The sequence below is a fragment of the Microcoleus sp. F4-D5 genome, from assembly GCF_036704885.1.
In the GTDB taxonomy this organism is placed as follows: domain Bacteria; phylum Cyanobacteriota; class Cyanobacteriia; order Cyanobacteriales; family Microcoleaceae; genus Microcoleus.
Map to the genome: position 1 here is coordinate 1 of NZ_JAUBSX010000049.1, position 54,231 is coordinate 54,231.

The 54,231-nt window shown below is 46.1% G+C and carries 39 protein-coding genes and 1 pseudogene; 28 read left to right on the forward strand and 12 right to left on the reverse strand.

The annotated features are described in order from the left end of the window. The 3 genes and pseudogenes from QUA80_RS21125 to QUA80_RS21135 all read left to right on the forward strand — a co-directional run. Positions 1–590, forward strand: a pseudogene (locus QUA80_RS21125) (photosystem II D2 protein (photosystem q(a) protein)); the annotation flags it as partial. Positions 591–747: 157 nt separating this feature from the next. Next, a complete protein-coding gene (gene psbC, locus QUA80_RS21130; RefSeq protein WP_333427050.1) occupies positions 748–2,127 on the forward strand; it encodes a photosystem II reaction center protein CP43 in 1,380 nt (459 codons plus the stop codon). 1,102 nt (positions 2,128–3,229) lie between these two features. Further along, positions 3,230–7,087: a GAF domain-containing protein gene (locus QUA80_RS21135; protein ID WP_333427051.1), complete on the forward strand. Its 3,858-nt coding sequence runs from the start codon at positions 3,230–3,232 to the stop codon at positions 7,085–7,087. 192 nt (positions 7,088–7,279) lie between these two features. Here QUA80_RS21135 and QUA80_RS21140 read toward each other — a convergent pair whose 3' ends face one another. Next, complete coding sequence (locus tag QUA80_RS21140; protein ID WP_333427052.1) at positions 7,280–13,285, reverse strand: response regulator; 6,006 nt, start codon at positions 13,283–13,285, stop codon at positions 7,280–7,282. Between the two features lie 244 nt (positions 13,286–13,529). Beyond that, positions 13,530–14,543 carry a PleD family two-component system response regulator gene (locus QUA80_RS21145; RefSeq protein WP_333427053.1) on the reverse strand — a complete coding sequence of 338 codons (1,014 nt, stop codon included), beginning with the start codon at positions 14,541–14,543 and terminating at the stop codon, positions 13,530–13,532. A 1,343-nt stretch (positions 14,544–15,886) separates the two neighbouring features. Between QUA80_RS21145 and QUA80_RS21150 the strand changes: the two genes are divergently transcribed. The 5 genes from QUA80_RS21150 to folP all read left to right on the forward strand — a co-directional run bounded on the left by QUA80_RS21150 (position 15,887) and on the right by folP (position 18,339). Continuing rightward, a complete protein-coding gene (locus tag QUA80_RS21150; RefSeq protein ID WP_333240751.1) occupies positions 15,887–16,072 on the forward strand; it encodes a PCP reductase family protein in 186 nt (61 codons plus the stop codon). 68 nt (positions 16,073–16,140) lie between these two features. Further along, positions 16,141–16,866, forward strand: a complete 726-nt coding sequence (gene tpiA, locus QUA80_RS21155) for a triose-phosphate isomerase (RefSeq protein ID WP_445302275.1) — start codon at positions 16,141–16,143, stop codon at positions 16,864–16,866. 31 nt (positions 16,867–16,897) lie between these two features. Beyond that, a complete protein-coding gene (locus QUA80_RS21160) occupies positions 16,898–17,152 on the forward strand; it encodes a hypothetical protein (protein ID WP_333427055.1) in 255 nt (84 codons plus the stop codon). Continuing rightward, entirely contained in the window at positions 17,115–17,480 is a 366-nt protein-coding gene (locus QUA80_RS21165) for a peroxiredoxin (RefSeq protein WP_333427056.1), read from the forward strand. The genes QUA80_RS21160 and QUA80_RS21165 overlap by 38 nt, the downstream gene beginning before the upstream one ends. After that, positions 17,470–18,339, forward strand: a complete 870-nt coding sequence (folP, locus tag QUA80_RS21170) for a dihydropteroate synthase (RefSeq protein WP_333427057.1) — start codon at positions 17,470–17,472, stop codon at positions 18,337–18,339. Before QUA80_RS21165 ends, folP begins: the two co-directional genes overlap by 11 nt. On the opposite strand, the gene QUA80_RS21175 is transcribed toward folP, so the two are convergent. Continuing rightward, the gene (locus tag QUA80_RS21175; protein ID WP_333427058.1) at positions 18,330–19,169 is read right to left on the reverse strand and encodes a stomatin-like protein; all 840 of its coding nucleotides are present in this window, start codon (positions 19,167–19,169) and stop codon (positions 18,330–18,332) included. The two genes, folP and QUA80_RS21175, sit on opposite strands and share 10 nt — an antisense overlap. 192 nt (positions 19,170–19,361) lie before the next feature. Between QUA80_RS21175 and QUA80_RS21180 the strand changes: the two genes are divergently transcribed. Beyond that, positions 19,362–20,132, forward strand: a complete 771-nt coding sequence (locus QUA80_RS21180) for a tetratricopeptide repeat protein (protein ID WP_333427059.1) — start codon at positions 19,362–19,364, stop codon at positions 20,130–20,132. Between the two features lie 96 nt (positions 20,133–20,228). On the opposite strand, the gene aroB is transcribed toward QUA80_RS21180, so the two are convergent. Continuing rightward, entirely contained in the window at positions 20,229–21,323 is a 1,095-nt protein-coding gene (gene aroB, locus QUA80_RS21185) for a 3-dehydroquinate synthase (RefSeq protein WP_333427060.1), read from the reverse strand. A gap of 77 nt (positions 21,324–21,400) precedes the next feature. Here aroB and petL point away from each other — a divergent pair, with 77 nt between their 5' ends. Together petL and QUA80_RS21195 are read left to right on the forward strand one after the other, a co-directional pair. Then, on the forward strand, positions 21,401–21,502 hold the full coding sequence (gene petL / locus QUA80_RS21190; RefSeq protein ID WP_006633742.1) for a cytochrome b6-f complex subunit PetL: 102 nt from the start codon (positions 21,401–21,403) through the stop codon (positions 21,500–21,502). 720 nt (positions 21,503–22,222) lie between these two features. Next, positions 22,223–27,676: an AAA family ATPase gene (locus tag QUA80_RS21195; protein WP_333427061.1), complete on the forward strand. Its 5,454-nt coding sequence runs from the start codon at positions 22,223–22,225 to the stop codon at positions 27,674–27,676. 255 nt (positions 27,677–27,931) lie between these two features. Here the strand turns inward: QUA80_RS21195 and QUA80_RS21200 are convergent, their stop codons facing one another. Beyond that, a complete protein-coding gene (locus QUA80_RS21200) occupies positions 27,932–28,156 on the reverse strand; it encodes a KTSC domain-containing protein (RefSeq protein ID WP_041622401.1) in 225 nt (74 codons plus the stop codon). A 152-nt stretch (positions 28,157–28,308) separates the two neighbouring features. Between QUA80_RS21200 and QUA80_RS21205 the strand changes: the two genes are divergently transcribed. The 10 genes from QUA80_RS21205 to QUA80_RS21250 all read left to right on the forward strand — a co-directional run bounded on the left by QUA80_RS21205 (position 28,309) and on the right by QUA80_RS21250 (position 40,201). Next, positions 28,309–28,899, forward strand: coding sequence for a chromophore lyase CpcT/CpeT (locus tag QUA80_RS21205; RefSeq protein ID WP_333427062.1), 591 nt, complete (start codon positions 28,309–28,311; stop codon positions 28,897–28,899). A gap of 110 nt (positions 28,900–29,009) precedes the next feature. After that, positions 29,010–30,158, forward strand: coding sequence for an NAD-dependent epimerase/dehydratase family protein (locus tag QUA80_RS21210; protein ID WP_015175194.1), 1,149 nt, complete (start codon positions 29,010–29,012; stop codon positions 30,156–30,158). Positions 30,159–30,425: 267 nt separating this feature from the next. Beyond that, the gene (locus tag QUA80_RS21215; protein ID WP_333427063.1) at positions 30,426–30,560 is read left to right on the forward strand and encodes a hypothetical protein; all 135 of its coding nucleotides are present in this window, start codon (positions 30,426–30,428) and stop codon (positions 30,558–30,560) included. 176 nt (positions 30,561–30,736) lie between these two features. Next, the gene (locus QUA80_RS21220) at positions 30,737–31,378 is read left to right on the forward strand and encodes a DUF4291 domain-containing protein (RefSeq protein WP_333427064.1); all 642 of its coding nucleotides are present in this window, start codon (positions 30,737–30,739) and stop codon (positions 31,376–31,378) included. A 13-nt stretch (positions 31,379–31,391) separates the two neighbouring features. Next, on the forward strand, positions 31,392–32,525 hold the full coding sequence (locus QUA80_RS21225) for a glycosyltransferase family 1 protein (protein WP_333427065.1): 1,134 nt from the start codon (positions 31,392–31,394) through the stop codon (positions 32,523–32,525). Between the two features lie 699 nt (positions 32,526–33,224). Next, entirely contained in the window at positions 33,225–35,894 is a 2,670-nt protein-coding gene (locus tag QUA80_RS21230; RefSeq protein ID WP_333427082.1) for a GAF domain-containing protein, read from the forward strand. Between the two features lie 145 nt (positions 35,895–36,039). After that, positions 36,040–37,182, forward strand: a complete 1,143-nt coding sequence (locus tag QUA80_RS21235) for a hybrid sensor histidine kinase/response regulator (protein ID WP_333427066.1) — start codon at positions 36,040–36,042, stop codon at positions 37,180–37,182. 150 nt (positions 37,183–37,332) lie between these two features. Beyond that, positions 37,333–38,163, forward strand: a complete 831-nt coding sequence (locus tag QUA80_RS21240) for a GUN4 domain-containing protein (RefSeq protein ID WP_333427067.1) — start codon at positions 37,333–37,335, stop codon at positions 38,161–38,163. A 731-nt stretch (positions 38,164–38,894) separates the two neighbouring features. After that, positions 38,895–39,485 carry a YdcF family protein gene (locus QUA80_RS21245; protein ID WP_333427068.1) on the forward strand — a complete coding sequence of 197 codons (591 nt, stop codon included), beginning with the start codon at positions 38,895–38,897 and terminating at the stop codon, positions 39,483–39,485. Between the two features lie 170 nt (positions 39,486–39,655). After that, positions 39,656–40,201, forward strand: coding sequence for a GAF domain-containing protein (locus QUA80_RS21250; RefSeq protein WP_333427069.1), 546 nt, complete (start codon positions 39,656–39,658; stop codon positions 40,199–40,201). A gap of 266 nt (positions 40,202–40,467) precedes the next feature. Here the strand turns inward: QUA80_RS21250 and QUA80_RS21255 are convergent, their stop codons facing one another. The 4 genes from QUA80_RS21255 to QUA80_RS21270 form a co-directional block, all read right to left on the reverse strand. Next, positions 40,468–41,001 (reverse strand): hypothetical protein, encoded by a 534-nt coding sequence (locus tag QUA80_RS21255; protein ID WP_333427070.1) that lies wholly within the window; start codon positions 40,999–41,001, stop codon positions 40,468–40,470. A gap of 154 nt (positions 41,002–41,155) precedes the next feature. Further along, on the reverse strand, positions 41,156–41,794 hold the full coding sequence (locus QUA80_RS21260) for a lysophospholipid acyltransferase family protein (RefSeq protein ID WP_333427071.1): 639 nt from the start codon (positions 41,792–41,794) through the stop codon (positions 41,156–41,158). A 204-nt stretch (positions 41,795–41,998) separates the two neighbouring features. Further along, positions 41,999–42,937 (reverse strand): phosphate ABC transporter substrate-binding protein, encoded by a 939-nt coding sequence (locus QUA80_RS21265; protein WP_333427072.1) that lies wholly within the window; start codon positions 42,935–42,937, stop codon positions 41,999–42,001. 10 nt (positions 42,938–42,947) lie between these two features. After that, positions 42,948–43,661 (reverse strand): PspA/IM30 family protein, encoded by a 714-nt coding sequence (locus QUA80_RS21270; protein ID WP_333427073.1) that lies wholly within the window; start codon positions 43,659–43,661, stop codon positions 42,948–42,950. Positions 43,662–43,816: 155 nt separating this feature from the next. On the opposite strand from QUA80_RS21270, the gene QUA80_RS21275 reads away from it, so the two are divergent. Beyond that, complete coding sequence (locus tag QUA80_RS21275; protein ID WP_333427074.1) at positions 43,817–45,016, forward strand: transposase; 1,200 nt, start codon at positions 43,817–43,819, stop codon at positions 45,014–45,016. A gap of 411 nt (positions 45,017–45,427) precedes the next feature. Here QUA80_RS21275 and fabD read toward each other — a convergent pair whose 3' ends face one another. From fabD to plsX, 3 genes are all read right to left on the reverse strand, one after another. Then, positions 45,428–46,309 carry an ACP S-malonyltransferase gene (gene fabD / locus QUA80_RS21280; RefSeq protein WP_333427075.1) on the reverse strand — a complete coding sequence of 294 codons (882 nt, stop codon included), beginning with the start codon at positions 46,307–46,309 and terminating at the stop codon, positions 45,428–45,430. Between the two features lie 406 nt (positions 46,310–46,715). Continuing rightward, positions 46,716–47,717 carry a beta-ketoacyl-ACP synthase III gene (locus QUA80_RS21285; RefSeq protein WP_333427076.1) on the reverse strand — a complete coding sequence of 334 codons (1,002 nt, stop codon included), beginning with the start codon at positions 47,715–47,717 and terminating at the stop codon, positions 46,716–46,718. Between the two features lie 164 nt (positions 47,718–47,881). Then, entirely contained in the window at positions 47,882–48,931 is a 1,050-nt protein-coding gene (gene plsX / locus QUA80_RS21290; RefSeq protein ID WP_333427077.1) for a phosphate acyltransferase PlsX, read from the reverse strand. A 212-nt stretch (positions 48,932–49,143) separates the two neighbouring features. Between plsX and QUA80_RS21295 the strand changes: the two genes are divergently transcribed. From QUA80_RS21295 to QUA80_RS21320, 6 genes are all read left to right on the forward strand, one after another. Further along, the gene (locus tag QUA80_RS21295) at positions 49,144–50,478 is read left to right on the forward strand and encodes a D-alanyl-D-alanine carboxypeptidase (RefSeq protein WP_333427078.1); all 1,335 of its coding nucleotides are present in this window, start codon (positions 49,144–49,146) and stop codon (positions 50,476–50,478) included. Positions 50,479–50,559: 81 nt separating this feature from the next. Beyond that, the gene (gene rpsP / locus QUA80_RS21300; RefSeq protein WP_006633724.1) at positions 50,560–50,844 is read left to right on the forward strand and encodes a 30S ribosomal protein S16; all 285 of its coding nucleotides are present in this window, start codon (positions 50,560–50,562) and stop codon (positions 50,842–50,844) included. Further along, positions 50,816–51,304, forward strand: coding sequence for a KH domain-containing protein (locus QUA80_RS21305; RefSeq protein ID WP_333085049.1), 489 nt, complete (start codon positions 50,816–50,818; stop codon positions 51,302–51,304). The genes rpsP and QUA80_RS21305 overlap by 29 nt, the downstream gene beginning before the upstream one ends. A 374-nt stretch (positions 51,305–51,678) precedes the next feature. Then, entirely contained in the window at positions 51,679–52,653 is a 975-nt protein-coding gene (locus tag QUA80_RS21310; RefSeq protein WP_333427079.1) for a PhoH family protein, read from the forward strand. A gap of 84 nt (positions 52,654–52,737) precedes the next feature. After that, a complete protein-coding gene (locus QUA80_RS21315; protein ID WP_333427080.1) occupies positions 52,738–53,142 on the forward strand; it encodes a ChuX/HutX family heme-like substrate-binding protein in 405 nt (134 codons plus the stop codon). 164 nt (positions 53,143–53,306) lie between these two features. Then, positions 53,307–54,029, forward strand: coding sequence for a hypothetical protein (locus QUA80_RS21320; protein ID WP_333427081.1), 723 nt, complete (start codon positions 53,307–53,309; stop codon positions 54,027–54,029). Positions 54,030–54,231: the final 202 nt, after the last annotated feature.

Here is a 54,231-nt window from a genome sequence, read left to right on the forward strand (position 1 = left end):
TCCTGCTTTACCCCTTGGGTCAATCAGGCTGGTTCTTCGCCCCCAGCTTCGGGGTCGCAGCAATTTTCCGCTTTTTGCTATTCCTGCAAGGCTTCCACAACTGGACCCTCAACCCGTTCCACATGATGGGCGTTGCAGGCATCTTGGGCGGCGCGCTGCTGTGCGCCATCCACGGTGCCACCGTAGAAAACACCTTGTTTGAAGACGGCGACGGTGCTAACACCTTCCGCGCCTTCAACCCAACTCAGTCAGAAGAAACCTACAGTATGGTCACAGCCAACCGCTTCTGGTCGCAAATCTTCGGAATTGCCTTCTCCAACAAGCGCTGGTTGCACTTCTTCATGCTGTTCGTACCCGTCACAGGCTTGTGGATGAGCTCCATTGGCATCGTCGGTTTAGCATTAAACCTGCGCGCCTACGACTTCGTATCGCAAGAATTGCGCGCTGCTGAAGATCCTGAGTTTGAAACGTTCTACACTAAGAACATTCTGCTTAACGAAGGCATTCGTGCTTGGATGGCTCCTACTGACCAACCCCACGAAAACTTCATCTTCCCTGAAGAAGTTCTGCCTCGCGGTAACGCACTTTAAAAAAATCAGGATTTGGATTTCAGATTAATTTAATATTTTTAAATTGAAATTGAAATCCAAATCCCTATTCCCCGGCGCAGGCGCGGTACTCCCGTGCCCTACTGGGGAACAAAAAAACCCAAAATCCAAAATCTAAAATCGTTGGAGGTTCTACCGCGTGGTAACGCTCTCTAATTCTTACGTAAGCGGTCGCGACCAAGAATCCTCTGGGTTCGCTTGGTGGTCTGGCAACGCTCGTTTGATCAATCTCTCCGGCAAACTGCTGGGCGCTCACGTCGCTCACGCTGGCTTGATCGTTTTCTGGGCAGGGGCAATGACTTTGTTTGAAGTCGCTCACTTTATCCCAGAAAAGCCCATGTACGAACAGGGCTTAATCTTGATGCCCCACATCGCTACTTTGGGTTGGGGCGTCGGCCCCGGCGGTGAAGTCACGGATATCTTCCCCTTCTTCGTAGTCGGCGTTCTTCACTTGATTTCATCTGCTGTTCTCGGTTTGGGCGGCATTTATCACGCCGTTCGCGGCCCGGAAGTTCTCGAAGAATACTCTTCGTTCTTCGGCTACGACTGGAAAGACAAGAACCAGATGACCAATATCATCGGCTACCACCTGATTTTGTTGGGTGGCGGTTGCTTGCTGCTGGTGGCTAAGGCCATGTTCTTCGGCGGTGTCTATGACACTTGGGCTCCAGGCGGCGGCGACGTGCGTATTATCACCAACCCCACTCTCAACCCGGCTGTGATTTTTGGCTACTTGACTCGCTCTCCTTTTGGTGGCGAAGGCTGGATAGTCAGCGTCAACAACATGGAAGACATCATCGGCGGTCACATCTGGCTCGGCCTGATTTGTATCGCTGGCGGTGTTTGGCACATTTTGACCAAGCCTTTCGGCTGGGCTCGCCGCGCCTTAATTTGGTCTGGCGAAGCTTACCTGTCCTACAGCTTAGGCGCTTTGTCCCTGATGGGCTTCATCGCTTGCTGCTTTGTCTGGTTCAACAACACTGCTTACCCCAGCGAATTCTACGGCCCGACGGGCCCGGAAGCTTCTCAAGCGCAAGCTTTGACCTTCCTGATCCGCGACCAACGCTTGGGTGCTAACGTCGGTTCTGCACAAGGCCCCACCGGTCTGGGTAAATACCTGATGCGCTCTCCTACTGGCGAAATCATTTTCGGCGGTGAAACGATGCGTTTCTGGGATTTCCAAGGCCCTTGGTTGGAACCATTGCGCGGTACTAACGGTTTGGACTTGAACAAAATCAAGAATGACATTCAGCCTTGGCAAGCTCGCCGCGCGGCTGAGTACATGACTCACGCTCCTTTGGGTTCTTTGAACTCTGTGGGCGGTGTGGCGACTGAAGTTAACTCGTTTAACTTCACTTCTCCTCGTTCTTGGCTGGCCTGTTTCCACTTTGTGATGGGTTTCTTCTTCTTGGTCGGCCACTTGTGGCACGCGGGTCGCGCTCGCGCTGCTGTTGCTGGCTTTGAGAAGGGTATCGATCGCGAAAATGAAGCGGTACTTTCTATGCCAAACTTAGACTAATCGATCGAATTTATTTCTGATTTGATTGTCTAGTTGAAAAAGGCTCCTGCTTAACGGCAGGAGCCTTTTTTCGATCCAATATCTGTAAAATCTGGAAAAAGCTGCGGATTGTCGATTCATCGACCTTTCTGGCTCGCCGGTTAACAGCATATCCAATCCCAGACGCAGAAACCCGGTTTCTGACTCAACCTTTTGAATTAGATACTGTTTCTTTCAGATCATTCAAGCCCTAAGAGTAAGCTGCTCTCTGAGAGAGCGTTTGTCTGCTGCACAAAACTTGGCTAAACTTATTTAAGTTTCACCATTCAATCAGAATGACTTTTGAAGGGTCTGCTTCCTGTTTCATCCAAGGGAGTCGGCTCATTCTTGTCCGCAGACGTTAATTCGGGTGGAGCAACGCCGTAATTTAATTAATCTTAGTTGAAGCTTTTAGCCATGAGTCATCCACTATTTTCAACCAATTTAACGAAACGCGGACTCCCGTTCGACGTTTTAACAGGCTGGTCATTTTTGACTTGCACGCTCGGTTTACAAACCTGATAATTAAGCCTTTTTAGGGATTCCGGTAATCATACCGCCGAGAATGTTAATCAGTCAAGTTAAGTATGACCAACTTTTGTAAACTTTTTGGCAATTCAGTCAATCTCCAGGACTGATACCAAATCCGGGGAAAGCTACCCCTTTTATGATTCGGCGATTGAAACCTCTACTCTACAAACTTTCGTCTGCCTCCGCAGACAAGCCAGATCGAGGGGGTATTTAAGCCGGATTTGCATGAGATATTTTGGCGCGATATTCATCGGTGTCGGTTAATGAGTCTGTAAGTATTGAAACTTGACAATTTTAATTAGTTCGGGTAGAGAGGTTGCAACGCAGGCTCTACAAAGTTTATATTTAAAGGACAAAAGTTTTAATCCCACTGAATTGAAAGTTGCCATAAGAAGTTGCAGTTTGAAGGCAGCTCGCTAGCGGTGCAAAACTAATCGACCATCGCCCTCAGGATATTCATATGTTATTAAATGGCTGTGCTGGCCGAATTTTGTAACACGCACAAAACTCCTCAGCCGCTTACTGTTATAGCTGGGAAACCAAAAGATTAATAATGGACTCATTAAAAATCCAAAATGTCAAGGTGAGTTACGATCGAGCAAATTTGCTCGATCGCATTGCCAACCGGATTCGCCGCTCTCTAGAACTGCCAGAAATTCTGAGCGCAACAGCCGCGGAAGTTCAATCGTTCTTGGGAACAGACAGAGTAAAAATCTACAAGTTTCATAGCGACGGCAGCGGTGAAGTGATTGCCGAATCAATTAACGGCAACCGCTTGCCATCCCTATTGGGATTGCATTTTCCAGCAGACGATATTCCCCCTCAAGCCCGGGAACTGTTCGCGCAAGTACAGGTGCGATCGATCGTCGATATAGATTCCGGGCTGCTAGGGCAAAGTCCCCGCCGCGATGCGGTTTCGGGCCAACTGCTGCCCGACGAAGTGCGCTTTCGCCCGATCGACCCCTGCCACGCTGAATACTTGAGCGCACTCGGCGTCAAGGCTTCCTTGGTAGTACCAATTTTTCACGGTGCAAAATTCTGGGGGTTGTTGGTATCTCACCACTCCGAGTCCCGAAGCGTGCAAGAACACGAACTGCAAGGCGTTCAGATGGTAGCAGATCAGCTCGGCGTCGCCATAGCCCAATCCACCCTCCTCGCCCGAGCCCAAGCGAAAGCCCAGCGGGAAGCTGCCGTCAACCGCGTCGCCGCAGCCCTTCACTCCCAGCCGGCGATTGAAGTGCAAACAGCTTTGGCAGAATCTGTAGCTGCACTAGACGCAGCCGGCGGCAGGCTGTGCATTTTCTCCAGACCCTTCATTTTCGACAACAGCAAGGTCGCGAGTTCAGTGCCCTACTCAGACAATTCCACTCGAACACTTCAAGTCTACACTTGCGGCTCAGGGCCGAAGATGCAAAATTCAGCAAAATACCAGCAGTTGGAGCAATACAGCGTCTGGCACGAATATTTTAAATCCGGCGAGCAACAGTTTTGGGCAATTCCCGACTTGTACCAAATTAGCAATTTGAGAAGCTTGCAACCTGCTTTTCGATCGACCAAAATTCGCAGCATTTTAATCGTACCGCTCAGAAGCCGCCAACAAATATTCGGTTACTTGAGCATTTTTAGAGAAGAATTTGACACAGAAACTCTCTGGGCAGGACAGTTTGATGGTGACGGTCGGCTCGTCCAATCTCGGATATCTTTTGAAGCGTGGAAAGAGTCAAAAACTGCTCAAATTCGCGAATGGAAGACTGAAGAAATTGAATTAATGCAAACTTTGGGCAGCCACTTTGCTAATGCAATTAACCACTGGCAACTTCACCAAAAAATAGACGCACTTAACACCAATTTAGAAAATAAAGTTCAAGCTCGGACTGCTCAATTACAGCAGTTAACGAAACAGCAGCGAGTGCTGTTTGAAGTCGTGGTAAAAATGCGACGCTCGCTCGACTTGAACAAAATTTTTAGCACGATGTCCCAGGAAGTACGGCAGGCTTTAAATGCAGAGCGAGTTGGGATTTACCGCTTCGCTCCCGCCTCGGAATTTAACGAAGGCGAATTTGTTGCCGAAGATGTTTTGCCAAATTTTGTGTCAGCAATGGCAGTCAAAGTGCACGATCGCTGCTTTGGAGAAAAGTACGCCAACCTCTACTCTCAGGGACGAGTTCACACAATGTCCGACATTAGACAGGCCGGACTGCAAGATTGCTACGAGCAACTATTGGAGCAATTTCAGGTCAAAGCTAGTTTAGTTGCACCGGTGATGAAAGGCAAAGACCTTTGGGGGTTGCTGTGCGTGCACCAGTGTTCGGCTGCCCGCAATTGGGAATCTTCTGAAATCAAGTTTGCTACCCAAATTTCAGCTCAGCTCAGCATCGCCCTAGAACAAGCAGATTTGCTCGCTCAAACCAAACAACAAGCAGTTGAGTTGCAGCGGGCAGCAGATCAGCAGCGGATACTATTTGAGGTAGTTGCTAAAATTCGACAATCTCTTGATTTAGATACAATTTTTCGCACGACAACTACTGAAATGCGCCGGATTTTAAAGGCAGACAGAGTTGTTGTTTATCGCTTTGAGCCAGGTTCCAATTTTAATGAAGGCGAATTTATTACTGAAGATGTTTTGCCAGGTTTTCGTTCGGCAATGGATGTGAAAATTCGCGATCGATGTTTTGGTCAAAATTATGCGAATAAATACAGTCAGGGACACATTCAAGTGCTGGCAGACACCGACAGCGGGGAACTCTCAGACTGCCACGCTGCTATTTTAGCTGAATTTCAGATTAGAGCTCAGGTGATTATGCCGCTGATGAATGGGAGCGAACTTTGGGGGTTGCTGTGCGTACACCAGTGCGACGGTTCGCGCAATTGGACTACTTCGGAAATCCAGTTTGCTACGCAAGTCGGATCTCAGTTGAGCGTAGCATTAGAACAAGCAGATTTGCTCGCTCAAACGCGGCAGCAAACAATTAATATGCAGTTGGTAGCAGAGCAACAGCGGATACTGTTTGAAGTGGTAGCCAAGATTCGAGAATCTCTCGATATCAACGCGATTTTCAAGACTGCAACCCAAGAAGTTTGTCAGTTTATGCAAGTCGATAGAATTGCTGTCTATCGCTTTAACCCTGATTGGGGCGGCGAATATATTGCCGAGTTTGTGAAAGATGGCTGGATAAAAATGGTAGGGGAAGGTATCAATACGATTTGGCAAGATACTTATTTGCAGGAAAACCGAGGCGGCAGGTATCTCAATAATGAAACTCTAGCCGTTGACGATATAGATAAAGCTGGTCACTCGGAGTGTGTTGTCGGTATTTTAGAGCAATTTCAGGTGAAGGCTTATGCAATAGCGCCGATTTTTGTAGGACAAGAACTTTGGGGTTTGCTGACAGCATATCAACATTCTGGAACCCGCAGTTGGGAAAGTTCAGAAGTTAACTTTTTAGCTCAGATTGCTAATCAGTTAGGCGTAGCTATCCAACAAGCAGATTTGCTGGCTCAAACCAGACGCCAAGCAGAACAAATTGCTCAAAACTTAAAGGATTTGCAGCAAACTCAATCTCAATTGATTCAGACTGAAAAAATGTCTGGTTTGGGGCAACTGGTGGCTGGCATTGCTCACGAAATAAACAATCCAGTTAATTTTATTTATGGCAATCTCAATCACGCTACTGAATATACTGATAGCTTGCTGAGTTTGTTGGAACTTTACCAGCAGCAATATCCGGATTCTAGTCCTGAAATTAGCGAATTGGCAGAAGCTATTGACTTGGAATTTCTACGAGAAGATTTGCCTAAGTTGCTATTGTCTATGAAGGTGGGAGCCGATCGCATCCGTCAAATAGTTTTGTCTTTGAGGAATTTCTCTCGTCTTGACGAAAGTCAAATGAAGGCGGTTGATATTCACGAAGGGCTCGATAACACGCTGTTAATTTTGCAGCACAGGCTGAAATCTAATTCGGATAATGCAAGTATTGTGCTAGTTAAAGAATACGGTAATTTGCCTCTGGTTGAGTGTTATGTTGGACAGTTGAATCAGGTGTTTATGAATGTAATCGGGAATGCGATCGATGCTTTGGAATCTGCCAAGTTGGTCGATCGCCCATCTGTGATTCCTCAAATTAAAATCTCTACTGCTCTCGGTCAACTTAATGGCACTGTTCCTAGCGCGGTGATTCGGATTTCTGACAGCGGTTCTGGAATTTCGGAATCTATGAGACAACGCATATTTGACCCTTTTTTCACGACTAAGCCGGTGGGAAAAGGTACTGGGTTGGGACTCTCAATTAGTTACCAAATTGTGGTTGAGAAACACGGCGGCGTTTTAGAATGCAATTCGGAATTGGGGAAAGGTACTGAGTTTGCGATCGAGATTCCGCTCCGACAGCAGTCATTAGTCGTCAGTCGTTAGTCGTTAGTCATCATCCATCTTGCTTCATTAAAGGAGAGTCATAGGAAGTTGAACTTTTTTTTAGGTGAAGCAAGACCCAATCTTTTACTGCACTAATATACCATACTATTGAGATGAAAATTGGCAACTTTTAAAAAGTTTTCATGTCTTCATAACAAAGAAAACTAAAGCCGTCAAGCGAAGGAGGAGGCTCTAAACGCTAATCTTTTGTAGTTCTTGTTGGAGAGTATTCTTGACACGATCGTACTCAGCCTCGATTTGAGCCAATAGGGGTGAGGCTCGATCGAGTTCACCAGAGGTACTCATCACTTCTAACGTGCCACAAAGCTGGGCCAGATGGGGCGCGCTTAGGTTCGCGCTACTGCCTTTGAGGGTATGAGCCGCTCGGTTTAGGGCTTGAGTATCCGCTTGGGCGATCGCTAATTTCATAGCTTGCAGCAACTTTACGGCTTCCTCAAAGTAGCAGTTCGCCAGCAAGCTCAAAATCTTGGTTGAATCTCGATCGATGCTGCTGCAAAAGGCTTCCAGTTCTGTGAGATTAACCGCTGGCACATCAATTTCTGGCTGGTAGCTATCTGATTCCTCCTTTTGGGCCTGCTGCTGTTCCGGGTTGGCTTGACACTGACTCAGCGCTTGAATCAGAGCCTCTACTCGAATCGGTTTACTGATATAGTCATTCATGCCAGCATCAAGACAAAGCTGGCGATCGCCCTGCATGGCATTCGCCGTCATGGCAATAATCCAGGGACGAGCATCAGCAGGCCACTCGTCACTAATACGGCGGCTGGCTTCTAGTCCATCCATCTCTGGCATTTGTACATCCATCAGCACCACATCATAAGGCTGGCGATGCAGGGCTTCCAAGACTTCTAATCCATTGGCGGCAATATCGGCCCGGTATCCCAAACGCTCTAACAGCAGCAGTGCCACCTTCTGATTCACCAGATGATCCTCTGCTAACAGAATTCGCAGTGGGAGTCTCTGGGCTAGTTTAATATCATCCTGAACAGATATAGAAAGCTGTTGTTGAACTTTTTTCGGTTGAGCTTGTAGCACATGGATCAGTATTTGATAGAGCTGGGATTGTTTGATGGGTTTGGTTAAACAAGCCGCAAAGTGGGCCGACAGCGCTGAAGCACTTGCTTCGGGTTTGCCTATAGAAGTCAGCAACACGAGGGGTAAACGGTGGCACTTAGGATGCTGGTGGATGGCTGAGGCGAGTGTGAGGCCGTCCATTTGTGGCATTTGCATATCTAAAATAGCGACATCAAACGTTTCTCCATTCTCAAGCCAGTTGAGCGCTTCCACCGCCGATTGGGCAGCGCGAATCTGCATCCCCCAAGTCTGGGCTTGCAACGTCAGAATTTGTCGGTTAGTGGGCAGATCGTCCACGATTAATAAACGCTTGCCAGATAGTTCTGGTAACATTTCCATCGGTTCGGATAACTCAGTAGCAAGAGAGGATGCCACAATCGTGAAGTAGAAGGTGGAACCCATTGCGGCTCGATGAGGCTTAGCGGGTTGCCATTTTGGTGAAGGGGTTCCTCCGACGTAGCCGGAGCTCTCAACCCACATCATGCCGTTCATCATTTCACTCAGTCGCTTACTGATCGCCAGACCTAAACCCGTCCCGCCATACTGCCGAGTCGTCGAAGCATCTACTTGACTAAAAGACTTGAACAGTCGATCGAGGCGGTTGGCTGGAATGCCAATACCTGTGTCTTGAATGGCAAACTGGATTTCATACAAGCTTTCTGGCAAGTTCCCCGGCCCAGAAATCGTTTTGTCAGAATCAACTAAAGAGGCTTGCACCGAAATGGTAACTTCCCCAGTTTCGGTAAACTTAATCGCATTGTTGAGCAAGTTAACTAGAATCTGACGGAGACGGGTGACATCACCCAAAATCAAATTAGGAGTCTGAGGGTGGATCAGGTAGCCCAACTCAATCCCCTTCTCATCTGCTTTAACTGCAAGTTGGTCGATCGCACCTTCTATGCAATCTCTCAAGCTGAAGGGGTGCATTTCTAGCTCTAGTTTGCCCGACTCAATTTTGGAGAAGTCCAGGATGTCGTTGATGATGCTCAGGAGGGTATCTCCACTATTGCGAATCGTCTCGATAAAGTCTCGCTGTTGAGCCTTGAGTTCTGTATCCAGCAGCAGTCCCGTCATCCCAATAACCGCATTCATCGGAGTGCGGATTTCATGGCTCATCATCGCCAGAAACTCACTTTTGGCTCGGCTCGCTGCTTCTGCTTCCTGTCTAGTTTGCTCTAAAGCAAAGTTTTTCAGAGTTAATTCTTCTCGCTGTCGAGTTTCTTGCTCTAGTAATTTGGCTTGAGCTAAGGCAATTCCTACTTGAGCCGCCACTGATTCTAGCAACTCGACTCGATCGGCAGTCCAATCACGGTAGCGATCGCACTGGTGCAGACAAATGGCACCATTCGGTTCTCCTTGATAAGAAGTACGGATTGCTAATTTGGATTTCAAGTTGAGGCTGTGACAAATTGACTCAGCACAGGTGAGCAGTGATTCGCAATAGACATCCGGGGAGGCGATCGCTTCATCCCCAGCCATCAACTGTTTTGTATATGCAGGACAGACCGTCAGAATGTCATGCTCCCCGCTGGGGGCAGATCCGGGTGCTAGATACTCTGCAACAACAGGAAACTGAGGCTGCGGATTGTCGAGGTATGTGCGAATTAAGCAGCGACTGACGCCAAAAGCTTGCCCAATTTGAACAGCCGCCGTTTCAAATATCTGCTGAGCATTGAGGCTTTGACGAATTTCTTGGGTAATTTGCTTCAGCAGTAGGGCTTTTTGCAACTGTCGCTGCAGTGCTTCTTCTGCCTGCTTGCGATCGGTAATATCCTTCATGAAGCAGTGATGCCCCACAAAGACATTTTGCTCGTCGTAAGCAGAGACCATCACCAGTTGTTTGTAGAAGCTGGAGCCATTTTTTCGCATCCCTCTAGCTTCCACTTCTACTCTGCCATCTCTCAACATCTGCTGATAAGCAGCCACCATTTTCTCAATATCTTCAGGATGAACCGTTCTTTGCCACTCCATCCCTAGCATTTCCTCCGGCTGATAGCCGCTGAGGGTAGCATAAGTGCCGTTAACGAAGATATAGCGTCCTTGAGTATCGAGTCGAGAAATGCCTGCCACGGCATTTTCTAGCGCCGCACTCATTTGTTGCAGTTCCGCTTCGGCTCGTTTGCGAGAGCTAATTTCAATCAGAATGCAACCCACCGCTACAGGCTGGTCTGTATCCTTGAAAATGGGGAAGTGAGAAGCTAACCAGTAGCGCTTGATATTCGTTTGGCTTGCTACCTTTCCACTCACTTCCAAGTTGATGGAAGGTTGTGCAGTCGTTAAAACCTCTTGTAACAGTGCATTCATGCCAGGAGCAAGTTCCCCCAAAATATCATCGGTGGTCTTGCCTAAATGAGCCTCCACGGACTGACCATTGATTGCAGCCAGTGCCTCATTGATTTGTAAAAATCGAAACTGTCGATCGTGAATGCAAAGCCCTACTCCTGCCAGGGAAGCTCCTTTAAAGAAAGCATTCAATAATTGCTCTCTGGCTTGAATTTCCTGCTCTAACTTTTTGCGGTTGGTAATATCGCTCTGAGAACCAGTCATACGGACAACTCTGCCCGCTTCATCCGAAAGCGCCTGACCTCGAGCCAAAATCCATTTGTAGCTCCCATCCTTGCAAAGCACTCGATGTTCTGTAATATAAAAGGGAGTTTGGCGCTGAAAGTGATCTTGAATTGCTTGCATCACCCATCCGATATCATCTGGATGAATTCGCTTACTCCATTCATCTAAGTGATTCGGGATTTCATGCTCCTGATAGCCCAACATCTCTTTCCAGCGAGCCGACAAGAATACTTCATTGGTGTTGACGTTCCAATCCCATACCCCATCGTTACTGCCGCGCAGGGCGAGTTGCCACCGTTGTTCGCTAGCTTGCAAGGCTGCTTCTGCTTGATGCCGTTCGATTTCACTACCAATCCACTGAGCCATCAGTTTCAGTAATTCCACATGGGCAGATTTAAACCTCTGTGCACGGGGAGATTTACTAGAAAAGCTAAGGGTACTGTAGACTTGGCCTGCAACTAAAACTCGTGTCCCAATATAAGCTTCCATGCCAAGGGTACGATCGGCAGGATGGCAACGCGATTTTGAGGTGCCTGTATGTTGGATGGTTAGGGGTTCATCTGTGTCCAAAGTTTCACAGCACAAAGTTTGGTTAATATCAAAGACATCACCTGGTTTCAAGACTCGATCGGGCGATCGCGCCACCATCACCTCATAGCGATTATCTTGCACGCGAGCCAAGATGCCACATTCAAGCCCAAACGTCTGACATCCCATGTCAATCAACGCTTGGATGCGCTGCTCAAAATTGAGATTTTGGGTAGCAGTCACTTCATATAAAGCTCGTATTGCCGCCTCTCTTGTTCTTAGTTCAGCTTCGGCTTGTTTACGTCTCTTAATTTCAGCTTTCAGAGATCGATTGATTATGGATAATTTGTGCGTTCGTTCTTGAACCCGCTGTTCTAATGTAGCGTTGGCGTGTTTAATCTCCCTAAACTTTTGATTGAGCGCGATCGCCATCAATTGAAAATTTCTAGCAAGGTCATTGATTTCAGTAACAGAACTATGTTTCCATTCAAAGGTTTCTTCTGAAAGCTTGTTGGGTAAGTCAGTAGTCGCAAGAGCTAAAAAGGATAACGGCTTTACCAGTCGTTCGCTAACCACCGTTGCCAACAAAAATGCCAACATTGTGATGACGAGAAGAATAATCAGATCTATCCTGTAGCGATTTTGTAAATTTTCTACATAGGGAGCTGCTGGAATTTCTAAGCGTAATCTCCAGTTCAGCTCAGGGGTAATCGTAAATTCCTGTATGTATAGAGAGTTTTTCCAACGGATCATCGGATAGTTGCCCTTGCTAGGAACCCACTGCTGCAAGGTTCCCTCTAAGGTGCGAGTGCTGCCATTTTTTGACTGCTGAACAGCGTCCAAAAGCTTTGGATCGGATTGATTACTCCCAATGACTAGGTTGTTTTGATCTAGCAATGTAATGCGTAGTTGCTGACTGTTTTTCTGGAAAATGTATAGAGATTGGATCTTGCTCAATGCTAATGAAGCGCGGATCAAACCAAGGAAATTACCTTGAAGTTGCAGGGGAACGTTCAACCCTACATGAGGTTCGTCAATTAATAAATCTGTGTGGATAGGAGTCATCCAAGGTTTCAACCGCTTTTGAGCCAGGGTCATTAGAGATTTATGTTCGGTGCTTTGTTCGATCAACTGCCGATGGGTTTGATTTAAAGGAGAAGAGGCAGCTAAAACTCTTCCAGATGAATCGGCCACATAAATGTTGTCGAAATCTGGAAACCACTGCTCGATCTGGCTAATGTCTTGTTGCAGTTGCTTGGATGATTGAATTGCTCGATCGGCAGTAGTGGATTCAGGACTGACTAATTTTTCAGCTAATGTATTCAAAGCTAATAGATGTCGCTGATACCATCTAGATACATCGCTACTGAGATTTTTCCCGTTTGTTTGTAACTCTGTTTGCACATTCGTCTGAATTTGAGCGACCCAGTATCTACCATCAATAACTAATAGGAGCAGTCCTGGAATAAATACAAAAGCAACCAACAGATGAAAAATAGTTTGTTTTAATGAGAGGGCATGGCTATTCTTTGAACTACCAACCTGTTTGTCAACGGGTGCATAAACAATGATAAAGCTGGCAACTAAGGCATTAAAAATGCCGTTGACTGCTTGTTTGCACGTAACTAGCAGGACTTGAGCCGCATCCATGTGGAGCATTTGACCGTAGAAAAGCCAAACGAGAGGCATTCCAATTAAGAACCAGTAAAGCCCATCAAATAAAAGGAGGTTCGGATGTTTGCGCTTGCAAAAAACACCTACAAACAGAGCCTCTATTACCAAAATAATTGTGGCGTATGGATGATTCCAAAGGATATAAGTATAGCTGCCTGCTATGAGACTGGTCAAACCTCCCCAGCCCCAGCCGAAGTAGTAAGCAATAATCAGTATTGCAATACTGCCAAAGAGGAAATCAACCCCAAAGAAAAGAGGCCAACTGAAATAGTTACCCAGAAAACCCGCACCAGTGAGAAGGGCGATCGTACCTAACCATCTTTTATGACGCATTGAGCTAGCCCCTCCCGTAAACTTCTATAATTGCTAGTTGCTGAATATGACCTGATTTTGATAAGAAAAGCGTCGTAGAGCAGCTCTGATTCTCTACATGAAAATTTCTATGAAGTTCGTACAACGCATTATTCATGGTTTTAATCAGCAATCAAGGCTTGCTCGTTCACGACTCGATCTCTCGCTCAACTTTTAATAAGGAATCATTCCCAATCACGATCGGTCTAGTTGTTATTCTTCTGCTTTAAGGGTAGAATTCATTAAATGTATTAATTTTGGTACAAAAAGTATTGCGACCTTGGTCTTTGGCTTGATAAAGTGCTGCATCGGCAGCAGTAATTAAATTTTCTGGCAGGCTCTCTTGGGTAGGAATCATACTGGTAATACCAAAGCTGAGCGTAATGCAATGATGCGGAGAACTCTTATGGACTATTGCTAAAGCTTGGATGCCAGCCTGCATTTGCTTAACGATGTGGACAGCTCCCTCAAGCTCTGTGTCGGATAAAATCACTACAAATTCTTCACCTCCATAACGTGCTACTAAATCTCCCGCTCGATTAATACTGGTATTGAGAGCTGCGGCAACTTGCTGTAAACATACATCCCCTGCTTGATGTCCATAAGTATCGTTGTAATGCTTGAAGAAATCGATATCACACAAAATCAGTGACAAAGGAGTTTGCTGCCTGGTCATGCGTCGCCACTCCTCCTCTAGCTGTTGGTCAAACTGACGGCGATTGGCAATCTGAGTCAAACCGTCAATTGACGCTAGGTATTTTAATTGTCGATTGGCGGCTTCTAGCTGCTTGTAAAGTATGGTTTGTTGCTGTTGCAGGTGGAATTGCTGAATCAAGCGTCGCACTCTCTGTCCCAGAACGGCCCAGTGAATCGGCTTAGTGATATAGTCAGCGGCTCCCGCTGCAAACGCTCGATCGACAGATTCTTTGTCGTCTAAGCTGGTAATCATCAAAATAGGTGGGCGATCGCTCTCAGGCACTTCAGATAATTTTTGACAACAAGCAAAACCATCCATAGTGGGCATCACTGCATCTAGCAGGATCAGGTCTGGATCTGCTTCCTCATAAGCTGCTAGCCCTGTCAACCCATCACTAGCTTCCGCCACTCGGTATTTTTCCTTCTGTAAATACAGTCGAAGTTGCAAACGCATCAAGGGATCGTCATCCACAATGAGAATTAGAGAGGGCTGTTCGCTAGATGCGGTAGTCGATATGGCTGACTGTTCTAATGATTGATACATATGTCATCGTGCATGGTGTATCTTAAATTTCTGCCAACATTTTAGGCTGACATATTTTAAGATTAGGATGCCAAAGTAAACATTTGGTAAATATGTCATAAATGATACACATTACGCTGACATATTTTAAGATTTAGGATGCAAAAGTAAAGATTTGGTAAATATGTCATAAATGATACACAAGCTGAGCTTCCGCAACCAAATCCGACGCACCGTCGGGTTTCTTTAACCAACACCCACACTCTGCTTAAAGTTTCTCGCTTGTTTCAGCAAGAGTCTTCGCGATCATCGGTTCAACCTGCTCACATATAGTACCTCCTTTCTCACTTCGGGACAAGAGAAGATTAGACAGCAACCAAATCTGTAGCTACTGGCCGATAAAAAAATCCGAAAATCCTCGATCGAAGAGTTGATCAACCATTTTTTAAGCGTTATAAAACTCCTCATAGCATCTAAGATATGACGAGTTTGGGTTGGCTTTTTTTCGGATAGAGAAACTCGGGTAACTCGCGCTAATTTTTGTAGGTATCTAATTATTTTTGGGTGCGTAAAACATTTTTGACAACGCCGAGCGAGCTTTGACAAACGATCGCAGCAGAAGTGGCGATCGGATGAAGCTGGAAACCTCAAAAACAGCAAAAGCCACTGATTAGGTATCTCAACAGTACATGGGCTAATAAAAAAATGTCATCCTCAATTGTATCTGTAAATTTGGCTTTGCTGAATGCAGATATGAATTCAAGATTTCCCAATAGCTATAAGCCTGATTGAGGGTAAGTTTTGTAATTTTAGAGAAAAGTTTAAGCATACCGTAAACCAGCAATACCGATTATTTAATTCTAGATTTATTAGGGTTTAATTAGACTTTGGGTAGAAGTGTTGTAAATTTTTTATGGGCGACGAGGAGGGTGCAAATCTATCTATTATATGAATGATTTTCGGATTATTTTTAAGGAAGAGAGTAGTTATAGATTTAGTTGCTGCCTAGCTTTATACAGTCGCCGAAGTGACAAAAGATGGCTCATACCAAGTCCGGCTTTAACACCCGCTTTGATTCTTGAGTCGGCGAAGACGGACGAAAGTGTGTGTAGGAGCGGTTTCAACCGCCTAGTCTTATGGAGGGGGTTTATAACCCGGACTTGATATCAGTCACGATTCGACTCGCTAGGGTGTTAGGGTGCGCGCGGAACAACTCGTAGCTGCAAATCGGCTTTGCGGAGGGCTGCTGCTGCAAACGAGAACTCGATCGCGCCGATCGTTCCTTAACATGGTAGATTCAACGATCGGAGAGATGTTTTTCAAAGTAAAGAACTACCCGCTTGCAGTCGATCGACCGATACGCCATGCCAGATTCCGAATTCTCAGATGATTTAAAATGGACGGCTGAAGCCAAGGCTAAGCTAAAAAATATTCCCTATTTTGTCCGGGGACAAGCTCGCGTCCGCATCGAGCAGTTGGCCCGCGAAGCCGAAACCGAAGTTGTCACCGTTGACTTAGTTGAGCAAGCTCGCATCGAGTTTGGGCAATGAAGGATCGAAATGTACGCTAAAGCTTTAGACTATAAATTGCGTTGTAAGGACAAGGAATTAAAGAAATAGTGCGCAAAATAGTTATAGCTGGCAACTGGAAAATGTACAAAACTAGGGCAGAATCCCTAGAGTTTCTTCAAAGATTCATGTCTGGCCTGACGGAAACCCCAGAGGAACGGGAAGTCGTGCTTTGCGTTCCCTTCACTTCCTTGGCTGTCCTGTCGAAAAATTTGCACGGCAGCCGGATCAGACTCGGTGCTCAGAATGTTCACTGGCAAGAGTCGGGAGCTTTTACTGGGGAAATTTCCGGGCCAATGCTGAGTGAACTTGGTGTCCTTTACGTCATTATCGGCCACAGCGAGCGACGCCAATATTTTGGGGAAACTGACGAAACCGTAAATTTGAGGCTGAAAGCTGCTCAGAAATACGGTTTAATTCCGATTCTGTGCGTTGGGGAAACCAAGCAGCAGCGAGATGCAGGCGAAACTGAAGCTCACATTTTTTCTCAGTTGGCAAAAGATTTAGTTGATGTTGACCAAGAAAAGTTAGTCATTGCTTACGAGCCGATTTGGGCGATCGGCACTGGCGATACTTGCGAAAGTAAGGAAGCTAACCGAGTTATTGGTTTGATTCGCAGTAAATTGACTAATCCGGGCGTGCCAATTCAGTACGGCGGCTCTGTTAAACCGGAGAATATTGATGAAGTTATGGCGATGCCTGAGATTGACGGGGTTCTGGTAGGCGGTGCTAGTTTGGAAGCTACGAGCTTCTCACGCATTGTTAATTATCAGTAAGTTGTGATAATAGTCTCTCCCTGAAGTTCTGATGTCAAGGACCGATAATCTGTACCAGTTGCCCGAAAATCTACCATTACCAGTGGATGATGGGGCAACAAATCATCTTTTGGGTTTGCAACTTCCTTCAATTCCCCTGATGTCAACGGCGGGAATTTTTGTTGACTTGGGAAGCATTTCTGGCAAGACTATTGTGTACTGCTATCCACGCACTGGCAAACCTGATGCAGACCTCCCGAAAGGTTGGAATGAAATTCCCGGAGCCAGAGGCTGCACGCCCCAGTAAGAGTGCATTTCGAGACCATTACCAAGAGCTACAAGCACTTGGTGCAGGGTGTTTTGGCTTGAGTACGCAAACTACCGAATATCAACAAGAAGCCGTTAGGCGGCTTCACCTTCCATTTAATTTGTTGAGCGATGTAGAATTAGCTTTCACGAAATGTTTGCAGTTGCCAACTTTTGAGGTTGAGTCGATGACTTTGATTAAAAGACTAACATTGATTGTTGAAAACGGGCGAATAGAAAAAGTGTTCTATCCTGTATTTCCACCTGAACACAATGCCGAAGAAGTAATTGACTGGCTTTCACATCACCCCCAGACAAATGACAGCTAAAAGCGGAACAATTACAATTAGAAATAAAGCTTTCGAGTGGGGAAAACGCACTTATTTAATGGGCGTTTTGAACGTTACCCCTGACAGTTTTAGCGACGGCGGAGATTTCTATGCCAGAGAATCTGCTCTAGCGCAAGCGGAAAACATGGTAAAATCGGGGGTAGATATTATTGATATTGGCGGTCAATCTACTCGACCCGGTGCAGCGGAAATATCCTTTTCAGAAGAGATCGATCGCGTTATACCTCTGGTACAAATACTGCGGCAAAAAGCCGATATTTTTGGCTCAGTTCCTATTTCGGTCGATACTACCAGAGCGCAGGTTGCGAAAGCTGCGGTAGAGGCGGGAGCTGATATAATTAACGATATTTCCGGAGCAACTTTTGACTCGAAAATGCTGTCAACCGTTGCTAAGTTAAAAGTGCCAATAATTTTGATGCACATTCGGGGAACTCCCCAGACGATGCAAAAACTCACAGATTATAGCGATTTAATGGGGGAAATTGGGGAATTTTTAGAGAGTAGAATTGCGGCGGCAGTTGCTGCGGGGATTGACAAATCTCAAATAATTATCGACCCCGGTATAGGTTTTGCCAAGACTTACAATCAAAACTTAGAAATTCTGCGAGAGTTGCCAAAGTTCGGTGTTTTAAACTGTCCGATTTTAGTCGGAGTCTCGCGAAAAAGCTTCATCGGTCACATTTTGAATCAGCCAGAAGCCAAACAAAGAATTTGGGGGACAGCGGCGGCTTGTACAGGTGCGATCGCAAATTTAGCAGATATCTTGCGAGTTCACGATGTCAGAGAAATGCACGATGTTTGTCTGGTTGCCGACGCTATCTTCAGAAATCAATCTTGAGTCGTTGATTGTTCGATTTGTTGGAGTTCTCCGCCCTGAGGCTGCTGGTCTATATCAGGCATAGAATCCATCAAATTGTTAAGAGCTTCTGACATATTTTTCGGGTCCATAAACAGAATTTTGGCATTGTCGCTCTCGCCGAGTTTTTGTTGAGCCTCTAAGTATTTTTCGGTTACTAAGTAATTCAAAACTTGCTTGCTATTGGGATGAGAGTCTAAAGCTTCAACTAAGAGCCTCATGTACTCCTTAGTGCCGATCGCCTTATTGACCATTGCTTGCCACTCGCTCTTAGTGGCGCGCTCCAATTCCATAGCTTCTTGCACCCTTTTCGGAGGTGTAATGCTTTGAATTTCTACGCGAATTACTTTGACACCCCAAGTTTCAGTAGCTTCGTCCAACTTCTTGAGTAACTTTTTATTCATGTCATCTCGGGAACCCAAGATGTCTTGCATTGGCAATCGACCAATTTCAGCGCGAAACGTCGTTAAAACTAAGTTGGCGATCGCATTTTCAATTTGATCGATTCCATAATAAGCTTTCTGTAAATTCACAACCCGCCAATACACAACGGCATCGACTTCTAGAGCCACATTATCTCCCGTGATTGCTGACTGAGGTTTAATGTCTAAAACTCTTTCACGGCTTGTGTCCACGCAGACGACTTTTTCGACCAGGGGACTGATAAAGTGGAATCCTGGCTTGAGGGTACGCTTGTATTGACCCAAACGTTCCACTAAAGCTTCGTCGCCACCGCTGACTATTTTGACGCTGGAGTTAACAGCGTAGCCGAGGATGAGCGCAAAGAGCATGGTAAGAATAGACTGCCCCATTTCTATTTTCCTGCTAAGGTTGACTGAGAATCGATCGGAATTCTACTCTAATTTAACTCAAACTCGGCCACACAGTGCTAAAATATCTCGACTGTTAATAACTAACTATTTCATCTGGTGGGCCCCGATCTGCTCCGACTATTACGGCGCTAGTGAAACCCAGGATATCAACAACACGTTTCCACAAAAGACATGAAAAACGATCGAGAGTTTCGCTTGTTCAAACCTTTGAGGTGGATCGCCCCAAGCATTTTGGTGGGTGCAGGAATGTGGAATGCCGCAGCGGCCCAACCTGCAGGGGCTGAACCAATCGCCCTGCAACTGGAGCAAAACTTGCAGTCGCAGAACTTGCAGCCACCGCGCCGGGGGCCTGCCGTTCGGGAAGTTATGTCCTACGAAATGAAGGGAGACGAACTCAGGATTTGCAAGCAGCAAGGCAACTCCGAGAAAAAATGCGAAGTTGTAGGTAAAGGCTACACGCTGGGTTTGAGAACTGCCAACGACCTTTACGGTCAAGGAAATACTGTCAATGCCGAAACTTTGTACCGACAACTAATCGCTCGCTATCCCAAACAAGCCGATGCTTATTACAAGTTGGGAACTATGCTGTCGGGGCAAGGTAAAATGAGCGATGCGATCGTTCTATTCCAAAAAGCAATTGAAGTCAACCCGCAGCACGCCAAAGCTCACAACGATTTAGGCGTGGCGATGGCAAGTCAGGGGCAGTTGCCCGAGGCAATTGTTCAGTGGAGACAAGCCGTTAAAATTAACGATCGATATCCCGATGCTTTAAACAATTTAGGAGTCGGTTTGTACCAGCAAGGAGACAAGGAAAACCAAGCGGAGGCGGTAGCCAGCCTCAAAAAAGCTAAGGAGTTATTTATCAAGCAAGGTAGAACTCAAGCTGCTAACAGAGTAGATAAAATTTTGGAGGAAATTAATTCGCAGTCGAGCGAGTCGTAAACTCAAGCGCCGATCGCACATTGAAAGAAAAAACATCTTTGGCGATCGGCGTCAATCAGGGTTCAGCAGCGGTTAAATACCCCCAAAAACGAGCATTTAAATCATTTCCTTCAAAACTTGTAAAATCAAATCTCCATCCACCCGATCGCTCACAGCGGCCTCACCCAAGCGCACGGGCAGCACAAACCGCACCTTGCCATCCTGCACCTTTTTATCGAGTTGCAAAGTATGCAAAATTTCCTCAACATCCACACCCGCAGGTAATTTGGCAGGTAAACCCGCTTTTTCAATCAAAGCAGACTGGCGGCGATCGCACTCAGCATCCCACATTCCCAACTCCACAGCCAAGCGGCTGGCCGCAGCCATGCCGATAGCCACTCCTTCCCCGTGATTGATTGCCTTGTAATTGGTCAAACTTTCCACAGCATGACCGATGGTGTGCCCGTAATTCAAAATCGCCCGCAAACCCGATTCCTTCTCGTCTTTGCTGACCACCTCAGCCTTAGCTTGGCAAGACCTACTCAAAATTTCTGCCAACAAATCCGCCTTCACATAGCGCATTTGATCCAAACGCTTGCACTTCTCCAACTTCCCGAAAAGTTCAGCATCCCAAATTACCCCGTACTTGATGACTTCCGCCATCGCCGAACGAAACTCTCTCGCCGGCAGAGTTTTGAGTACATCCGGGTCAATTAACACCAAACGCGGCTGGTGAAAAGCCCCGATTAAATTCTTCCCTAAAGGATGATTTACCCCCGTTTTGCCGCCAATAGAAGCATCAACCATCGCCAGCAGCGAAGTCGGCACTTGCACGACATTAATTCCCCGCAGCCAAGTCGCCGCAGCAAAACCCGTCATATCGCCCACCACCCCGCCGCCCAAAGCCACCATTGTCGAGGAACGTTCTAAACGGTTTGCCAAAGCCGCACCGTAAATTTTCTGCACCGAATTTAAAGTTTTGTACTGTTCTCCCGGTGGTAAAATGCAGCTACTGACTTCCAGACCGGCCGATTCGAGGGCTGCTGTTGCTCTTTCGCCGTACTGCCGAAAAATCGACTGATTCGACACCAGCAGCACTTTTTTGCCCAAACTTAGATCGCCCATCAGACTTCCGAGTTCGTCTAAGCCGCCCGATCGCACGCAAATATTGTAAGATTGTGAGCCCAAGTCAACTTTAATTATCGATTGCATATTTATCTAATTTAGATATTAGATTTTAGATTATAGTTCTTATAGGTCTTTTTATTGATTGTTTTGGAGAAACTGCAATGACTCTTAGCGGAGCAATAACTTATTTTGGGATTTTTGGCGGCATGATCGGCTTGGCGACAGTGCTGATGTTTGGTCTGCGGGCTGTCAAACTCATCTAATTCGCCTGCTTTGTGACTTGGAACTCAGAGATTGAAACCTCTGGTAAAAGTATTAATCGTGCGAAGTCTTTGCGCCCCAAAAATCTCTGATTAAACTTGGAGATTTGGCGCGCAAATGCTTCGGTCGATCGAACCTGAAAGTTAAATTAGCTTAATTAGAGTCTTAGCTGACTCACAACTCCTTGACGAACATTAATTAATCTAATCCCGAAGATCCTTCTTGGCACACAGCAACAGACCCGAAAAATTTTGTAAACTAAAACGAAAGTAAGGCTGGAAGTTGTTGCAAATCAAAAGAGTAAGACTCCGACAGTCAAATATGTTACTAAATTTACCTAAACCTATTCGTTGCAACAAGTTATAGGTAAAAATTATCATCCTGGCATCTGAATTAATTGGAATATCCAACTATAGTTTGCCATAAAGCGATCGCTCAAATTAAATAACAACAAAGCGACGCTATCAGGAAGTCAAACCAGAGCAGGTACGGGGATTATTCCCCAGTTTATCCATCCTCAGCCACTCTCGGGTAAGTTCTGTTTAAATATCTGCACCTACTTACACAAGGTCACAATTATTGCGAAGCGGGCGTTTTAACAAGCGCTCTGATAATATGTGACAAGTAATTAGCTACGATCGAGCTTGTTTAGCAATTTATCTCAAACAAGGAAATACTGCTACTTGGGCAGCCAAAATAACTTAAGATTAGCTTAACAAATTATGAATGCGATCGCCAACTTACCAGATTATCAAATCACAGAGCAATTATACACAGGTACGCGCACCCTTGTCTATCGAGGAATCCGTACCAGTGACCAACAACCCGTCGCCATCAAATTACTGCGAAATGAATACCCCAACTTTAACGAAATCGTTCAATTTCGCAACCAATATACTATTGCCAAAAATCTCGAATTTCCCAGTATTATCAAGCCATTAACCCTAGAACAATATCGAAATAGCTATGCCTTAGTCATGGAAGACTTTGGTGGAATTTCCCTATCTGACTATCTCCAAACAGCCACGGATGAAAAGCCCCAATATCAATATTTACCTTTAGGTGAATTTCTTCAGATATCTATTAAAATAACAGAAATTTTGCACTACTTATACCAAAATAGAGTCATACACAAAGACATAAAACCCGCTAATATTCTGATCCAACCCGCAACAAAAGAAATCAAATTAATTGATTTTAGTATTGCTTCTCTCCTACCAAGAGAAACCCTAGAGATTCAGAATACTAATCATTTAGAAGGCACATTAGCCTATCTTTCTCCCGAACAAACTGGTCGAATGAATCGAGGCATAGACTATAGAAGTGACTTTTATTCTCTGGGAATTACATTTTATGAATTATTGACGGGAACCTTGCCATTTAGATCGGAAGATGCAATCGAATTGGTACATTGTCACCTGGCGAAACAGCCAATACCCATCCATCAAATTAATTCAGGAATTCCCCTAGCTTTGTCAGAAATTGTCACTAAGCTGATCGCAAAAAATGCCGAAAATCGTTATCAGAGTGCCTTGGGAATTAAGCACGATTTAGAAATCTGTCTAGCTCAACTACAAACTACAGGCACAATAGAACCTTTTGAAATAGGCAAGCGAGATATCAGCGATCGCTTCCTAATTCCCGAAAAACTCTACGGAAGAGAAGCCGAAGTCAATCAACTATTAAATTCCTTCGATCGCGTCGCCAATGGCACAACAGAAATGATGCTAGTAGCGGGTTTTTCAGGCATTGGGAAAACCGCAGTGGTAAATGAAGTGCATAAACCCATTGTCCGGCAACGCGGCTATTTTATTAAAGGGAAATATGACCAATTTCAACGGAATATTCCCTTTTCAGCATTCGTACAAGCTTTTTGCGATTTAATCGGGCAACTATTATCAGAATCAGAAAAGCAATTGCAAACATGGAAAACCAATATTCTCGCAGCAGTGGGAGAAAACGGGCAAGTATTAATTGATGTAATTCCTGAGTTAGAAAACATCATCGGTAAACAGCCACCAGCCATAGAATTATCAGGAACAGCAGCCCAAAATCGCTTTAATTTATTATTTCAAAAATTTGTCAAAGTTTTTAGCAGTAAAGAACATCCCTTGGTGATGTTTTTAGATGACTGGCAATGGGCTGATTCTGCATCATTGAGTTTGCTCTCATTATTGAGGCAACAAGATACAGGATATCTATTGATATTAGGTGCTTATCGAGATAATGAAGTGTCACCAGTACATCCATTTATCTTAACCGTAGATGAACTGCTCAAAACTGGGGCAACGGTAAATACGATTACATTACCACCATTAAGAGAATCGGATATTAATCAATTGGTAGCAGATACGCTAAATTGCGAACTATCTCTTGCCCTGCCTTTGACAAAATTAGTTTATCAAAAAACCAAGGGCAATCCTTTCTTTGCAACTCAGTTCCTCAAAGCTTTACACGATGACAAGTTAATTACCTTTAATTGGGATATCCAGCATTGGCAGTGCGATATTTCCCAAATCAACGCCTTGGCAATTACTGATGATGTCGTTGAATTCATGGCATTACAATTGCAGAAATTACCAATTCCAACTCAGGATGTCTTAAAGTTGGCTGCTTGTAGTGGGGCGCAGTTCGATTTGCATACTTTGGCAATAGTTTCAGAACAATCGGAAACAGAGGCAGCCACTGTGTTATGGAGAGCATTGCAGGAGGGTTTGATTTTACCGATTAGTAATGTTTATAAGTTTTATCAGCTTGAAGGAAATAATAACTTCAGCCGAGAAAATAAAAATGCTAATAAACAAAATGCTAGATACAGATTTTTGCACGATCGCGTTCAACAAGCTGCCTATTCTCTGATTCCAAAAAACAAAAAACAGGCAACTCATCTCAAAATTGGTCAACTTCTCCAACAAAACTTATCAGAGATAGAAAAGGAAGAAAATCTATTTGATATTGTCGGGCATTTGAATGTAGGAAGTGGGTTAATTACTCAAGCTGAAGAACGAGAAGCCTTAGCCAGACTAAACTTAGCAGCCGGACAGAAAGCCAGAAATTCTACAGCCTATTCAGCCGCCAGAAGTTTTGTGCAAATAGGGATAGAGTTGCTAACCCCAGACTGTTGGCAAACTCAGTATGAATTAACCCTCAATCTGTATGTAGCGGCGGCAGAAACTGCCTACTTGAATGCCGATTTTGATGGTATGGAAAAAATGGTAGATCTGGTTTTGCGATCGGCCAAAACAATACTCGATAAAGTCAAAATATTTGAGATTCAAATTCACGCACTGACAACTCAGAGTCAGATGTTAGAAGCGATCACTATCGGCACAAATGCCCTAGCACAATTGGGCATTGAACTCCCCTGTGAAACTGACGAAGCCTTGACACGCATTACACTGCAAAACCTTGCCAGTCAAATGGAGGGTAAACAGATTCAGGAACTGGTTAACCTTCCTGTAATGAGCGATCCTCGGACAATGGCGGCCATGCAACTGTTAGGCATCTTGTTTCCAGCTATTTTTATGGGAAATCCTGCCTTGCAGCCTCTGCTTTGCGCCACAATGGTCAGTCTATCACTCGAATTTGGCAATGCACCCGCATCAACAATCGGGTATGTGGGTTATGGCATTGTGCTGTCTGATTTTTTTGGAGAAGTAGAACAAGGTTATCGCTTTGGGCGAGTAGCACTGAGCTTATTCAATCAGTTGAATTGGCGGGAATTTAAATGTATGACTTTAAATTGGTTTAGCTCTTTTATCCACCATCGCAAAGAAGCACTGAGGGGAACAATTCCAATGGAGAAAGAAGCCTACTTGGTCGGCATGGAAACAGGTGATTTTCTAAATGCTGGCTTTAGCTTCAGTTGCTATTTATATAATAATTTTTTCTCAGGAGTAGAGATTGATGTTTGGGAAGCAGAAATAGAAAATTACTGTGTTGCCTTAGAGGCTGTCAAGCAATATTCTCCTCTGGTTTACGTGAGGATGACACAACAGACGGTGCAGAACTTGAGGGAAATTGTCAATCAACCGGATTTGTTAATCGGTCAGGCTTATGATGAAACCGTGATGTTTCCTCAACACCATCAGGATAGTGAGTTTACTGCGCTCGCTGTTGCCAGTAACTACAAACTAATGCTTGCCTATCTTTTTGGCAACTACACCAACGCCCTAGACTACATTCCCCAAGCTAAGGCATATTTGATGGTAGCGACTGCAATGATTCACACTCCTGTTTTGCATTTTTATGCCGGGTTAACCTACTGGGCCGTATTTTCTACGCAGTCAGAGATTGATAGAGCTAACACTCTTGAGGAGGTAGAAACCCATCAAACTACACTGGCGAAATGGGCGCACCATGCTCCCATGAATTACCAACATAAAGTTAACTTAGTAGAGGCCGAAAAATGCCGAGTTTTAGGCAAGAATTATGAAGCCGGAGATTTGTACGATCGCGCAATTGCCGGAGCCAAAAAAAACCAATATATCCAAGAAGAAGCGTTAGCTAATGAACTAGCAGCTAAATTTTATCTGGGCTGGGGCAAAGAAAAATTTGCTTCTGGATATATGCAGGAAGCATACTACTGTTACACCCGATGGGGTGCGAAGGCGAAAGTTGCTTATTTAGAACAACACTATCCCCAACTACTAGGAGCTATTCTCCAACCGACTAAACGAGCTATCATATCTGAGGGAACAATCTCTCCAACGCTGGTGAGAAGCTTAAGTAGCACCAGTAACAGCAACAGCCAGAATTTATGGTTGGATTTTCCGGCGGTGATGAAAGCAGCACAAGCTATTTCTCAAGAAATTGAATTAGAGAAACTGTTAGCCACTTTGATGCAAATTGCGATCGCCCATGCGGGAGCGCAAACTGGAATTTTAGTGATTCATCAAGAGGAAAAATGGTTAGTAGTGGCGAAAGCTAATCAAAACCATATAGAAAACTGGCAAATTCCTCTAGTTGAATGTCAAGAATTACCCCAAAGTTTGATTTATTCTGTAACCAGAAGTCAAAAAATGGCGGTTTTTGATAACTTGAGTGCTGATGCTAAATTTGCAGGCGATCGCTATATCATCACCCAGCAGCCTAAATCAGCTTTATGTATTCCGATTAGCAAACAGGGAAAATTGATCGCGATTTTGTATTTAGAAAATAATTTAACAGTTGGAGCGTTTACAAGCGATCGCATCGAAACCCTCCAAATTCTTAGTGCTCAAGCTGCTATATCTATTGAAAACGCCCGTTTGTACGAACAAGTAGAGAACTACTCTCAAACCTTGGAAGCGGAAGTAGAGCGACAAACAGAAGAGCTAAGCCAAAAAGCTTTTGATTTAGAGCAAACATTGAAAAATTTACAACAAACCCAATCGCAACTAATTCAGAGTGAAAAAATGTCAGCCCTCGGTCAACTCGTAGCGGGGATAGCACACGAAATTAACAATCCAATTACTTTTATTCATAGTAATTTTCAACCTACAGAAAAGTATGTTCAAGATTTGCTGATGTTGCTGGAGCTTTATCAGCAAGAATATCCTGAAAAAAAATTAGTAATTCAAGCAAAAATTGAGGAAATTGAGCTGGAATTCATCGGAGAAGATTTATGTAAAATTCTGCAATCAATGAAAGCAGGTAGCGAACGGATAAAGCAAATTGTCCTGAGTTTGCGTAATTTTTCGCGCTTAGACGAAGCAGACATGAAAGCGGTAGATTTACACGCCGGAATTGAAAGCACTTTACTAATTTTACAAAACCGCTTCCAAGAAAGTGATAATCAACCCAAGGTACAACTGATTAAAGAGTATGGCAACCTTCCTCGTGTCACCTGTTATGCGAGTGAGATGAATCAAGTATTTTTCAGCATTATTAGTAATGCTCTTGATGCTCTAAAACAAGTTAGTAAAACTAATAAACATCCTTTGATTAAGATTCAGACTGAAGTCAGAGAAAAAGAGTGGGTAAGAATTGCGATCGCTGATAATGGTAGCGGGATTCCTACCGATATTCAAAAACGCATATTCGAGCCATTTTTTACAACTAAACCTGTGGGTAGCGGTACAGGTTTGGGTTTATCTGTAAGCTATGCTATTATCAAAAAACATGGGGGTAAATTAACCTGTGATTCGACCGTCAGCAGCGGGACAATTTTTGTAATTGAGATTCCTATAAAGTAATTGGTATAACTTGGGTCAGATATAGACTCAAATATTGATGACAAGATGAAACTAGAATTAGCTTAAAAATGGACGGGGGATTTTGGTAATTGGGAAACGGACGATCGCATTGGGGACACCGAGTGGTAAACAAATGGTGAGTATCCAGCAATTCCAATTGTTCCTCTCACCTCCACAATCAAAAAATCTGGGCGAGAGTTCGTCGATCGCAAAAATCGCGATTAGATATTCAAAACGCCTAGATTAATGCCGTACTTACCGCCGCCGTTTCTTCACCTGTTGGTACGGATAGCAGTCAATAACACAATCTCTCATGTAACTCCCTTTGGAATCAGAGTCCATCAGTTCTAAATAGACATTATTCGGCACTTCAGAATATAGATAGGTTTTGCCACTATTGAAAACAACCTCCAGAGTAGAAGTTGTTTCGTCATAACCCACAGCTTTTATCATGCTGGATTCGACTGGTTGTAGTTTCATGATTTCCCGATAAGTAAGGCTAGCTGAAAAAAACAGGATACCCAAATCCCCGACTTTTTAAAGAAGTCAGGACTCTAAAGCCCGATCGCACCTGAATTTCCCCTAAAATAACTTCTACTCCCTCAATCCAAAATCTAAAATCTAAAATCGAAATGACTCATTCCACCGATATCGTCACCCTCGGCCGCTGGATGGCAGCAGATTTCAGCAACCAAGCCCAAGCCTTTGAAAACCCGCCATTCTTCGCCCACATCCGCGTCTGCATGAGACCTTTGCCCGTCGAACTTTTGGATGGGCTCAGCTTGTACTTAGAACAAGCCTACGATATCGAACTCCACGTACCGTACCGAGTCCGAGTTTTGAAATTAGTGCCGGTGGGCGATCGAATCGACATCGAAAATTATGCCATAGAAAACGAAGAACAATTCTACGGCGCTTCCCGCGACCCGCAACGGCTGCAAGAAATCACAAAACCACAACTGACACTGCTTCCCGGCTGCACCTTTATTACGCAGTGGACGGGCAACAGCTTCAAAGGGTTTGTCGAACCAGGAAAAGGCTGTGCCGTGGTCAGAAACGGCAAAAAAACCTATCTAGACAGCGAATTCGAGATAGACCAAGACAAATTTATCAGCCACGATCGCGGGCGTGACCCAGAAACCGACGCCCACGTCTGGGGAGCACTCGCCGGGCCTTTTGAATTCACCCGCCGGGCCAGTTTCGCCGACGAAATTCAGGTTTAATGAAAAAAAACTGATTCCCTCCTGGCCGAACACGCTTGATTAAAGGTTCAGAATGCACCATTACCTGGTACATTAACCCAGTATTGGCAAGCAAGATTCACCGTTGATTTATGAAAGTCCTGGTTATTGGTGGCGATGGCTATTGCGGTTGGGCAACCGCACTCTACCTTTCCAACAAGGGTTACGAAGTTGGCATCCTCGACAGCTTTGTGCGGCGGCACTGGGATCTGGAACTGTGCAGCGACACCCTCACTCCCATTGCACCGATTCAGCAACGACTCCAGCGATGGCAAGATTTAACGGGCAAGTCGATCGACTTGTTCGTCGGTGACATCACCAACTACGATTTTCTCAGCAAAAGCATGAGAAAATTTGCACCAGAGGCGATCGTCCATTTCGGCGAACAGCGTTCGGCACCTTTCTCAATGATCGATCGCGAACACGCAGTCCTCACCCAAGTCAATAACGTCGTCGGGACACTCAACCTGCTGTACGCCATCCGCGAAGACTTCCCCGACTGTCACCTAGTGAAATTGGGGACAATGGGCGAATACGGCACGCCGAATATTGACATTGAAGAAGGCTACATTACGATCGAACACAACGGGCGCAAGGATACACTACCCTATCCCAAACAACCAGGCAGTTTCTACCACCTGTCAAAAGTCCACGACTCCCACAACATCCATTTTGCTTGCAAAATCTGGGGTTTAAGAGCCACCGACTTAAATCAGGGCGTAGTCTACGGCGTGCTCACAGATGAAACCGGCATGGACGAACTGTTGATCAACCGTTTGGACTACGACGGAGTATTCGGTACGGCATTGAACAGATTTTGCATCCAAGCTGCGATCGGTCATCCTCTGACGGTTTACGGCACTGGCGGACAAACCCGCAGCTTCTTAGACATTCGGGATACCGTGCGGTGCGTGGAATTGGCGATCGCCAACCCCGCCGAAGCCGGACAATTCCGCGTCTTCAACCAATTCACCGAACAATTCAGCGTCGGCGACTTAGCCTCCTTGGTGCAAAAAGCAGGCATGGCAATGGGATTAAAAGTAGAAATCAACAACATCGAAAATCCCAGAGTCGAGAAAGAAGAACATTATTTCAATGCCAAAAACACCAATTTGCTAGATCTCGGTTTGCAACCGCACTATCTCTCAGATTCCCTGCTCGATTCTCTGCTGAATTTTGCTACAAAATATCAGCACCGTGTGGATAAAAACCAGATTTTGCCGAAGGTTTCTTGGAAGTAAGTTCTGGTATCTGTTTGCGGGGTAAGAGATTTTTTAACGAACCGCTTTCGGCGCGTTAGGCGAAGCCGCGCTTAAGCGCTAGGGCGCGAAGAAAGAGAAAAGAAGGGAAGAGAGGGGAAATGTTTGCAAGTTCTGCATGGATTTGGCTGTAGATTACTTTTTTCATATCTATCCTTTTTTATCTTTTGCTCTGTGTTCTCTGCGTCCTCTGCGCTGAATTGAAAAATTGCATTAGGTTTTTACTGCTGACTTTTTGGGAATCAAGCCGTGAAAAGTCGAATTCTCATTCTGTTGCTTTTGGTGGTTCTGGCGGGATTTTCAGCTAGTGCAGTCTGTGCTTATTCTTTAATACCGGAATGGGCTGGACTGACGGCGAGCAATCAAAACTACCGCGCCTGTTAGCGAATCGCCTGCTGCTGGGGAAAGGGAAATCTTAGTTGCTAAAACTGCACAGGAAATTCACAGAATTAATTGCTTTGCCGAAGGTGTGGGATTGCTTTTAGGTGGGATAATTGTATCGATTGGAATTTACGGAGTTTGTATGTTGCCCCCCAGAAACATCAGGAGAGTAATTAGTTGTGGTGAAGCTGGTAACAGAACCATACTTAAACCAGGCAAGTAAATGGCCGAAAACAGGTGGTCACATTCTGGCACAATTTGATGAACATACGGTCGTAGTGTACCAAGCCTACCGTCCGGCGATCGGTCATTTTGCAGCCAAAAATGGTTATTTCGGGGGGGAATTCAGCCTGAATCGTATGAGTTGGATTAAGCCAAACTTTCTATGGATGATGTATCGATCGGCATGGGGTACTTCATCGGGTCAAGAAGTAATTCTTGCTATTTGGCTAAAGCGCTCGGCGTGGGACGAAATTTTAGCATCTGCTGTCCATTCTAATTTCGTTCCAGCAGTGTATGGAAGCGAAAAAGAATGGCAACAAGCTGTTAAAAATTCGGCTGTACGGCTGCAATGGGACCCGGATCATCACCCAAATGGATCGAAAATGGATCGGCGGGCAATTCAACTCGGTTTGCGCGGCAGTGTTTTAGCTAGTTACGCGCGAGAATGGATTGTTAAAATCGAGGATATTTCGCAATTCGTGCAGCAACAGCGTCAATATAACGGAGGCGATCGCACGCAATTACTGACTCCTTGTGAGACAGTGTATCCTGTCATCGACCCCGACATCTTCCAGAGTCTAGGATTATCGGCTCCCTAAGTAACTTATTTTTATGAAAATTGCTCTTTTCACTGAAACATTTCTGCCGAAAATAGACGGCATTGTGACGCGCCTGATTCACACTGTAGATCACTTGCAGCGCGCGGGCGAACAAGTTCTGATATTTTCTCCAGATTACGGGATTAAAGAATACAAAGGCGCCCGAGTTTACGGTGTGGAGGGTTTGCCTTTGCCGATGTACCCGGAATTAAAAATGGCACTTCCTTCTCCGGCTGTCGGTCGCCAATTAGAGCAGTTTAAACCGGATATTATTCATGTTGTCAATCCCGCTATTTTGGGATTGGGCGGTATATATTACGGGAAAAAGTTCAATATTCCGATTTTGGCTTCTTACCACACGCATTTGCCCAAATACTTGCACCACTACGGTTTTGGAGTCCTCGAACCTTTATTGTGGGAACTGCTCAAAGGAGCTCACAACCAAGCAGAATTGAATCTGTGCACTTCAACAGCGATGGTGGAAGAACTCAGAAACCACGGGATCGATCGGGTAGATTTGTGGCAGCGCGGTGTAGATACGGAAATGTTTGTCCCGGAATTGGCAAGTCGAGAAATGCGATCGCGCCTTTCGGAAAATAACCCAGACAGCCCCCTGCTGCTGTATGTCGGCCGCCTCGGTGCAGAAAAAGAAATCGAACGCATCAAACCAGTCCTCGCAGCCATTCCCGACGCCCGCCTCGCCCTAGTTGGAGACGGCCCGCACCGGCAAAATCTCGAACAATATTTTGCCGGCACCCCCACTAATTTTGTCGGCTACCTCAAGGGGCAAGAACTCGCAACAGCTTACGCATCGGCTGACGCCTTCATTTTTCCCTCCCGCACCGAAACCCTGGGCTTAGTCCTCCTAGAAGCAATGGCTGCGGGGACGCCCGTAGTGGCGGCGCGCAGCGGCGGAATTCCCGATATCGTCACTGACGGCGTTAACGGATATTTATTTGACCCAGCCGATGAAGGAGGATCTGTGACCGCCACTCAGCGTCTGTTTGCGAATCCCGAAGAACGGGAAACCCTGCGCCAAAACGCTCGCAAAGAAGCCGAACGCTGGGGTTGGGCCGCCGCCGCCGCACAACTGCAGCGCTACTATCAATCGGTGGTATTTGCCCAGTCCATGCCCAGAGCGGCCTAAATGCTATAAGCTAAGCTGTCGTGCCTTTAAACAGCACCGACAGCTTATGCCATTTGAGATTTGATATTTGAGATTAAAAAATTGCTAATGACTGATGAACTAAGGGTTTGGAGCTTGTTTAGAGTTGCATTTTTTTTGAAACGTGTATTAGCTTTGCGGTTCGATCGTCAGTTTGTAGCGAGAACCGATTTTATCAAAGACCGATCGAAATTTTTAGGTAGTTAGATCACTGTACCTATCCTGCTGCTGCGTTTAGCATTAAACTATGAGTATCTTTGTAGGAATTTCTCGCGCGCGGCGGTTCTAGAGCGCTATTCACCAGACCGCATACGGTCGCCGAATACGCTAACACAGTCATACCGCGCAGCAGCCGAGCACAAAGCGTCAAATTCACCTTGCCCTGCTCGATCGAACCAAAGCCTGGATGGAAGCTAATTTTTAGGCTGGCAGTGTTCCGAACTCCTGTTCAGCTTTAATTGACGAACCCTCATCAGTATTGAGGTTGTAAAAAAAAAGATCGATCGAGCATACATAACAAGCAAACTGAAGTTGCGTGCCCCACTTTTGAACTCGCGATTCATCAAAGCGACAAGCGAGTTCCGGCTTGAAAAGCAAACAACTTCAAGAGTTCGCACCGCCGCAGAATCTAGCGCCGATCGACCTGCGGGTCACTCTACCCCTCTGAGAAAGCAGTTAATCATGACATTCTCCAATGCTGGTAGCGTTCTGGCTACACTGACTCAAGTCAATTTTATGGGGGCATTGACCTCCCGTGTTAAGAGCCTGCCAGTTCCTGAATTAGTGTGCCTGCTCGACTTTATCACGGCTGAATTTCAGCAATTTATCCGGGCGATGGACCTGATTAACAATGAAGCACTCGAAACTCTCTTAGAGCAACTGTTAGATGCCTTCACTGTCAAAATTGGTCAAATTCTGCAAGCAGACCGGACAACAATTTTTTTGGTTGACTCCAGCAAAAATCAACTTTGGCACAAAACACTCGATTTGCTCACGGGCGAAGATGTAGAAATTCGCTTGCCGATGGATGCAGGCATTTTAGGTTACGTAGCAACTACCGGAAAATCGATCAATGTCGCCTCGGCTCGCACCCACGAGCATTTTAATTCTGAAGTAGACGAACCACCGGGCTACGAGATCGAGACCATCCTCTGTATGCCGATTTTTAGCAGCAAGAGCCAACACGAACCCGTAGCGGTGGTCAGACTGTTGAATAAAGCTGGCAATGTCCCTTTTAGCGAGGAAGACGAACAACAGTTTCAGGCTTTTGCTGATTCGATCGGGATTATTCTCGAAAGCTGTCAGTCTTTCTACGTCGTAGCCCGCAACCAGCGAGGGGTTGCAGCGCTTCTGAGAGCCACCACAACTTTGGGTCAAAGTCTTGACTTGGAAACAACTTTGCGCGCTGTCATGGATCAAGCTCGCGACTTGATGCAGGCCGATCGCAGCACGCTATTTTTGTTAAATCGGGAAACCAACGAACTCTGGACAAAAGTCGCTAAGGCCGACGGCAAAACGATCGTCGAAGTCCGCATTCCTGCGAATAAGGGAATTGCAGGCTACGTGGCTTCGACCGGTCAACCTTTAAATATTACAGATGCTTACGACGATCCCCGCTTTGACCCATCTACAGACCAGCAAACCGGATACCGCACTCGGACTGTCTTGTGCATGCCGGTGCACAATGCTAAAGGTGAGCTGATCGGGGTAACTCAGCTAATTAATAAGAACCAAGGCACTTTCACTACTTCCGACGAAGAGTTTTTGCGAGCGTTTAATTCCCAAGCGGGAATGGCGCTGCAAAATTCTCAACTGTTTCAGAATGTGATGGTGGAAAAGCAGTATCAGAAAGATATGCTGCAAAGTCTTTCTGATGCAGTAATTTCTACGGATTTGAAGGGCCGAGTTGTGACGATCAACGAAGCAGCACTAGAATTGTTGGGCTGTCCGGTAAATCAAGCTAAAAGCAAACAGAATCTCCAGATTTGGGAAGATAAACTGGTGAATCGCTATGTTTGGGAAGTTGTGCCGATCGACAATTTGCAATTTCGACTGGAAGACAGTCTCAAAAATGCTGCCAGACATTACGTTCCCGAACAAAGTTTAACTTTGGGATTGTTGGTGGAAAAAACGTTTGGTTCTGCAGCAACAGAAACTGAAGCAGGAGACACTGAAGAAGAAAGTTATATTTTGGCTGTACCCGATCGCACGGATCCAAATTTATATTACGCTTGGGGCGAAAACCGCGCGTGGAGTGAGGAATTAGCCCTGGCAGAATTAGCTAATGCCCAATCTCTATTTGCGCTGCGAAATTCTGCCCTGTATCACCCTTATTGTCCGCTGCCAATCAATAAATCTCGAATTAAAGTAATTGAACGCAGTTTGAATTTGACTGTCAACCCGCTGCTCAATCCTGAAGGCGGCGTGCGCGGCGGTTTAGTTGTACTCGAAGACATCAGCCGCGAAAAGCGGATGAAAAATACCATGTACCGCTACATGACTCCTGGAGTCGTAGATAAAGTAATGGCTTTGGGTGAAGGCGCGCTCATGGTGGGCGAACGCAAAGAAGTAACTATTTTATTTTCCGACATTCGCGGCTACACCACCCTGACCGAAAATCTAGGAGCGTCGGAGGTGGTATCCCTGCTGAACAAGTATTTTGAGACGATGGTGGAGGCAGTTTTCCACTACGAAGGTACTTTAGACAAGTTTATTGGCGATGCTTTAATGGCCGTATTCGGCGCCCCGCTGCCGCTGAATCCTCCCGAAATTCACGCTTGGATGGCAGTTCAGTCGGCTTTAGATATGCGCCGGCGTTTGAAAGAGTTTAATGATTCTCGCCCCGGCGAAAATCAGTTTCGCTTCGGAATAGGGATTAGTTCCGGAGAGGTGGTTTCGGGAAACATTGGTTCCGAAAAGCGGATGGATTACACGGTAATCGGGGATGCGGTGAATTTGAGCTCGCGATTGGAACAGCTTACAAAGGAGTACTGCTGCGATATCATTTTGAGCGAATTTACATACAGTTTGTGCAAGGAACGGATTTGGGTGCGAGAGTTGGACAAGGTGCGGGTTAAAGGCAAAAATCAGCCGGTGGGAATTTACGAGTTGCTGCAAAATAGTGCCGATCCTATCGACGGGGAAACCCTTCGGTTTTTGGAACTTTACAGCAATGGTCGGGATGCTTATATTGCTAGAAATTTTCACAAAGCTATTAGTTGTTTTGAGGAGGCTTTAGTTATGCGACCGAGCGATCGACCTGTGGAAGTTCACATCGAGCGATCCCTCAGCTATTTGCAAGTACCCCCGCCAGACGATTGGGACGGCGTGCATACAATGACAATAAAATAGGAAATTATATCACGGCAGAGTCTTCAAATGTAAAAAGATTGGATAAAATTTTGAGATCTTCCTTATGACAGAGTTAATAAGTGGAAAAATGTGAAAACATAAATTGATGCAAGATTAAAGTTAGTATTTATTTCCAGCCACATAAATGAATTATTTATCTGTTCCGAATGCCACAAAAGCCGATCGCATTCTGGTGGTAGACGACGCACCCGATAATGTTTTGTTGGTACAGACAATTCTGGAAGAAGAAGGTTATGAAATTAGCACGGCCGATAACGGCTTTTCGGCCTTGAGCGAAATTGACAAATCAGCCCCGGATTTGGTGCTGCTAGACGTAATGATGCCGGGAATGGACGGTTACGAAGTCACCCAGCGAATGCGACAAAATAAGGAATTGCCCTTTATCCCAATTTTGCTGATTACAGCTCACGACAGTGCTAGCGTAGTCCAGGGACTTGACATGGGAGCAGACGATTTCATCCGCAAACCAGTTGAAATGGACGAACTGCTGGCGAGGGTGCGATCGCTCCTGCGGCTCAAACACAGCGTAGACGAACGCAATTCGATCGCCCTCCAGCGCGAAGATTTTGTCTCCCGACTCGCTCACGACTTGCGGACACCCCTCGTAGCAGCCGATCGAATGCTAACTTTAATGCAGCAAGGAGCTTTGGGAGAAATTTCCATTCCCATGCGCGACGCTTTCGGCACGATGGTTCGCAGCAACCAAAACCTGATCGCCATGGTAAATATGCTGCTGGAAGTTTACCGCTACGAAGCAGGCCGCAAATCCTTAAGTTTCGCTCCGGTGGACTTGCGCCAGCTTATTACCGAGGTAGCTGAAGAACTAGCTCCCCTAGCCGATGCTAAAAATTTGTCCCTGAATTTAGACTTGACAGAAAGTGCAGAAAGTGCTCCGATTGCGAAGTATCCGGGCGATCGTCTGGAGCTGCACCGCTTGTTGACAAATTTAATCGGAAATGCGATTAAATTCACTGACAGCGGCTCAATAGATGTCCGCTTAAAAGCTGCAAATTCACCTGCTTATACAAGCTTCAAAAACCAACCGCTGGCATGGGTAATCATCGAGATTCAAGACACCGGCGCAGGCATTTCTTCCACCGAACAAGCAAAGTTATTTGAAAGGTTTGGCCCGGGAACTCACAAGAAATCCGGTACAGGTTTGGGACTACACCTATGCCGCCAAATAGTCGAAGCTCACCGCGGCACGATCCAGGTAAAATCAGAGTTGGGTAAAGGCAGTTTGTTTACTATTCGCTTGCCTTGTTAGCTCGGTATAAATAACTCTAACTTTCGGGTGCGAACTGCCCGCATTACTAAAGATCGACTGTAATTGTCAGGTGCGAAGTGCGTACCTAATCGAATTATGGTTAATTTACCCGATGTCTTATAATTACTTGGCAACCGAATAAATGGCAATATGTCTAACTGTCCAGTGTGCGGTGCTGAATACATAGAAGAAAAAGCAGAGCTTTGCTCGATTTGCGGCTGGGATTTGACTCCCTACCCGCAACGTGCTAAGCCTTCCAAAACTTATTTAAAAAAAGAACAAGTTAGATTGCAGTGGGCAAAACAAATGTGGGAATTGACCCGCAATCAACAAAATTGGTCAGCTAAATTTGATGAGTTGCAGGGGGAATTGCAGCAAGGTGCGATCGCCAGCACGTACATTCAATCTCAGTTAGAATGGGTTTTGTACCGCCTCGAACAACTAAACCCCGAATTGATTGTCAGCACTCTACTGCGGCTGGAAGATAAAATCGCCGCTATACCTGACAAAACTCCGGCTATCTCGGAAGTGGGGATGGACTACCGACAACTGACAAAGCTATTAGAAACTGGAAAATGGCGCAAAGCTGACGAACACACTTGGGAAATCTTGCTGCAAATCGCTGTCAGGGAAGACGAAGGCTGGCTGAGTGCAGCCGATATTGACAGTTTTCCTGCTACAGACCTTCGCACGATCGACCAACTTTGGCAACAATACAGCAGCGGGCGGTTCGGGTTGAGCGTTCAACAGCAGATTTGGGAAACTAGCGGAGGCAATTATACTGAATTTTGCGATCGAGTCGGCTGGCGAGTTCAGGAAAATTGGAAATATTACAGCGAGCTCTCCTTCAGCGAAAATGCTCCCCTCGGACATCTCCCCGTCACCGCATGGAGGCAGCGCGCCTGTTACGGTGCCGGTCAACTCACCGCAGCAGAAAACTTTGCCCGCATCGCTGCGAAACTCGCAACTGGCGATCGGTGATCGTCAAAAAAAAAATCAAAATTGACATTAGCTGCTATAATCAAAACGGTTCACCAACTGGGGCTGTGGCTCAGATGGATAGAGCAAGCGCCTCCTGAAGAATCGGGCACCCTGCGAGGAAACTCTGGGAGTGAATGTGGTCAAATTTGGTGAAACCTAAAGAGTTCGTCGGTTTCTAGGACTCTAAGGCAATACCAAGCCAAGCCTGAGTTCAGCGCGATTAAACAATCGCCTATATTGAAATCAGGAAGGTTTAGAGACTAGACGATCACCACCTAAAAGCTGCAAGCATATGGTGAAGGTATAGTCCGGAGAGTGGGGAAACTCACACAAATCTGAAGCGCTAGGTCGCCGGTTCGAACCCGGCCAGTCCCGTTAAAAATCAAGAAAAATTAAAAGCAGGAGGGGAAAGCTTAAATTTTGCCCCTCTTTTTTGCATATCCGCTAAGGAATTCGCCCAAGGAGGAATACTTGCTTGAAGACGAGGACTTACGCAGAACCTCTATAGAATCCATCTGAAATCTCAAATCTCAAATCTGAAATCTCAAATCACCTGTTTAAGCCCCACCACCAGCGTAGAGTCAATCTAAAATCTAAAATCTAAAATCTAAAATCCTACGATCCCCCGACCCTTTTTTAAATTTTAATTTTTAATTCCTGTTAGTGGGCTATACGTGCGGTATTTTTTGTTATGGTTCCTTTGTGAGTTACATAAAATTTTATAGGTTTAGATGTGGTTAAGAATCAATTCAAACACGCAGCGTTACAAGCCTTTGAAGACTTCACGCAGTTTTTGGTTCCTAGTAGGGCTTTTGATGGCGTGTTGGTTTGGCTATCAGCAGGTTAAGAGCGAATTTCAGAAACCCCAAGCTTTGTTAGTTCTAGGTGGGGCTACGGAGCGAGAGGTGTTTGCCGCCAAATTTGCTCAGGATCATCCTGAATTGCCGATTTGGGTGTCGTCTGGGAGCAATCCCGAGTTCGCGCAATGGGTATTTTCAGAAGCGGGAATAGAGTCCGATCGCCTGCACTTAGACTACAGAGCGGTGGATACAGTAACAAATTTTACCACCCTGGTAGATGAATTGAAAGCTCAAGGGATTGAGAGCGTGTATCTGATCACTTCTGACGATCATATGCGGCGAGCTCAGATTATCGGCGAAATCGTGCTCGGCAGTCGAGGCATTAGCTTTAAGCCTGTGGCAGTTCCGTCTGGGCGAACCCCCGAACCGATGCAAAAAGCTGTTCGCGACGGCGCGAGGGCTATTCTTTGGCTGACAACCGGTTATACGGGTGCTAACTTCACCCAAGCCCGAATTCAATAAACCCAGGGAAGGATTAAGCAAGTTTTAAATTTTTTCCATTCCCTCTGGTTTGAAAATTTGTCTCCGATAGCGATTTTAGGCATCGGGAAGACGCTGACAACCAATGCCTAGCAGAAGAGAATAGAACGAGTAGTTTAAAATTAGTAGATGAACTTCAATAGCTAAAGTTAATGACCGACAAAATTCTGCCGCAAGTTCTAGAGCAAATTTTGAGTGACACCAAAACGCCGGATGGTGTTTTTTCGGCTTTGGTGCCGGCTTTAGGCGAGGTGTTAAATTGCGATCGGGTTTTTCTCTACCTCCGCAATCCTGAAACGCAAATGGGCAGAGTACCTTACTGCTGGCGTCGCAACTCGAACTATCCCGAAGTTTGGGACGCGGAATGGAAAAAAGAACCGGAATCTTTAGGGAAAGAAGACCCTTTGTTTGCAGCAGCTTTGCGAACTGAACCGTCGATTTTTGTTGCGGATGTTGAAACAGCAAATCCTGAAGTAGTCAACAAAAATTTTGAGGCAAAAGAGTTCGGACATCGAGCTTTGATTCACGCTCACCTTTGTGCTGACGGCTTATTGTGGGGGATTTTGCAGCCTTGTATGTTCGATCGCCCCAGAGTTTGGACTGACTTCGACCGCCAAGTTATCGCAGCAGTTACAGAAAAAATCTCGCCTTTAGCTGTCGCTTATGTCACCGCCTCAGCATCAAAAGATGAGCCCTAAAAATCAATAATTTACCTGTAGGCAGCGGGTGGGCAATCAATGAATGTCAACTTAAGACTAAAACCACGTCTATATACGGGTTTTAGTCGAATCTCAATCCCCTTCCCGGCAGACTAAACACCGTTTCCGGTTCCCCCCTGTTTAAGTTAGGGGGGAGGGATGGGCTAATTTGCACACAAAAGTAGGGTACTAAATTTGAGCTGATTGTTCTCACCAATGGTGACTTGTGCATCGCTCTAGGAATAGACTTGGTGCACAATTCTTGTTTAAAAAACGCCCCAATTTTGAATGCCCCGACTGCTGAAAATCCCTTGAGCCCGACTAATATCATCCTCAGTGCCATCTACTACTACCAAATAATCACCGGCTTGCAGGCGATCGGTGTAAATTCTAGCTGTTTCTTCGGGAATTCCCAAGTCAGTCAAGGCCTTCACCACTCCACCGAAAGCCGCAGCCGCAACGCCAGTGCTTGCTACGCCAGCCACCAGTGAGGCGCCCAAAGTCCCCGCTGCAATCATCGGCCCGATTCCGGGAATAGCTAAACTTCCGAGACCCACTAGCACGGTGGCTAAAGAAGCATTTGTCAGAGTTTCTCCTACAACTCCTGATCCTGTGTCTAGATTTTTATCGCCCACCTGAGCGATCGTTTCAGTCTCGCCTACAGCCTCACCTGCATCCCTAGCAACAACCGAAACTTTATCCATTGGAAACCCGGAAGATTTCAATTCTGCCAGAGCTTGCTCGGCATCTTCGCGGTTAGAAAACAATCCCAACGCGCGGGTTTGATTGCTTGTTACCATATTTTTCTTCTTATCCCCTGTAAAATTAAACTCAAATTCAAGTCTAATTATTGCGCTTGTTTTTAATCACTTATATTGATATTTTTCGGTTTTTATCTTCAGCATTCATCTATCTGTAGATATAACCTGAAAAACCGCAACAAAAGTTATCAAATCAGCGACCCAAATCGTGCATGGCATTAATCTCGATCGCACATCTTTGAGTCAGCGCTTCCAACTCCTCGCGATCCGAAGAACCGGGCGCTTCAATTAGCTTGCCAATTCGCACCGTCAGCGGCACCGGACGCGGCAATCCCGAACCTTTCGATGCAATGGCGTGAGTTCCCCACAAACTAACAGGTAACAGCGGCGCTTTTGCCTTAGCAGCTATCAGCGCCGCACCTAATTTCGGTTGAGTAATTCTGCCGTCTGGCGTGCGAGTTCCCTGCAAAAATACACCCGTCGCCCAGCCATTTTCCAAAGAGTTGATAGCGGATCGAATTGCACTGCGATCGGCACTTTCCCGCTTGACTGGATAAGCACCGTAAAGCGTAATTGCCTGCTTCAAAATAGGAACTTTAAATAACTCTTCCTTTGCCATAAATGCGACGGGCCGCCTCATGCAATTAGACAAAATCGGCGGGTCAAAATCGCTGGCGTGATTGCTGACTACTACCAGCGGCCCTTCTGTCGGAACATTTTCTGCACCGTAGATCCGGCCCCGAAAGTACAGGTGCAGCATCGGGCTGACAATTGACCATTTGAATAAATAGTAGAGAAGTAAACTTTCGACTGGTTCGCGACTTTTGCTCACAGAAAACCTGAAATTTTAAATTACATCGAATATTAGCCTATCAGATCGAGTCCGTTTGAGATGATTCGGCGGTTGAAACCGCTTCTTGTCAAACGAAGTCCGGCTGCGCGGACTATATTCTTCAGTCCGCGCAGCCGGACGCAAGCTTGTGTAGCGCCAGAATTTATGCTGGCGAATTCCTGAATGTCAAAACTTTGCAAATGTTCAATTTCCTGCCAGCATAGCTTTCTGTCCTTCCGAAGAAGTCGCGTAGCCCAAGAAATCCTTAACTGCTTGGCTAGGAGGATTTTTGTAGGCGTAGTACAACTGTCGCTTGTAAGGATAGTTACCCGCATCCGGCGTCGCACCGTTAACGGGAACAACGCGCACCGTTTTCTGATTGGCTACTTGAGCAAAAGTCGCATAGCCAATGCCGTTGTTGCCTAAAGCTTGCAGCAGGGGAGTTGTCGCATCTCGATCGAGCTTGGTAATATTTGCCGTCGTGCCAAACTCGCCACCTCCGAGCACTTGTTCTTTAAACGTTTGGTGAGTGCCGCTAACTGCCGGTCTGTTAATTACTTTAATCGGGCCCGCCGGACCGCCGACTTTCGACCAGTCTTGAGCATTTCCCTTGAAGATATCTTGAACTTGAGCGGAAGTTAAACCTCCCTTGAAGGGGTTGTTCGCGCCAACTACAAGGGCGATCGTATCTAGGGCAACAGGCACCGCTGCCAAACCCTGACCTTGTTCTCGATCGGTCAAAGGTCGCGATACCGCTGCAATATCGGCTGTTCCCGCCGCCAAATCCTGAAGTCCTTTTTCAGAACCGTTCGCTTTGGTATCGACTGTAGTGCCGGAAAACTTGCCTTGAAAGCCGTTCTTGAGGTTCTGATTGATTGTCACCATGCTGGTAGAACCGTCAATTCTCACGGCCGTGCCTGCAGGTACGGAAGCTGGAAGTGCAAAAGAACTAGCTGCAACAGGCGAAGTACCGCCGACTACTGGCGCGACTGGAGGTGCGACAGCATTGCCTGCGGGTGTGGGAGTGGGGGTATTATTAGCATCCTGGGAGGCTGGTTTATTGAGAAAAAAGAACCAGCCACCGCCGGCGAGCAAGAGAAATAACAAAATAAAAACTATGGGGGGAGGCCCGCTCTTAGCCATAAAATTCTCCTTAGTTGGGAAGTTCTTTGTTGTTCGAGGCGTCTAACATTTGCAGCCTGCGATTAACTTCATCGTCTAAGCTCATATTTTCTAATTCTGCCTGAAGTCTTTCTTGGGGGTTTTCAGATAGTTCTGCTAAAGCTTGCTGTTTGAGGTGGCGGCCGTGGACGGCGTTTTTGGCTTGCTCAAACTGCGATCGAGCTGAATCGATACTGAGGTCGTTGTTGACTTGGGATATGGCTCGGAGGGCTTCGTTAATCTCTGCCATATCTTTCATATTTTGCATATCGGTTTTGTAGGCTTCCAGCTTCATCCGTTCTCGATTTAGCTTGTCTTTGGAAGCGTTGACGTACTGTTCGGCTTGTTTTACTTGGGATTCTAACTGCGGCAGAATTTGTTCTGTCTGAATTAGTTTGGACATTGCCAAGCGGGCTGCTTCTTCGTTGCCGTTGCGCTTGGCTGTGATGACTTGGCGCTCTACGGCTTGCATTTCCCTAACTTTTTCTTCATATTTCGTTTTGGCGCGCTGGTAGGCTGCAACTTGGGTGGAGACTGCTGCTGCTAGCTTTTGCACTGATTCTTGCATCGATCGCAGTGACTCTTCGGCCACCGCCACCGATACCTGACCGCCTGACTCTACTGGCAGTCCCCACAGCCAGTTCCACGCGCCTACTATGGTTCTGCCTGCCTTGTCGCCCATCAACCAGTAAAGGACTTTTTTCATATAGATACCAGATAAGCTTGGTTTTTACCCCTAGTTTACCAAGAAATTGGGTCTAAAGCCCCGTCCTTACAGGACGGCTTTAATAAAACTGTGAAGATTCGTTAAAGATACAAGCTGGCAAATAAAAGTTTATGTAAAAGTGGTAAACTATTGCAATGATAGTATTAGAGTTTAAATTGAAGGGCAAAGCAGAGCAATATCGAATCATTGACGACATGATTCGGACTGCTCAATTTATCCGAAATAAAACTCTTAGACATTGGATAGACAATCAAGGAATTAAACTCGTAGACCTATACAAACAATGCGCCATCATGGCGAAAGAGTTTGAATGGGCTCTTAAGCTTAATTCTATGGCACGTCAAGCTTCGGCCGAACGTGCCATTTTTGCTATTCAGCGTTTTTTTGCTAATTGCCAAGCAAAAATACCAGGTAAAAAGGGCTATCCGCAATTTAAAAGACATACCCGTTCTGTTGAATACAAAACTTCAGGATGGGCGCTTTCTCCCGACAAAAGATGTCTAACATTCAAAGACGGCTTTGCTGCCGGGAAGTTCAAATTAGTCGGTAGTCGGGATTTGCATTTTTATGCACCCGACGAGATTAAACGAATCAGAGTTATACGCCGTGCCGACGGATACTACGCACAAATTTGCATCAACGTAGAGCGAAAAGAGGAATTTGTTCCGACTGGTAAAGCTATCGGAATCGATGTTGGGTTAAACCACTTCTATACTGACAGCGACGGCGAAACAGTTCCCAATCCCCGTTATCTCAGAAAAAGCGAAAAAGCTTTGAAGAGATTGCAAAAGCGAGTTTCTCAAAAAAAGAAAGGTTCTAAGAACCGAAAAAAAGCAATTAACAAGTTAGGAAGAAAGCACCTAAAGGTCAGCAGGCAGCGTAAAGACTTCGCCGTAAAAACGGCATGGTGCGTAGTGAAATCTAGCGATTTCGTAGCCTATGAAAACCTTCAGGTGCGAAACATGGTCAAAAACCACAAGCTTGCTAAATCAATTAGCGATGCAGCGTGGTCGCAATTTGCTCAATGGTTGGAGTATTTTGGGAAAGTGTACGGCAAAACCGTAATTGCTATTCCACCACAATACACATCCCAGGAGTGTTCAAATTGTGGCAACCCGGTCAAGAAAACCCTATCAACTCGAACCCATATTTGTGGTTGTGGAGCGGTACTAGATCGCGACCATAACGCCGCGAGAAACATTTTGGTAAAGGGTTTCAAGCAAGCAAAAATCAATTTAAATACGGTGGGACACACCGGAATTCACGCTGGGGGACAGACCGATCTCTACTCGCTGGTGGTAGCATCAACGAGCAAATCGACTGGCCGATCCTAGAATCCCCTCGCCTTCAGGCAGGGGAGTGTCAAATCAGGATTTGTCGATCGCCCTGTCAATCGATTTTAGATTTTAGATTTTAGATTTTAGATTTTAGATTTTAGATTTGAACCATTGACCCCACGGATAAATTGGGGGGGCAAGTTTCATCGGATACAGGTTTTTTATTTCTGAGTCCTGAGTCTGCTTTCGGAATGAATCCGGGGGCTTGTATCCTGGATGCTTGATTGTCAGGTCGATCGATATCTACATTTTCGATCGAGATTTTCTAGCTGTCTCGATGGTCTATCCGCAAGTTGCACAACAGCCAATATTCGGATTTGCCTGTTGTGCTATTGATTTTTTGGCACTCTTAGGGCTAATTCACTTTAAAGTTAATAACCTGCAGTTTAATAACAGGCTAAAAATAGATTAAGCCGGTAAATCTGCCAAACTGCTAACATTTACCAGCGCTAAATCGGGACAAGTCCGTTTGATCAAACCCGTGAGAACTTTGCCGGGGCCAATTTCCACTACGCGATCGATTCCTTGTTGCGGCAATTGCAGGGAAATTTCTCGCCACCGCACGCCTTTGGTCATTTGCTGAGTCAACCGCTGCTTTAAAGTGGCTGCGCTGGTAGTGGCTGACGGTTCTGCGTTTGAGAGCACCAGCATTTTAGCATCGGAAAATCTTGCAGACTTTAAGGCTAGTTGAAACTCTGCCGCGACTGATGTCATCAGGGGAGAGTGAAACGCACCGGAAACATTCAATTTAACGGCGCGTTTGACTTTGATTTTGGCAAGCAAATCTTCTACTGCTGCGGGTGTTCCAGAAATCACGACTTGTGCTTCGCTGTTGTCGTTTGCCAGCACTACGTCTCGGCTGTATTGAATTTGCAGTTCTAGTTCCTGCCTGTCGAACCCGATCAAAGCCACCATTTGCCCGCCGGAGGCAGTGTCCATGAGTTCGGCGCGGCGTTTGACTAAGCGCAATCCGGTTTCAAAGTCAAAAACGCCTGCTGCGTAGAGGGCAACGTATTCTCCTAAACTGTGACCGGCAACTACCGCTGGTCGATCGCTTTTTTCTCGCATTAAGTCGGTCAAAATACTTTCTACTACGAACAAGCAAGGCTGAGTGTAGAGAGTCCGAGATAGTTTTGCTTCTTCTTTTTGGCAAACTTCCGGGACCGACCAACCTAAAATTTCTTTAGCTAGCTCAAATTTGGCTTTAGCTGTTGGCAAGTTTAATAAGTCTGCACCCATCCCTATCGCCTGGGAACCTTGTCCGGGAAATACCCATGCTGTTTTAGTCATTTTTCCGGTAATCTGCTAATTGGTGGTTGCTAATTGGTGATTGCAAAAATTTTTTGTTTCCCGCTTCTTTCGTTCGCTGGTTGGTATCCGCTATCTATCGGTTAACGAACTATCTACTCGCGACTCACAATTATAACATAATAATTGCGCTTTTTCCGAACTTTATATTTTTTTTGCTACTTTAATTAAATTAATAGCAGTAACAAAATTTTCAAGCTTCAAGGTGGGGAAAGTCGATCGAAGAATAGAGGATTTTTCTTCTCAGGGCGCGCTTGTCAAGAACTGCTGTCCCGAGGGTGTACGGCTGCGCACCTTGCCCTATGTATGGCGCGTTCAAGGGTTTGTATTTTGCAAGGGTCGCACCCCCGACAATCAGCAGGGCAAGTTTACAGCCGCCCGCCAAATATTACCTTCCCCATTGAAAAATCGCCGCCCCCCAAGTCAAACCAGCACCGAAACCGGCCGCCGCAATCGTATCGCCCGGTTTAACTTTACCCTGACGCACGGCTTCGTCTAAGGCAAGGGGAATTGAAGCCGCTGAGGTATTGCCGTAATTTGCCAAATTGCTCATTACTTTTTCGGGGGGAATCTTGAGCCTTTGGGCAACTGCATCGAGAATCCGCTGATTGGCTTGGTGCAACAGCAGCCAGTCAATTTCTGCGTCGCTGATATTTGCCCGAAACATAGCTTTTTCTATGACTTCCGGGACTTTTTTCACGGCAAAGCGATAAATTTCTTGACCGTTCATTGTGATAGGATGAAATCCGCCAACTCCGACGCTGACCCCCTCAATTAATTCTTTTGACTCGGCTTTGTAAGGCAAATTGAGAGACGCATTTTGCGTGCCGTCGCTGCGAATTTCAAATCCCAAAAAGCGATCGACTTCTGAAGCCTGCAATACCACCGCACCTGCACCGTCTCCAAATAGAATGCAAGTACCCCGATCCGACCAATTCACCCAGCGAGATAAAATATCTGCTCCGATCAGCAAAACATTTTGATAAACCCCTGTCCGAATGAACTGCGAGGCTGTAACTAAACCAAAAATAAAGCCCGAACAAGCTGCTGTCAAATCAAAGGCCACAGCTTTTGTCGCGCCCAACTGATATTGAATTTTACTGGCAGTGCCAAACAAATCGTCAGGACTCGATGTCGCCAAAATAATCAAATCAATGTCAGTCGGCGAAATTCCTGCCATTGCGATCGCAGAGAGCGATGCCTCTGACGCTAAATCGCACAAAGAAATGCTATCGTCCGCCAGCCTGCGGGAGCGAATGCCCGTGCGCGCGCCAATCCACTCGTCAGAAGTTTCTACTATCTGACTCAAACCGTTATTATCCAGCGAAACCTGCGGTGTACAAGAACCGCTACCCGTGACGGCAATGCCGAACCCTGATTGCTGCAACATTCCTCTCCATTTACTCGCTGTTCGACCGAGAAATTAAAAATTAAAAACTACCAATTAAAATTATTTTTTAAACGACTGCAATTACTTTATTTTAAGCAAAACAGTTGGTTTAAGCTGACATTTTTAATTTTACATTTTTAATTTTTAATTCCTACTTACTGCCTCTAATTCACAGCTTCTTGTTCCAGAGCGCTTTGGCGATTGGACGATCTAATTCGCTCCAGCACTTGGTTGTCAATAGCCTCTTTCGCCAAACGAATGGCATTAAAAATCGAGGCAGCTTGAGATGAACCGTGGCTGATAATGCAAACTCCGGCAACGCCCAACAGCAAACCGCCGCCGTGTTCAACGTGGTCTACCCGCTGCTTAAACCCCTTGAGGCTTTCTTGCAGGAGGGGAGCGCTAATTTGATTTTTGAGTCCGGCTGCCAATTCTTCCTTCAGCACTTGCACCACAACTTCGCCCACCGCTTCGGCAAACTTCAACAACACGTTACCGACAAACCCGTCGCAGACAATCACGTCGAAGTTCCCCGACAGCACGTCGCGGCCTTCGGCATTGCCCACAAAAGGAATGTTCGGGTTGTCCACCAATAACTGGTGAGTTCGCACGGCTGCGTCGTTGCCTTTAGAAGGTTCTTCGCCAATGTTGAGCAGGCCGATTTTAGGTTCGGTGACGCCGAGCACGCACTGGCTGTAAATAGTTCCCATAAGAGCGAACTGCTCCAAAAATTTGGGGCGGCAGTCCACATTAGCGCCGACATCGAGAATGAGTACAGAGCCGCCCGGTACCATTGTCGGCAAAACCGCACCGATCGCAGGGCGATCGATTCCGGGGAGCCGGCCCAACCTGAGCAGGGCAGCAGCCATTGCCGCGCCGGAGTGACCGGCGGACACCACAGCATCAGCTTGCTGCTGCTTTACCAAGTTCATCGCTACGTTAATCGAAGCGTTGGGCTTGCGTTTGAGGGCACTCAAAGGTTCTTCGTGCATTTCCACCGCTCCTTCAGAAGGAACGATTTCTAGCTGACCTGTAGAGACGCGGCCGATCGCGTCTTGTTGCCGGAGCGAGTCTTCTATTTGCTGCGGGTCGCCCACGAGCAAAATCTCTACGCCTAATTCTTCTTGTGCCTTAAGCGCTCCAGCTACAACTTCGGCGGGGGCATGATCCCCACCCATAGCGTCTATTGCAATTCTTGCGCGTGTCGATCCCATTGACCAATGTTTGAGAAACATTAAAAATTCTACCAGGAAGTCAGGAGCGTGAATCCAGAAGTCTGAATAAAGAACTAAAATCCGCTCGCGCCCGATCGGAGAATTCTCATTTCCGACTACTCTGATAGAGCTTGTTTTGTCACTACTTTACTATTTTTGACTGCCAATTGAAAAAATCAATGCAATAGTTTACATGACTTTAGGAGTAAAAAATGCTGGATTTATTTAGCTCGGGAATCTTATCTCTGTGGCTGGACATGGCTGGGGTAGGCAGTGCCGCGCCGAATGCTGCGTCAGTGCTAGCTTGGCGGGGAGGGATACCCGGGTTAGTGGTGGCCGAAGATTTGGCTTTTGGGGGAATAGATGCGGCAAATCCAGACTTGCCTGCAGAAGCGACGGTGCGGGAATATTTAAAAGATTTGAAGGACAAGAACCTGATTGACGGGAATCAGGGAATTTGGGTGCAAGCGGGAACGGTGCCGCTGGTAAGTCAGCAGGGGACAGTGCTGATGCCTGGGGCTTCGCTGACTAAGATTGCAACTTCTCTGGCGTCGCTGGAAACTTGGGGCCCGGATTATCAGTTTGAAACGCGGTTCCGGGGAACCGGGCCGATTAGGAATGGGGTGTTGCAGGGAGATTTGGTAGTCAGCGGCGGGGGCGATCCGCTGTTTGTGTGGGAGGAGGCGATCGCGGTGGGCAATGCTCTCAATCAAATGGGTATCGATCGCGTGGCGGGCAATTTGGTGGTGACCGGCAATTTCCGCATGAATTATCAGTCCGATCCTTTGGTTGCGGGGGAAATACTCCGGCAAGCTCTTGAGGGTCGCAGTTGGTCGCAGGACGTGGTGGCAATGTATTCTAAGATGGCTCCGGGAACTAGAAAGCCACAAGTAACGGTGGCCGGCAGCGTCATTGCTGAGAAATTTGCGACTTCGGGGCATTTGCTGCTGAAACGCCGATCGCTCCCTTTAGCCGAAATTCTCAAGCAGATGAACGTCCACAGCGACAATGAAATAGCTCAAATCCTCGCCGACAATTTGGGCGGGGCACAAATAGTGCAGCAGCAAGCGACTTGGGCAGCAGGGGTGCCGGCGGCGGAACTTCAATTGGTTAACGGTTCGGGATTGGGAGTGGAAAATCAGATGTCTCCGAGGGCGGCTTGTGGGATGATGCAGGCGATCGCGCGCAACCTTCAGACTACTGGGCTGACGATTGCTGACTTGTTTCCGGTGTCCGGGCGCGATAAAGGAACTTTGGAACACCGACACATTCCGCGATCGGCTGTGGTGAAAACGGGTACTTTGGACAGCGTGATTGCTTTGGCTGGAGCCATACCCACGCACGATCGGGGTTTAGTGTGGTTTGCAATTATTAATCGCGGCACCGATTGGGACTCTTTGAGAGCGCAGCAAGATATATTTTTGCAAAAATTGGTGCTGCAGTGGGGAACAGCATCGATTTTGCCACTAGCAATTACACCGCACATTGACGGCGCCAGACCTGCCTTGGGGGCAGCAAATCGCAGCGATATTTTGGTCGGAGGTTAAGAAATAGGGGTTGAGTTGGGGTTCGGGGAAGGAGCACTGACAAAATAGCTTAGAATTGGAACAAGACTATTGTGCAAGAAGATGATCAAACTGCGATTAAAGAGATACGGGAAAAAACGCGAGACCAGCTACCGGATTGTAGCGATGAACAGTTCTACCCGCCGCGACGGCCGTCCCCTAGAAGAGCTCGGCTATTACAACCCCAGAAATAACGAAACCAGGCTGGATGTTCCAGCGATTGTCAAGCGCCTGCAAGAAGGCGCTCAGCCAACTGACACCGTGCGTGACATCCTGAGAAAAGCCCATGTATTTGAACAAGTCGGAGCCGGAGCCAACGTTGAATCCAGCACAGCAACAGTCAGCTAGTCCCAACTACGCTGGACTGGTTAAGTTTTTAATTGGGCCTTTTTTAGAGACCCCAGGCTCTTTGCGGGTTGATTGCGAACTTCACCCCCGCCAATCGCGGGTCTGGGTTAGGCTTGCTTTTGAAGATCCGGACAAAGGCCGGGTTTACGGTAGGGGCGGACGCAACATTCAGGCAATTAGAACTACGCTAGAAGCGGTGGCGCAGACGGCGGGTCAGTCCCTCTACTTAGATATATACGATGGTGAAGCCGGCGATCGCGGATCTGGCCCGCCCAGGGGCGATCGCGATCGCCCGGATCGCGATCGCCCGGATCGCGGCTCGCGGGAGCCGCGGGGCGACTTCCGACCCCGGACGCCACCTCCGTCGCCGAGTCCCTTAGCTAGCAGAACTCCGAGAGAACAACCTCGCCGTACTAACACACCTACGTTTAGAACGAGCAGAAATACTCCCGGTTATTAACTAACTGCAGAACCCAGAAAGAATTTTAGATTTTAGATTCCCTGTTGTAGACTTTGTAGTACAAGCCCCGTTAGATTTGAGATTGCCGGTTTTGCGATCGTACACAAATGTAAAATTTTAAATTTCAAATGTCAGCGGCATCAGGTTAATCTAAAATCTAAAATTTCAAATCTAAAATCTAAAATTGCCTGACTTAATAGAAGGGAGATTTGATTTGTGCCTCAAGCACCAAACTCATTTGGGAGCTAAATCTAAAAGACGCTTTAAATACTAGGTAAAACCTAGTAACGGGCGTCTTTTTGTTCGCAAATAGTGACTGGTTGAACGTTGAGTTGTTAACTTTTAATTGCTTATTTGGAGGAGCTTATGTTGGCATGAATGAAAAACTAATAATAGAGTTACCGAGCACTCAAAGCGCAATGTCGCTGGCCGGTAATCAAGAAGAAAACCTGAAAATTATCTCTAAGCAAACCGGTGCTAACGTGGTAATGCGAGGGCAAGAACTGCTGATTTCCGGCACAAAAAGTCAAGTAGAATTGTGTCATAAATTAGTGCGATCGCTCTCCGACTATTGGAAATCCGGCAAACATATTACCGGAGTTGAAATCCAGACGGCGCGCCAAGCTTTGGATACCAACCGCCAAGGCGATTTACAAGACTTGCAGCGAGATGTTCTCGCCAGAACCCGCCGCGGCGAAGAAATTAGAGCCAAAACCTTCAAGCAGCGGCAATACGTCCAAGCAGTACGCACGCACGACCTGACATTTTGCATTGGCCCCGCTGGTACTGGCAAAACATTTCTAGCTGCTATTTTCGCCGTGCAAGCGCTGTTGAGCAAGCAGTACGAACGGCTGATTTTAACCAGGCCAGCCGTGGAAGCTGGCGAAAAATTAGGGTTTTTGCCGGGAGATTTGCAGCAAAAAGTCGATCCATATTTGCGCCCGCTTTACGACGCCCTGCAAGAAATGATCGACCCTGAAAAAATGGCCGATTTAATGGAAAGAGGCTTGATCGAAGTAGCTCCTTTAGCTTATATGCGGGGGCGCACTCTCAGCAATGCTTTCGTAATTTTGGACGAAGCTCAAAATACGACACCGGCTCAAATGAAAATGGTGTTGACTCGTCTCGGCTTTCGATCGAGAATGGTAGTGACGGGCGATATCACTCAAACAGATTTGCCACCAAACCAACAGTCGGGATTGTCAGTCGCCCAAAACATTCTACGCAACGTTGAGGGCATTGCTTTCTGCGAATTTTCTCAGGCGGATGTGGTGCGACACCCGCTAGTACAGCGGATTGTCGCTGCTTACGAACTGCACGAAAAACAGTCAGCAGTCAGTAGTCAGTAGTCAGTAGTCATTGGTTGATTGTTAGTTGTTGTTGCTTCTAATGCTCAAAGTCCAATACCCAATACCCAATTCCAAAATTAAATTATGCCTAACCTGAAAGAATTCTTGGCAGCTTGCGAACAATTGGGAACGCTGCGTTTAATCGTGACTAGCAGCGCGGCGGTGCTGGAAGTGCGCGGTTCAATTCACAAGCTGTTTTATGCGGAGTTGCCGAAAGGTAAATATGCCAATATGCACGCTGAAATATTTGAATTTCACCTGAATATGGATAAAATAAAACAGGTGAAGTTCGAGACTGGCGAAGCGAAAAGAGGCAATTTTACTACTTATGCAATTCGTTTTCTGGACGAACAAAATGAGGCTGCTTTGAGCGCATTTTTGCAGTGGGGAAAGCCGGGGGAATACGAACCTGGACAGGTGGAAAACTGGCACGAATTGAAGGATAAATACGGGGAGGTTTGGGAACCGCAACCTGTTGATGAGATTTAAAGCTATTTTTTTCAGGAGATTGTAGCAAAATTATCAAAACATCTGGACATTCAAGTAAGTAAGCGATTACTCTAATCCTAAATGTAAAGCTTGATAACAACGTTCAACACTTCTGTGAAAATTGGCAGTAAGCAGTAAAAGGCATCAAAAACAGAAGTAAGTAAATGAAATCAATCGATCAAACATTTCCAGTTGTTAACAGCCATAATGAATGGGATTTACTAAAAGAAGTAATAGTAGGTCGTATAGAAGGCGCTTCTGTACCTGCAAGCGAACCTTGTCTTGATGTTGATGTTCCTCCCCAATATCAAGACTTTTTCAACAAATATGCAGGAAAACATTTTCCCGAAGAGTTAGTTCAAGCAGCATCTAAAGAACTTGAAGAATTTTGCTATATTTTGGAAGCCGAAGGAGTCAAAGTAAAACGTCCCGATGCAATCGATTTCTCACAACCCTATAAAACCCCAGACTTTGAAGCATCCGGTCTTTATGCAGCTATGCCCCGCGATATCTTGATTGTCATCGGCAATGAGATTGTTGAAGCACCGATGGCATGGCGATCGCGCTTCTTTGAATATCGTGCCTATCGATCGCTGATGAAAGAGTATCTCAAGCAAGGTGCCAAGTGGACAACTGCCCCCAAACCTCTGATGTCTAATGAACTTTATGATTTTGAGTTTGCTGCTAAATCCCCCGAAGAGAAAGAAGAATTAGTCCAACAAGGACGTTACGTTACCACAGAATTTGAACCTTGCTTTGATGCAGCAGATATCGTGCGGTTTGGGCGGGATATATTTGTGCAGCGCAGTCATGTTACTATTGGACTTTGGACAAAAGCAAATTGGCTTCGCGAGTCTTTGACGCGAAGTAATACGTATCGATTATGAATAATTAGGCTCGCTTTAAGAAGTAGTCGGTCGAGAGCTCGAACTTTTTTGAGTCTTTTTACCTTTTTTGACTACTGGATATCGTGTTCTTTTTTCTTGTAAACTACCTGCAGTCCGCCCACTTGAAACCCACATTCCGCACCCCCAACTGGCACATAGGCAGATGGAGGGGATAAAAGTGAATCATCCGAGATAATAAGTA

Bases quoted from the DNA above. Each gene is read 5' to 3' on its own strand.
- QUA80_RS21135 (WP_333427051.1), top strand. From the start codon at position 3,230: ATGGACTCATTAAAAATCCAAAATGTCAAGGTGAGTTACGATCGAGCA.
- QUA80_RS21140 (WP_333427052.1), bottom strand. From the start codon at position 13,285: ATGCGTCATAAAAGATGGTTAGGTACGATCGCCCTTCTCACTGGTGCG.
- QUA80_RS21145 (WP_333427053.1), bottom strand. From the start codon at position 14,543: ATGTATCAATCATTAGAACAGTCAGCCATATCGACTACCGCATCTAGC.
- QUA80_RS21150 (WP_333240751.1), top strand. From the start codon at position 15,887: ATGCCAGATTCCGAATTCTCAGATGATTTAAAATGGACGGCTGAAGCC.
- QUA80_RS21160 (WP_333427055.1), top strand. From the start codon at position 16,898: ATGTCAAGGACCGATAATCTGTACCAGTTGCCCGAAAATCTACCATTA.
- QUA80_RS21165 (WP_333427056.1), top strand. From the start codon at position 17,115: ATGAAATTCCCGGAGCCAGAGGCTGCACGCCCCAGTAAGAGTGCATTT.
- folP (WP_333427057.1), top strand. From the start codon at position 17,470: ATGACAGCTAAAAGCGGAACAATTACAATTAGAAATAAAGCTTTCGAG.
- QUA80_RS21175 (WP_333427058.1), bottom strand. From the start codon at position 19,169: ATGGGGCAGTCTATTCTTACCATGCTCTTTGCGCTCATCCTCGGCTAC.
- QUA80_RS21180 (WP_333427059.1), top strand. From the start codon at position 19,362: ATGAAAAACGATCGAGAGTTTCGCTTGTTCAAACCTTTGAGGTGGATC.
- aroB (WP_333427060.1), bottom strand. From the start codon at position 21,323: ATGCAATCGATAATTAAAGTTGACTTGGGCTCACAATCTTACAATATT.
- petL (WP_006633742.1), top strand. From the start codon at position 21,401: ATGACTCTTAGCGGAGCAATAACTTATTTTGGGATTTTTGGCGGCATG.
- QUA80_RS21195 (WP_333427061.1), top strand. From the start codon at position 22,223: ATGAATGCGATCGCCAACTTACCAGATTATCAAATCACAGAGCAATTA.
- QUA80_RS21200 (WP_041622401.1), bottom strand. From the start codon at position 28,156: ATGAAACTACAACCAGTCGAATCCAGCATGATAAAAGCTGTGGGTTAT.
- QUA80_RS21205 (WP_333427062.1), top strand. From the start codon at position 28,309: ATGACTCATTCCACCGATATCGTCACCCTCGGCCGCTGGATGGCAGCA.
- QUA80_RS21210 (WP_015175194.1), top strand. From the start codon at position 29,010: ATGAAAGTCCTGGTTATTGGTGGCGATGGCTATTGCGGTTGGGCAACC.
- QUA80_RS21225 (WP_333427065.1), top strand. From the start codon at position 31,392: ATGAAAATTGCTCTTTTCACTGAAACATTTCTGCCGAAAATAGACGGC.
- QUA80_RS21230 (WP_333427082.1), top strand. From the start codon at position 33,225: ATGACATTCTCCAATGCTGGTAGCGTTCTGGCTACACTGACTCAAGTC.
- QUA80_RS21235 (WP_333427066.1), top strand. From the start codon at position 36,040: ATGAATTATTTATCTGTTCCGAATGCCACAAAAGCCGATCGCATTCTG.
- QUA80_RS21240 (WP_333427067.1), top strand. From the start codon at position 37,333: ATGTCTAACTGTCCAGTGTGCGGTGCTGAATACATAGAAGAAAAAGCA.
- QUA80_RS21245 (WP_333427068.1), top strand. From the start codon at position 38,895: ATGTGGTTAAGAATCAATTCAAACACGCAGCGTTACAAGCCTTTGAAG.
- QUA80_RS21250 (WP_333427069.1), top strand. From the start codon at position 39,656: ATGACCGACAAAATTCTGCCGCAAGTTCTAGAGCAAATTTTGAGTGAC.
- QUA80_RS21255 (WP_333427070.1), bottom strand. From the start codon at position 41,001: ATGGTAACAAGCAATCAAACCCGCGCGTTGGGATTGTTTTCTAACCGC.
- QUA80_RS21265 (WP_333427072.1), bottom strand. From the start codon at position 42,937: ATGGCTAAGAGCGGGCCTCCCCCCATAGTTTTTATTTTGTTATTTCTC.
- QUA80_RS21270 (WP_333427073.1), bottom strand. From the start codon at position 43,661: ATGAAAAAAGTCCTTTACTGGTTGATGGGCGACAAGGCAGGCAGAACC.
- QUA80_RS21275 (WP_333427074.1), top strand. From the start codon at position 43,817: ATGATAGTATTAGAGTTTAAATTGAAGGGCAAAGCAGAGCAATATCGA.
- fabD (WP_333427075.1), bottom strand. From the start codon at position 46,309: ATGACTAAAACAGCATGGGTATTTCCCGGACAAGGTTCCCAGGCGATA.
- QUA80_RS21285 (WP_333427076.1), bottom strand. From the start codon at position 47,717: ATGTTGCAGCAATCAGGGTTCGGCATTGCCGTCACGGGTAGCGGTTCT.
- plsX (WP_333427077.1), bottom strand. From the start codon at position 48,931: ATGGGATCGACACGCGCAAGAATTGCAATAGACGCTATGGGTGGGGAT.
- QUA80_RS21295 (WP_333427078.1), top strand. From the start codon at position 49,144: ATGCTGGATTTATTTAGCTCGGGAATCTTATCTCTGTGGCTGGACATG.
- rpsP (WP_006633724.1), top strand. From the start codon at position 50,560: ATGATCAAACTGCGATTAAAGAGATACGGGAAAAAACGCGAGACCAGC.
- QUA80_RS21310 (WP_333427079.1), top strand. From the start codon at position 51,679: ATGAATGAAAAACTAATAATAGAGTTACCGAGCACTCAAAGCGCAATG.
- QUA80_RS21315 (WP_333427080.1), top strand. From the start codon at position 52,738: ATGCCTAACCTGAAAGAATTCTTGGCAGCTTGCGAACAATTGGGAACG.
- QUA80_RS21320 (WP_333427081.1), top strand. From the start codon at position 53,307: ATGAAATCAATCGATCAAACATTTCCAGTTGTTAACAGCCATAATGAA.